Source organism: Paraburkholderia xenovorans, assembly GCF_046030735.1.
GTDB classification, from domain to species: domain Bacteria; phylum Pseudomonadota; class Gammaproteobacteria; order Burkholderiales; family Burkholderiaceae; genus Paraburkholderia; species Paraburkholderia xenovorans_A.
Genome location: NZ_JAQQBV010000039.1, coordinates 1 through 56,255, shown reverse-complemented (window position 1 = coordinate 56,255; position 56,255 = coordinate 1). Strand labels below are relative to the sequence as shown.

The window sequence follows — 56,255 nt, the reverse complement described above, 5'->3', positions numbered from 1 at the left end:
GATGAAACCGGCGCCCAGCGCCGGCATTGAATCGGAGCGGCGAAGCGACGCTCCGCGGAGGAGGGATCAGACCAACTGGTTCAGCACGATCGCGGCGATCAGGCCGGCAGCGCCGATGAGGCCTAGCAGTTGCAGCAGCGTGAGGGACTTGCGGGAGGCGGCGGGGATCTGTTGCGTAGTCACGGATGTTCTTGAAAGTCGGAAAAAGCGAAATGGTACACGGATCGAAAGTCGGCGAATGTCGATTTTCGCAAACTCCGTGCGCGTCGGCCGACATTATCGCTGCTTCAACCGCGTCCATTCCCGACTCTGGGAAGATGCACTCATTCCCTACGAGGTGGAAACCATCGCGGCCACGCCAAACTCGTGAATACCCTCGGCGACAGCCGCGACGATCGCATCGATCGCGGTTGGCTCGAGCGTGAGTCCGATATGCCCGACGCCCGGCACGATCGTGACCGGCACGACACGCCCCGCGTGCGAAAAGACCGGCGCGAACGTCTCAGGGTAGAACAGTTCGTCTTCGCCTCCCACCAGCACTTCGACCGGTTGCCGCATCGCGCGGACATCCGCGCGGTAGTCGTCGTGCGGCCGGAAATTCTGCATCAGACTGTACGAATACTGCGGCGTGAGTTTTGCCGCGGCTTCCGGCGACAACGCATAGGCAATCGTCGGCAGATGATTGAACGCCGTGATGCGCAGCTTGTTCAACATCACCAGCACGATCGTTCGCGGCAAGCCGACATGCGCCCATCCGCCGAGCCCTTTGCGCGTTGCCGGGGCGTCCTGGTGCAGGAACGGCGCAAGCAAGACATAGCGATCGAACGCGAGTTGCCGCGAATCGCCGGCAAAGCGAAGCGCAAATCCGCCACCCGCGGAAAAACCAGCCAGTGTGCGCGGCCCAGCCGGTTGAACGGCATCGAGAAAGTCGCTCAGGTCGTCTTCGAGTTGCCCGATATACGCGATCACGCCTTTCGAACCCGACTCGCCATGGCCGCGCATGTCGGGCACGTAGACGTCGTAACCCGCTGCTGCAAGCGCCCTTGCCAGTGAGTGCATGCTCACACCGGTAGCCGACGAACCGTGGATCAGCACCACGCTGCCCCGTGCGCGCCCACGACGGCCAGGATAGCGGCGATACGCGAGCGGCGTGTCGTCGCGTGCGGTATAGCGTTCGAGCGGAGGCAAATCAGAAGTATCGACAGACCTGAAGGGCTCATTGACCGACGCCAACGGCGGCGGCTGTGTCGGGCCGCCCTTCACGAGCGCCAGCGCCATCCCGGCCAGACCCACGCACAACAGCACGACCAGCATGACGATATGCAGTTCGGTACTCATCGAATGAGCCTCTCAGGCAATTATGATTTTGAATTGGCCGATCGATGAGCCCGCGCTTCGCGCGTGTCGTTATATGCCGGCGCCGCCGGTCCGCTACCCATCGTCGCCGATGATTGTACGGTCCCGCGCGGCGCGGAGAAAATCGAATACCCGCTATATCAGCTTTTCGCCAGCGGATTGCCCTGGCGCGAATCCCAGAAACGGATCACCGCTGAGTCGCCCGTGCCGGCACCCACCACCTGATCCGGCGCGCCGCCTTCGCGCAGCAACGCGCGCAGTTCGTTGATCACCGGAAACACCTCGTGATTCCAGTCCGCGCCTTGCGAATCGTGCGCGCGCTGTTCAGCCTCGACGATCTCGCGGTCTTCCTTGAAGATGCGTTCGGTGAACCACACCAGCAGCGGCCACGCCAGATTCAGCACACCCGGAATGCCCGGCTTGCGAATCGACAGCAGCCCGAACGTGCGATTGGTGCGCTGCTCGCGATCGAGCGGCACATAGACGATCCACAGGTCCATCACCAGCGTCTGCTCGGACGTGCGAATCTGCAGCGTCTGATACGGATACTCGGTGCGGATCGTCATCACGTCCTTGTCGTTGTCGCCGCCGGTTTTGCGGCTCTGGCCGAACACGATCGCTTCGCCGATCGGCTGCTGGCCGGCCATGCGCGCAAACGTGTAGTCGACTTCGACCCAGTTTTCACCGCGCCGCCGACCCACCGAGCGCGCCCGCATCTGCCCCATCTGCCGGCGATGCAGAAACTGATGGTTCATGTCCATCAGGTTCTCGTGCATGAACGAGTAATGGCAATTGACCGGACGGCCGAAGCGGCGCGTCTTGTACTTCTTGTCCGAGACCGAACCGAGCGCGGGCAGCGGCCGTTCGTCGGCGAGCGCGGGGTCGCCCGGAAACACGAAAATCAGTCCTTCGACTTCGCGGCACGGGTAAGAACGCACGCCATTGGGCAGACGATCGCGGCCGAGATACGGCACGTCGATACACTTGCCCGAACAGTCGTAGGTCCAGCCGTGATAGCCGCAGCGAATCGACTCGCCTTCCACCACGCCCTGATGCAACGGCACCTGACGATGCGCGCAACGGTCTTCCAGCGCGAACGCCTTGCCGGAATCCGTGCGCGCCAGCACGATCGGCTCACCCGCGAACGTCACGCCATGCGTCTTGCCGCGCTTCACTTCATGCGACCACGCAAGCGGATACCAGTAGTCAGGGTGAATACCGACACGGCGCAGGTCGCGCACCGGCGCGCCGCTGGCGTGAGACGGAGCATGAGCATTGAAGGACGCCGAAGCGGTTGTCTGTGCCGCCGCGGCAGCCGGCGAGCCAGCAGCGGGCGCATCGACAGTATCTTGTTCGAGCGGGGGAACAGCATGCATAGGGGGAGCCTCCGTGCACGAGCGGATAGAAGGTCGCCGCCCTGCAAATCGAGGCCGGCATGGTCGAACAGTCTACTAGAACCCGAAGCACCCGGGTTCCGCAGTCTGCACGGCCCTGCCTGTTGCGACGCGTTGCGCCGCCTTTCACTGCATGTTTCGGAGGAGCTGCCGGTCGCTAGGCCTCGTCGGTCGTGACCAGTGCGGAGCGGCGTTGCACGCCCCAGGTCCGTCCGCCGCTCAGGAATTGCAACCAGCCGAGCAGCGCGCCAACGTGACGCACGAGCTGGAACGTGAAAGGCTCGGCGACCGCCGCCAGCATCGCCATCCACAAGCTCGAGCCGGCGTGTTTGCCGGTCCAGCGCCGGTACAGATGAATGCTCCACAGATAGAACGCGAGATCGATCGCCGTCTTCGCGCCGATCACGCTGAAGATCGAGATCACGATCCCGCCATGTCCGCCGAACAGAAAGCCGAGCAGCAGCGCGAACGCGGTGAGGCCGTAGATCGGCTGCATCGTGTCGATCGCCTTGACCGGCAGCATCAGCATGCCGAGCGTGCCGTAGCGCGGGTTGCCGGTCATGTCGCGGTTCCAGTACTGCGTTTGCAGGAAGCCCGCGAACCAGCGGCGCCGTTGCCGCAGGAAGCTGCTGAGGTTGGCGGGCGCGTCGGTGTACGCGTGCGCATCGCCGACCACCCGCACGTCCCAGCCGAGGCCGTGGTCCACCGAATAACGGCGCAGGCGGTGAATCAGTTCGTAGTCTTCGACCAGACATTGCGGGTCGAAGCCGCCCACGTCGACCAGCGCGTCGCGCCGGAACGATGCGAAAGCGCCCGAGATCAGCAGCAGGCTGTCGGCGCGCATCCACGCAAAGCGGGCGATGAAGTTGCGCATGTACTCGTAGGTCTGGAACCACTGGAACACGCGGCCCGATACCGTTTTACCGCACAGCGGCACAAGGATGCCGGCGGCGGCCACCAGCTTCGGCTCGTTCGCGAAGGCCGCGCGCATCGCGTAGGTGGCGTCGTCGTCGAGCAGCGTGTCGGCGTCGACGGTCATCACCGTCTCGGTCGTCATCACCGTGATTGCGGCGTTCAGCGCGCGCGCCTTGCCGCCGTGCGGCACGCGCAGCCAGTAGAGATTCGGATAGAGCGAACTCGGCGCGCTCAGCACGCCTTCAGCGGCAGCCGTGAGGCCGAAGCGTTCGGTCAGCAGTTCGCGGGTGTTGTCGCTCGAACCGTCGTCGGCGATCACGATCTGCGCCGGGCCATGAACCTGGCGCAGCAGCGCGGCGAGCGTGACCGGCAACACCGACGCCTCGTTATGCGACGCGACGATCACGCCCATGCTCGGCAAAGCGCGCCGGTCGTGATCGGGATCGAGCGGCGGCGTGCGGCGCATCAGCGGCAGCGCTTTCCATGTGACGAACGCGAGCAGCACGGTGTCGTACAGCACATAGACGATGCCCGTCGACCACGCCAGCGCGCCCTTCAGAAAGAAGGCGCGCGCAAACAGCAGCAGCCACAACACGACCACGCTCAGATGGATCAGCGTGCTGAGCGACGTCGTGGGACGCGGCAGGATGCGCGGCGAGGCGAGTGCGAGCGCCTGTTCGAGAGTTTTCTTCAAGATGACTGCGGGTCCGTCGGTGCTACGGTTGATGAGTGAAAAGCAAAGTGGCAGGCGTCGTGCCGATGCTCAGGGCATCATGCGTTTCAGAACCGATTGACGATCGATCCATTGATGTTTCAGCGCGCCGCCGATATGCATCGCCAGCAGCGCGTACAGTGCGTAGCCGAGCCACGTATGCAAGGTGCCGAAGCGGCTGTGCAGCGTTTCCTTGAGCGCGGGATCGAGCGACGTCACGAAGCCGATGCGCGGCCACGGCACCAGGTTGAACAGATGCATCGGATGCGTGGCAGCGCCTTTCCATGCCGAGTCGTGCAGCCAACCGGAGAGCGGCAGCGCAATCATCAGCAGATACAGCAGGAAGTGCGCGAAGTGGGCCGCGATTTTTTCCCACGACGGAAACTCGCGCGGCAACGGCGGCGGCTTGTGCGACACGCGCCACAAGATGCGCAGCAGCGCGAGGCCGAGCACCGTGATGCCGATCGACTTATGGGTATCGACAACCGGCCGGACCCAGTCGTCAGGCCAGGACTCGGCGGTGAGTCCGAGCACCACGTTGCCGATGATCAGCAGCGCGATCAGCCAGTGCAGCACGACTGCCGTGCGGGTGTAGCGCGCCGACGGCGCGGCGGTCGAATCGGTCAGAGAATTGGCGTGGGTATTCATGGGTCGGTCCGTCCGCGAATCCAGTGGGAGCGAAAGCTTGATGAAATTTTCGCCATGACGAATCCGGCATGGCGGCGTGTGGGGGTTGCCTGGATTGAATAACGCCTTAGTGTGACGCTTTATTCCGTCGGGCGCTTAATAGAGTGTTTCGTTTTATTTCACTTCGGCGCGGCGCACTCGGGCTGCGGCTGGGCGCCGGGTGTCATGGTAGCGGACTGCGTGCTGCGCGCGCCGTTTATCCCGTGTACCGAAACGGGCCAACCTGCCTGCGTCAACGCTTCACAAACCGGTAATGCCCCACGCCCCACTCGTTTCCACCCGCATAACCGAACAGCTCGGCGACCGCCATGTAAAACATCCGCCAGCGCTGGAACCACACCGCCGCATCGCGCACGCCATAGGTATCGACCAGCATCGGCATCACCCGGTCACGCGCGGCATCGAGCGCGGCAAGCCACTGGTTCGCCGTGCGCTCGTAATGCGTGCCGCTCACCCACCACTGCCGTTCCATCCGCATGTCGTCCTGGAAGTTCAGCAAGAGCGCTTCCGAGGGCATCGTGCCGCCGGTGAAGAAGTACTTCGACATCCAGTCGCTGCCGTCCTGCACCTGGAAGTGATACGCGAGCGTGCGATGCACGAAGATATGCACGAACAGTTTCGCGTCGTCGCGCATCCACCGCGCGATCTTCGCGAGCAGCAGCCCGTAGTTCTTCATATGCTCGAACATCTCGATCGACACCACGCGATCGAATCCGCCGTCGAGTTGTGCATCGTCGAATTCGAAATCGACGACATTGCCCGTCACTACCGTGAGGTTGTGCAAACCGCGCTCTTTAGCCTGACCTTCGATGAACGCACGCTGCCCGCGCGAATTCGACAGCGCGACAATCCGCGCCCGCGGATAGCGCGCCGCCAGCCATAGTGACAGCGAGCCCCATCCGCAACCGAGATCGAGAATCCGCTGACCGTCGGCGAGTTCCGCGCGCTCGGCATAGCGTTCGAGCATCGCCGCTTCCGCCTGAGCGAGCGTCTCCTTGCCGGTGGGATACAAACAGCACGAATACTTCAGATGCGGCCCGAGATGCGCGTGAAAGAACGAGGCCGGCACTTCGTAATGCTGCGTGTTGGCGGCTTGCGTTTCGATCGCGATCGGACTCGCGCGCAGATCGTCCAGCAGACGGTTGAGCCGCTGCGCGCGCACTTCGCCGTTGTCGAGCGCTTCGTCGCGCAGACGCTGGCGCATCAATTGACGCATGCCGAAGCGGATCACGCCGTCGGGCAGCCAGCCGCGTTCGCAGCGTTGAATCAGCCAGCCGTCGCCGGGTTCGGTAGATGCCGCGGGCGAAGGCGGCATCGTGTGGTCGGTGGTGGAAAGGCTCATGCTTATCGCTCCCGTTGATTCATTTTTTTAAGGCTTTTATCGACACCCGCTTGCGGCTTTCAACTCACTGCCGCGGCGGCCACGGAATCAGTGCGCTCGTGGTGCGCATGTAGTCGGCGTAACCAGGGCGCCGTTTCGCCATGCTTTCCTCGAGCAGCGGAATACCCGACAACTTCAGCAGCAGGATCGCCATGATGATCGGCGGCAACAACGTGAACCAGCCCCACGGCGTGCCGATCGACAACGCGATATACGCGACCCAGTGCACGCATTCGAAGAAATAATTCGGATGCCGCGAATAGCGCCACAAGCCGACGCGGCATACAGCGTCGTGATGGGCCGGATCGGCGCTGAAGCGTTTCAGTTGACGATCGGCCAGCGCCTCACCCGCCACCGAAACGATCCATAGCGCCATCGCCAGCGCGATCCAGCCGGCGGCGGGCGGCGCGGCCCGGTATGACGGCACCAGAAACGCAATCGACAGCAGCATCGACACCACAACCTGCATCTGGAAAAACCAGAACATCTTGCGGCCCGCCTGGTCGCCCCATTCGTTGCGAAAGCGGCGATAGCGCGCGTCCTCCGGCTTCCCATAATTGCGTTTCCACAGATGCGTGCCGAGACGCATGCCCCACGCGACACCGCCTAACGCAGTGAGCGCACGGCTGAGCGGATCCCCGCTGCCGAGTACGCCGTACAGCACCGCGACGAGGCCGAGCGAATACGCCCACACCGGGTCGACCATGCCGGCGTTTTCGGTCTTCAGTTGCCATGCCCAGACGGCGCTGAAGATCACGACCAGCCCGATCAAGGCAATCACGGCGGCGGCAAGTGGCGGCATGGTGTTCCCGTTCTATGACAATGCGATTGATACGCGGCGAAAGCGGCGGCGAAAGCGGCGGCGAAAGCGGATGCTGCCAGCACGGCTTAGTCCTTCTCACCCGGCGATGCGAAACCCGCCTTGCCCAATTGATCCGGCCGCTGCGGCACGCGCCTGAAGCGCGACGTGTCGTAGCCCATCGCATCGAGACGCGCGAGCAACGAGCGGTACACGTCGTCGCTCATCTCCGGCTCGCGCGAAAAGATCCACCCGAGGTTTTTGCCCGGATAGCCGAGGATCGTGTAGCGATAGTCCGGGTCGACGTAAAGCGTCAGTTGCGTCACGTGAACCGGCCAGAACAGTTGCACGCTCCACTCGCCGCCTTCTTTGCCGGGCACGGGCGTATCGAGAAACTGATAGTGCTTTTCGGGCGCGTCGAAGCTTTTCTTGCGGGCGTAATAGGAGTCGTCGATCTTGCCGTCCTCGCGCAATTTCCATTCCGCGCGGCTCGCCACCATGTCGCGCTCGGCAAAGTACGGAATGTTCGCGATCACGTACCAGCGACCCATGTAGCGCGGCAGATCGACGGGCACGGTCGTCAGCGGCGCGCTCGCGCGCGGGTTGGGGTTCGGCGGATCGTTCGAACATGCTGCGAGGGCAAGCACGAGCACAGCGGCAAAAGCACAGCAGAAACGGCGCATGGCGGCCTCGAACGTAGCGGCGATAAAGGTATTACGTTCGGGCGGCCGGGATGGATGCGTCGCGGTGTCGCCGTTATTGCGGACGTCAACACTTGGAATGATGCTAGATTGCACCCACTGCGGACTCAAAATCTTAAATCCTCATGGAAAACCTGAGCGGAATCGTGGCCTTCGTGCAGACCGCCGAGGCGTCCAGCTTCGTCGGCGCGTCGCAGCGGATGGGCATATCGGCGTCGGCGGTGGGCAAAAGCGTCGCGCGGCTCGAACAGCATCTCGGCGTCAGACTGTTGCAGCGAAGCACGCGCCGCATCAGTCTGACGGACGACGGCGAGCGCTTCTACGACCGCTGCCGGCAGATTCTCGACGCGCTAAACGAAGCCGAATCGATGATGCTGCAAAGCAATGCCGCGCCGCGCGGGCGGCTGCGCGTGAGCTTGCCGACCATCGGCTACCGTTTCCTGCTGCCGATCGTCCCCGAGTTCACCGAGCGCTATCCGGAGATCGATCTCGAACTGGATTTCAACGACCGCATCGTCGACGTGATCGAAGGCGGATTCGACGCCGCGATTCGCAGCGGCGCGCTACCCGACTCGCAGTTGATGGCGAAACGACTCGGCCCGTTCCGCTTCGTGCTGTGCGCGTCGCCGGCTTATCTGAAACAGCGCGGCATGCCGCTCACGCCCGCCGATCTCGCGCGGCATGCGTGTTTGCGCTTTCGTTTTCCCACGTCGGGCAAGTTCCAGCATTGGGCGTTTCGCGGGTTGCCGGAAGACGCGACCGCGCATTTCCCGACCGCGCTGACCTGCAACAACATGGAAGCGCTGCGGGCCGCGGCAGAGTTGGGCCTCGGTATCGCCTACATGCCGGACTTTCTGGCGCGGGACGCGATCCTCGGCGGCACGCTGCAAAGCGTATTGACCGACCACCTCGCGGATGCGGGACAATTCTCGGTGTTGTGGCCGCCGAGCCGACAACTGTCGCCGAAACTGCGCGCGTTCGTGGATTTTCTGTCCGAAAAACTGTTCCGCGAAGCTGACGCAAAACCCGCAACCGCCCCACGCAAACGGCGATAACGCTATCGTGCCGGCAACGCGCAGCCCACCGCCTTTATCGCCCATCGGCATAGCCATTGATTTTGTGCAATACGGCGCGGCACGCAGGTTTGCCGCTCTGCAAGACAAAAATCTCTGTGGAACGGTTCCTGCGATAGGGCGATTCAATTGGCATCCGCGCGCATCGCATCCTCTAATGAAACTCCTGTTTGACCGCCGTCGCTCCCCACACCCCGCCTGTCCATCCCGGAGAGAGATTCATGTCCCAGCCTGAGCCAAACGTCGACGAAGTCGTGAAGACCATCGCAGAGGAAACCGACACGCCGACCGAAACGGTCTCAAAGATGTATGCCGATATGCTCGCGAACTATCGCGAAGAAGCAAGGGTGTTCGATTACGTGCCGCTCTTTGCGGCAAAGAAAGTGCGCGACAAATTGCGCCATTCATCGAAACAAAAGCATTGATCCGTTGGGCGCGGAGACCTTATTCGCTTTACCTCCGCGTCACTTCCGCCTCACTTCCGCGTCCCATCCCCATCCAGCAGCGCGCGGATCACTGCGGCGAGCCGCGCCACCCATTCATCCGCCTGCTCCGGCGCAATGCCCGCGTAGCCGAGCATGAAGCCGTTATAGCGCGCGGCGTCTGTCGCCGGGTGCTGACAGAACCTGCTCAGCGCCGCGATATGCAAACCGTGCTTGCGTGTAGCCGCGCTCACGTCGCGATCGCGCAGCGGCGCGTCGAGCCGCATCGTCAGATGCATGCCGCCGCCGTCGGACGAAATCGTCACGAGCTCGCCCATATATCGTTCGATCGCGGCCACCAGTGCCGCGCGCCGCTGTTGATAGAGCCGCCGCATGCGCCGCAGATGCCGCGCGTATTTGCCGCTGTCGATGAAATCCGCCAACGCGATCTGTTCCGCCACCCGCCCCTGCCGCACGATCTCACTGAGCGCTTCGTCCACCTCGCCGACCAGATGCGCGGGCACGACCATGAAGCCCATCCGTAGCGCCGGAAACATCGTCTTGCTGAAGGTGCCGAGGTAGATCACCGGCGCGTCGGCCGCAAGCCCCTGGATCGACGGCAACGGCGGACCGCTGTGGCGCAGTTCACTGTCGTAGTCGTCCTCGATGATCCAGGCGCCGCGCGCCACCGCGTTCTCGATGATCGACCAGCGGCGCTCGAGGCTCAACACGCTGCCGAGCGGATATTGATGCGACGGCGTGATGTACAGAAGCCGCGGCGGCGTACGGTCCCAATGATCCTGCGTCGGCGCAATGCCGGCCGCGTCGACGGGAATCGGCACCCGTTGCAGCCCGGCCGCCTGAAACGCCGCCTTGGCGCCGTGATAGCCGGGGTCTTCCACCCACACGCTGTCGCCCGGATCGGCGAGCATGCACGCGCATAAATCGAGACTCGCCTGAGTACCCGCCGTGATGAAAACCTGCTCCGGCGTACAGCGCACGCCACGCGACACGCGCACATAGTCGGCGATCGAGCGACGCAATGCCGGATGCCCCGCGTTATTGCCGTAGCCGAGGTCGCCCGGCTCGACCGCGCGCCACGCGCGCTCCATCGAAGCACGCCATTGCGCGAGCGGAAATTCATCGAGCGCCGGTACGCCTGGGCGAAACGGCGTGGGATCGTCCGGGTCAGTTCGCTCGCGCGGCAAATTCCTGACGCGCCGCGATAGCCGGTTCTGCGCAGCTTGCCCGGCAGGGTTCGTCGCGGAGGTCGCCGCGCCCGAACCGCTCACCCGATTGACGATCGAACCATGCCGGCTCGCGGTGATGAAGCCTTCGTCGGTGAGCCGCTCGTATGCATACAGAACCGAGTTGCGTGCAATGCGCAGTTGCTCGGCCAACGCGCGCGTGGCGAGCAGGCGGCTGCCGTGGCGGATGTCGCCATCGAGAATCGCACGACGCAAGCTCTCGTACAACACGTCCTGTTGCGTGAGCTTGCGCCCGCCGAGCGTGCGCTCGACTTTCGATATCAGCAGACCGTAGTCCAATTCCGTGGCTCCAGATTTTGCGTTCTCTGTGGAGCTAACAATGGTGCCACAAATTTTCTATGCTGACGGTTCCGAAGCCACCATCACTGACCAAGACGAGCGAGGCCGAGCCATGAACATCACACGTGCAAGCAGCATCGCGATCGCGCGTTCGCGACACCGCCGCGTGGTTGTGTGGTGCATCGCTCTCGCTTGCGCGGTCTACGCTTATGGGCTGCTCGAACCGGCGGCCACCGCGCGTGCGAACCTGGCTGCGTGCGTAAGCGCGAGGCTTGCGCCGCGCGACCACGCATTCGCGCTTACCGAAGCAACGCCCACGGCCCGAAGCGATCGCGATCAGGCCTTCAGCGCCGCGCTGTACGCGTGTTCGACACAGCCCTAGACTCAAGGACGGGGTGCTTCCCCCTCAACCCATTACCGCCGACACCCCGCAAGGAGCCACCCGCATGCCCGCACCCGTTCAGATCCGCCCCGTCACGCCCGCCGACTTCGACGCATGGCTGCCGCTCTGGGACGCCTATAACGCGTTCTACGGCCGTTCGGGCGAAACCGCATTGCCGCGCGAGATCACGAAGCTCACCTGGGCGCGCTTCTTCGACGCCTACGAACCGATGCACGCGCTGGTCGCCGAACGCGACGGCCAGTTGCTCGGCCTCGTGCACTTCCTGTATCACCGTCACACCACGATGGCCGCGCCGACCTGCTATCTGCAAGACCTCTACACGCTCGACACCGAACGCGGCCAAGGCGTGGGCCGTGCATTGATCGAAGCGGTCTATGCACGCGCGAAGGCGGACGGCCTGCAACGCGTGTACTGGCAGACGCACGAAACCAATCAGACCGCGATGAAGCTCTACGACAAGGTGGCGACGCTCTCGGGCTTCGTCGTGTATCGCAAAGAACTTTAAAGCGCCGTTGCGCGCAGCCCGCGCGCAACGTCACCTCCTCTCCCTGCATGCCGCCACGTGCGGCATTCACCCCGTGCGCTCCGCGCACACCGGCGCCCATGCGCGCCGCATCTCCGATCGATTCCCTCCGGCCCGGCGAATTTTCGCCGCTCAAGTTTGCGTGCGTGCTGCCGTTATCGCCATTGGAAGGGGCGACACCCGTCTCCCACATGGTGCATCAGCGAAACCTTGGGCGATCTCCTCACGGAGGGGCACAAAACGAATCGGAATCTGTACATGCCTTCGATCATCGGCATCGATCTTGGAACGACGCATAGTCTTGCTGCCGTCTGGCGCAACAGCCAGGCCGAACTCATCCCGAACGCACTGGGCGAGACGCTGACGCCGTCGTGTGTGTCCGTCGACGACGACGGCTCGATCCTCGTCGGCCGTGCCGCTCACGATCGCCTGCATACGCATCCTGAGCGCACCGTGGCGAACTTCAAACGCTACATGGGCACGAATCGCACGGTGTCGCTCGGCGAAGAGAGCCTGCGTCCGGAAGAGTTGTCGTCGCTGGTGCTCAACGCGTTGAAGGCGGATGCGCAAGCGTTCCTCGGCGACACAGTGCGCGATGCGGTGATCGCCGTACCGGCTTATTTCAGCGACGCGCAGCGCAAAGCCACGCGCATCGCCGGCGAACTCGCGGGCCTGAACGTGCTGCGGCTCGTCAACGAACCGACCGCGGCATCGCTTGCGTACGGCGTGCATCAGCGCGACGCCGAGCGCAAGTTTCTGATCTTCGATCTGGGCGGCGGCACATTCGACGTCTCCGTGCTCGACTTCTTCGAAGGCGTGATGGAAGTACGTGCCAGCACCGGCGACAACTTCCTCGGCGGCGAGGACTTTACGGAGGCGTTGGCCGAACTGTTCTGCGAACGCAACGGGCTGAAGCTCAAATCGCTCGCGCCGATCGCCGCGCAGCGTCTGCATCAGCAAGCTGAGCGTGCAAAACGTCTGCTCACGCAAAATCCCACGCAGAGCGTCACGCTGAAACTCTCGAAGGACGACAGCGAACACTCGCTCGAACTCGACGCCGCGCTCGCGGAGCGAACCTGCGAGCCGCTGCTGCAAAGACTGCGCAAACCGGTGGAACGCGCATTGCGCGATTCGAAAATCGCGGTCGACAAACTCGACGACATCATCCTGGTCGGCGGCGCATCGCGCATGCCGATGGTCCGCAAACTGGTGTCGAAGATGTTCGGCCGCCTGCCCGCCGCGCATCTGAACCCGGACGAAGTGGTCGCGCTCGGCGCCGCCGTGCAGGCCGGTCTCGTCACGCGCGACGCCGGCCTCGACGAAATGGTGCTGACCGATGTCGCGCCGTATAGCCTCGGCATCGACACCGCGATGCAGGTCGGCGTCAATCAGTTCGTGCCGGGACATTTCCTGCCGATCATCGAGCGCAATACGATCGTGCCGGTGAGCCGCATGCAGCGCATTTTTACGCTGCGCGATCATCAGGCGAAGCTGAGCATCAAGGTGTTTCAGGGCGAAGCACGTCTGAACGAGGACAACGTGCCGCTCGGCGAATTCACGCTCGACGTGCCGCTGAAACCGGCCGGCGACGCCGGCGCGGATGTGCGCTTCACGTACGACGTCAACGGCGTGCTGGAAGTGGAAGCCACCGCGTTTCCCGGCGGCACGAAGCGCGCGATGGTGATCGAAGACAATCCCGGCGTGATGACGCCCGAGGAAATCCAGGCGCGACTCGCCGCGCTGAGCGCATTGAAGATTCATCCGCGCGATCAACTCGAAAATCGCACGCTGCTCACGCGAGCGGACCGTGTGTATGAGGAAACGCTCGGCGACCATCGGCAATATCTGGCCGCGCATATCGCGCGGTTCCAGGCGCTGATCGAACGGCAGAACGCGGACGAAATCGCCCACGCGCGCAGCGAACTGAGCGCGCTGCTGGATCGTTTCGACGTGCACGTCACTTACTGATCGCCATGGAGACGACACCCGCCTATCACTGGCCGTGGGACGTGCTCGGCCTCCCGGCAGACGCCGACGAACGCGCGGTGCGCCGCGCGTATGCACGCTTGCTGAAGCAGCAGCGGCCGGATGAAGATGCCGACGCGTTCCAGCGCCTCCGCTATGCGTACGAATCCGCGCTACAGCTCGTGAGCAACGGCGCGGCGAAGGGACTGTCCGCGGCGCACATGGCAGCGACGACAACGTCCAGGCCCGAAGCCGTGTCTCCCGAACGCAGTGCATTCGAAACAGCCATTCAACTCTGGCAAGACTTTGTCGCGCAGCCGGCCCAACTCGAATCGCGCCGCTCGCTACAGGACCTGTTCGCGTCCGTCGTCAACCTCTCGACGCGCGATGAGCTCGAATGGCAGGCGCTGTGTCACTGCATGAACAAGGACGCGCCGGCCGTGCTGCGCATCAACCTGAGCGCCGTGCTCGGCTGGCGGGAAAACGCGGCCCATCTGCGGCGGCGCAATGCGGCAGTGGCGAATCTCGCATTGGACCGCGTATTCGCCGACGAAGACTACGACGCGCTGCGCCTACGTTTCCCGAGCGCGATGACACTGCTCGAAGGGCCGCAGCCACGTCGCGCGGCCGGCGCAAGAACATTGCTGCGGGTCGGCATGCGTACCGAGATGGAGCACCTGTTGACCTCGCTCGGCCGCTATCACCCGAATGTCGTGCGCCTGCGGCTCGATATCGGCAAGCTCGAGTTCTGGACGCAGTGCCTCACGTTCCAGGTCGGGCTGCGCAGGCTCTTCGGCCCGGCGCTCGCACTGAGCGCCTGGTGCGGCGTGCTGTTCGCCAGCGCGACGATCGTTCCCAATAACGATCGATGGTTCGATCAATGGACCGCGGCGCAACTGGCAATCGTTCTGTCCACGTTGATGGTGACGCTGGTTGCGGGCGCGGTGTTCGTCGTGGCACTGTCCGATGCGCAGCAGCAGCGCTTGCAGGCGCTGCGCTCGAATCGATGGCTGCGTGTCGGATGGATTCCGGTGTGGCTCGGCGTAACCGCTGCCGCAATGTGCGACGACGGCAGCGGCCGCCTCGCCGCGATTGCGACGGGCGCGCTCGGCGTCTGCACGATCTGGGCGGCGCTGATTCACGGCTGGCCGCGCGTCAGACAACTCGTGTTCATGGCCGCGATCGCGGCGATCGGCTTCGGCTTTGCGGGTCATCGGATCGTAAGCGGCTCAGGCGAATGGCTTTTGCCTTATGCGCATGGTGTCGTGTTCGCGTTTTTCCTGTCGTTTGCGCAGGAAACGGGCCGTGTGTGGCTCACGCAACAGCCGCGAATCAGGTTGGGCGGCGTAGCCGTCTGGTTCATCGGCTTCGCCGCGTTGCTGGTTCTGCTGCTACAGCAGGAAGAACGCGCGACGCAATTCGCGTGGGCCATCTTCACGGTGATGGCCGCGGCGGGCGGTGTGCTGGGCACCACTCGCTGGAACGATCTGCGGCGCGCGGTGCCGGCGTTTTTTCGAGGCTACGTGCATCTTGCGTGGCTGGCCTTTGCGTTCGTCAAACCCAATATCGTCGCTTGCGTGTGCGTGGGCTTGATGAGCGTGTGGATCATCGAAGACTTCAAGAGCAAGCGCGCAGCGCGCTAACAGTCAGTTGGCGAGACCAGGAATCGCAACGCCAAAAGTTTGCAGCAGCAAAACGAGATTGAGCGCGAGGATGAAGACCGTTGCGGCGATGGCGATCACATCGGTCGCGCGGCCGTTGACGAACTCGCCCATCAGGTCGCGGCGTCGCGTGAAGAGCACGAGCGCGATCATCGGAATGGGCAGCGCGAACGACAGCACCACCTGGCTGAGCACCAGTGCCTGCGTAGCATTCACGCCGAGCGCAACGACAACGAACGCGGGCAACATCGTGATAAGCCGGCGCAACCAGACCGGGATGCGAAATCCGGTGAAGCCCTGCATGATCATCTGTCCCGCCATCGTCCCGACCACCGAGCTCGATATCCCTGAACAGATCAGCGATATCAGGAAGATGACCGCGGCGCCCACGCCCAGCAGCGGCGTCAGCGTGTGATAGGCGGTTCCGATTTCCGCGACGTCGCTATGACCCGCATGGAACGCCGAACTCGCCATGATGACCATGGCCATGTTGACGAGCCCTGCAATCGACAGCGCGACCACCACTTCCCAGTTGGAAAAGCGCAGCAACATACGTCTCTCGCGCGCGTCACTTCCCACTACCCGGCCCTGGGTCAGGCCCGAATGAAGATAGATCGCGTGCGGCATCACCGTCGCGCCGACAATGCCGACCGAAATCGTCAGCGCTTCCGCACCCGGCATCGACGGAACGATGGAATGCCAGCCTGCTTGTCCCCATGAAACGGGAGCAATGAACATCTCGGCGAGATAACAAAGACCGATCACGCCGACGAGCGCGCCGATCACGATTTCCATCGGCCGGAAGCCGTTCTTTTCGCAGAGCAGGATGCCGTAGGTCACGATCGCGGTGATGCCCATGCCGGTCATCAGCGGCAACTTGAAGAGCAGCGCGAGCGCAATCGCGCCGCCGAGGAATTCGGCGAGATCGGTGGCCATCGCCGCGACTTCGCTGACGACCCACATGGCGACTACCGCCGGGCGCGGGAACTGCTCGCGGCACAACTCGGCGAGATTGCGGCCCGTCACGATGCCCAGTTTCGCGGACAGCGCCTGAAACAGCATCGCGACGAGATTGGCCATGAGAACGACCCACAGCAGCGAATAGCCGAATTTCGCGCCCGCCTGGATGTTGGTCGCGAAGTTGCCCGGGTCCATATACGCGATCGACGCAATCACCGCCGGCCCCGCGAACAGCAGGAGCGAGCGCGGGCCGCGCCGTTTGCCGGCGAGCACGTCGTGGATCGCGGTCGTCGCGCGATCGGTCAGCGTACGTCGTCTGCCCGTCAGGGTGTTCATCGAAGCGTCCTGAGTCCAGTGGATGATTGCCGCGCCCTATGCAACGGGGCGTCCGTCGCCTAGGGCGAGTCGGGAAATTTAATCCTCGCTATCGTTCGCGTGCGGCGACGTAGCGGCGGCATAACGGCGGCCGACCTCCTGCCAGTCGATTACGTTATAGAACGCCGCAATATATTCCGGGCGACGATTCTGGTACTTCAGATAGTACGCGTGCTCCCAGACGTCCAGACCCAGAATCGGCGTGTTACCCGACAGTACACCCACCATCAGCGGACTGTCCTGATTGCCGCTGTTTTCCACGACCAGCTTGCCCTGCCTGTCGACGCTCAACCATGCCCAGCCGCTGCCGAAGCGGGTCAACGCGGCCTTGGTGAAGGCGTCTTTGAACGCGTCGAAGCCGCCCAGGTCGGCGTCGATCGCGCGCCCGATCGCGCCGTCCGGCTTGCCGCCGCCGCGCGGCGACATGACGGTCCAGAACAGGCTATGGTTCGCATGCCCGCCGCCGTTATTGCGCACAGGCAGGCGGATCGACTCGGGCAGCGATTCGATCTGCGCAACCAGCGCCTCGACTGGCAAGTCCTGATACGAGGTGCCTTCCAGCGCCGCGTTGAGATTGTTGACGTAAGTCTGGTGATGTTTGGTGTGGTGGATCTCCATCGTGCGGGCATCGATGTGCGGTTCTAGCGCATCGAACGCATACGGCAACTCGGGCAATACATAAGGCATCGGAGGTTTCCTTTCGAACGGGGAGCGGTATTCAGTGCTGGCGCGGGCTGTCGATGTTGAGCGCCAGACAGCCTTTGCGCAGCGCCCGCGTGACGAGCGGATGCGAGCCGTGCCGGGCGACGTGCGAGATCAGCGCCATATGCGTTTCGCGACTGTGGCGAAGCGCGGCTTGCCGCACGACGGAGTCGCGGTCGGTGTCGAGGAACAGCGCGATCAGCGCTTCATGGGCGTCGCATAGATGGCACACGGCGGTCTCGGGGTCGCTGCGTTCGATGTGCCAGTCGGCGAGGTTGTGATGCGAGACGACCAGCGCGGCAATGCAGTCTTCGGCACGCCCGGCTGGCGGGGCTTCGATCAGTTGATGCGCGATCGACAACGCGCGCTCGTAGGCCGCCAACGCGGCGGCGGCGCTCGCCTCGCGCGCGCCGGCCAGGGCTTGCCGCGTCGTTGTTTCCCACAGGGACAGAGTCGGGCTTTTCGACGGTGAACGGTCCGAAGCCAAATTCGCGAGATGCTGGTGCATGCGGAAACCTCCTGTTTGCACCCTTTGCGTCGAAGGAACACCTGCGTACTCGGGCTTAGTGAATGATAACCATTCTCATTTGAAAACACTAGTCCTTTGAAAACAGGCATTGACACGGCAGGAATCGGATAGGCAGCCGCCCCGCAAAAACAAAGGGCGCACCACCCGGTGCGCCCTTCATCTCCCTGCCATTGCGGTACGACGCCATCAACCGCCCACCAAACTCATCACATCCTCAAGCCTCGAGTTGTTCGAGCACTTTCCCTTTCGTTTCGATCCCGAGAAGATGCACCGCGATCGCCGCAAGAAACGGCACCGCCGCGAGGATATAAAACGCCACTTGCAGATTGCCGCCGATCATCGTCTTCGACACGATGGCCGGCGCGAAAATCGCCGCTACCTTCAGCCACGCACCGCCGACACCGCAACCCATCGCGCGGATGCTGGTCGGATACAGTTCCGGCGTGTACACATAAGCCGTGATGAAGCCGCAAGCGAGAAAGCCGAGCGCGAACGCGCAGCACGTCGCGACCACGTATACCGACGAGTCGTGGAACACGCCCGCCAGCAACAACGACAGCGCACAGGCGATAAACGACAGATTGATGATCGGCTTGCGTCCCACCTTGTCGACCAGCAGCGCGCAAGTCAGCGAACCCACCACGCCGAGCACCGAGGCGGCCACCGCCAGATTCAGCGCGAGTTGCAGCGGCGCGTGATAAACGGTGCGATAGATCGTCGGCAGCCACGTCGACAGACCGTACTGGATGAAGCCGCAGGTAATCCACAGCATCGCCACGGCCAGCGTGCGCTTCAGGTACGCCGGACCGAACAGATCGCTCATGCGGCGCTTCGGATGCCGGTTGGCCATCGCGTCGAATTCAGCCGAATGCTCGACCGGCGGCAGCGGCCCTTTCGCGGCACGTTCGAACGCATGCACCGCCGCGTCGGCATCGGCCATCCGTTCGCGTTCGGCGAGCCAACGCGGCGACTCCGGCACCAGCTTGCGCAGCACGAAGAACAGGATCAACGGCATACCGCCGATGAAATACATCGCCTGCCAGCCGACGCGCGGCACGATCCACGCACCCAACGCATTCGACGCCAGCAGTCCCACCGGAAAAACGATTTCATACAACAGCACGAAACGGCCACGGCCATGCGCGCGGCTGATCTCGTTGATATACGTCGCCGCCACCGGCAACTCGCCGCCGAGTCCCAGCCCCTGAACCACACGCAACACGACGAACACCGCGAATGTCGGCGCAAAGCCGCACGCAATACTCGTGATGCCGATAATCCCCGAACTCAGCGCAATCGCCTGCACGCGGCCCTTGCGCTCCGCGTACCACGGAAACACGAACGCACCGATCAACTGGCCGACCGAACCGGAGCCGATCAGAAAGCCGATTTCCCACGGCGTCAGATGCCACTTCGCGATCAGGATCGGCAGCGTGGCCGCGATCGCGATCACGTCGAAGCCGTCGAAGAACGTCGCGAGACCGATCAGAATGCGCGCGCGCACCTGCATCGCATTTTTCGGCAAACGCTCGAGCCGCGCGATGATCGAGCCCCGGGTCACGGGGCCTGAGACACCGGCGCTGCTGCGGTCCCCCATGGTGTTGTCGATGGTTCTCATGCCGTGGTGCCGTCCGTAGATGTAATTAGGCAAGCGCCGTCGAGGCGTCGGTCAAGGTGGCAAGGTCGATGGTTCGACCCTGGTTCATCCACTTGCGCGACATCTTCAGCTCGCGCGGAGTGTTGATCGCGATCACGCCGCGAATCGCGCTGTCTTCCAGATAGAAAAGCGTCGCGCGTTTGCCCGGCAAGTCACCGCGTACTGCGAGTTGCGCATCGCCCGGAATGTCGCCGAGGATTTGCAGGTTCACGTCGTATTGATCGGACCAGAACCACGGAATGTCCGCATAGGCTTCGAATTTGCCGAGCAGCGCCTTGGCCGCCGAGATCGCCTGGTTCTGCGCATTGGCCCACGATTCGAGCCGCACGCGACGTTTCAACCACGCGCTCGGATGATTCGCGACGTCGCCGCAAGCGAAAATGCGCGGGTCGTCGGTCGCGCCGAAATGGTCGACGACGATGCCGTCTTCCACCTCGATGCCGGCCGCTTCGGCCAGCGCCGTATGCGGCGTGAGGCCGATGCCGGCGACCGCGAAGTCGGCATCCAATGTGGAACCGTCGGCGAAGGTCGCGCGGATGCGGTTCGCGTCGTTCGGGTGATCCGCGATCGACGCGAGCGATGCGCTCAAACGCACGTCAACGCCGTTCGCGCGATGCAGTTGCAGCAGGAAGTCCGACACCATCGGCGGCAACGAGCGCGCGCACAAACGCGGCGCGCCTTCCACCACGGTCGCGTCCACGCCGAGCTTGCGCGCGGTCGCCGCGACTTCGAGACCGATCCAGCCGCCGCCGATCACCAGCACGCGCTTGCTCGCCCGCAGACGTTCGCCCAACGCGACGGCTTCGTCGAGCGTGCGCAGATAGGCGATGTGCGAGGTCTTCACCAGCGCGTCCGGCAACCGGCGCGCCGCGCCGCCCGTCGCGATCACGAGGCGGTCATAGTGCACTTCACGGCCCGACTGCGTGTGCACGATTCGCCGTTCGCGATCGATCGACGTCGCGCAATCCGGTTGCCATGCTTCGACATTCAGCGCATCGAAATCGTCCGGCTTCACGAGGCGTACCGTTTCGATATCGGCTTCACCGGCCAGCACGGCCTTCGAAAGCGGCGGCCGTTCGTACGGCAGATGAATCTCGTCGGCGATCATCACGAGGCGGCCATCGAAGCCTTCCTTGCGCAACGTCTTCACGACCCAGCCCGCGGCCTGGCCGCCGCCGATCACGACGATCGTGCGCGGCGCTTCCAGCCCGGCATGCGCGGCTTCGGCTTTTGCAGCAGCAACGTCAGTCATTTTTCCGCTCCGTCATGAACTTGCCTTCCGGCGCCTTCGCGTTTTTCTGGCGACGCGTAGTGCCGTCGATACCGCCGTCGATTGCCCATTCGGCGAACACGGTCGGACCCGGTTCGAAATCGCGCGGCTGCCAGTCGGGCGTAAGCTGGTCTTCATCGGCGTAGTACTCGATCAGGCCACCTGCCGGATTCTGGAAATACCAGAAGTACGCCGACGACACCGGATGACGTCCCGGCCCGAGTTGCGTATCCCAGCCGCAACGGCTGATATGCATGCCGCCGCCGAACACTTCGTGGATATCGCGCACGGTGAATGCGACGTGATTCAGGCCGCGCTTACCGCCGGGCAGTGCGAGCAGGAAGATGTCGTGATGGCCGCCGTGCGGCGCGCAGCGCATGAACGCACCGCGGCCCGGATAACGGTCCGACATTTCGAAGCCGAGCAGTTCCTGATAGAACTTTTCCTGCTCCGCGAGCCGGTTCGTGAAGAACACCACATGCCCCACTTCGACCGGCTCCGCGCGTTCGTAAATCGGCGAAGGTTGATCGACGCGCAACGTCTGCCCCCACACGTTCGACGGCGAACCGTGAATCTCCAATGCGCGTTTGCGCGTGACTTCCACGCGAATCGCCATCCCGTTCGGATCGATACACCCCACCGCGTCTTCCGTTTCGAAGTGACCCGGTTGGCCCGCGAAACGGCCACGCAGTTCGTCGAGCTCGGCTTTCGTCGCGACGCCCCATGTCACTTCACGCAGCGTCGGACCATCTTCGAATGCGGGCGGCAACGACGGATCGTGCGCGTCGACCACCAGAACCGTGCAGCCGTTCAGCGTTTCAAAACGTGCGTGCGTTTCGTCGTGCGCGACTTCCTTCATGCCCCAGTCTGCGAAAAACTGCCGACAGGTGGCCAGATCCGTCACGCCGTAAATAATCTGTTCAATGCCGAGAATCGTCATAACGTGCCTCTTGCGTATTAGTTCGCCCACGCCAGCGGCGCGTCGTTCAAGCCCCAGTACAGGCTTTTCTGCTGCATGTATTCGCGGATGCCGAGACGGCCTTTCTCGCGTCCCATGCCGCTCTCTTTCCAGCCGCTGAACGGCGTCGAGATCGAGAACAGCTTGTAAGTGTTGATCCAGATCGTGCCCGCTTCGAGCGCGCGGGCGATCCGGTAGGCGCGCTTGTAGTCGCGAGTCCAGATGCCGGCGGCGAGACCGAACACGCTGTCGTTCGCGTCTTCGAGCAGTGACGCTTCGTCGTCGAACGGCATCGCGACCAGCACCGGGCCGAAGATTTCTTCCTGGCAGATGCGCGCGTCGTTGGTCAGGCCTTCGAGAATCGTCGGTTGAAAATAGGTGCCTTGTTCGCGGCCGTCGCCGACTGGACGCTCGCCGCCGCAAACCAGTTTGCCGCCCTCTTCCAGTCCCAAAGCCACATAACGTTCGACAGTCTCGCGATGCGCGGCCGTAATCAACGGCCCCATCTGCGTTTCCGCATGCGACGGATCGCCGACGCGCAGCTTGCGCGCGCCCTCCGCGAGACGCTCGATAAACGTGTCGTAGATCGAGCGCTGCACGAACAGCCGCGAGCCCGCGATACACGCTTCACCCGACGAACTGAAGATGCCGTACAGCACGCCGTTTACCGCATGATCGAGATCGGCGTCGTCGAACACGATGGTCGGCGACTTGCCGCCGAGTTCGAGCGACACCGGCATCAGCTTGTCCGCAGCGATACGCGCGATCCCTCGGCCCACTTCGGTGCCGCCGGTAAACGACACCTTCTTCACGAGCGGATGACGCACCAGCACGTCGCCGATCACGGAGCCTTTGCCAGGCAAGACACTTAGCACGCCCTTCGGCACCCCCGCCTCTTCGCAGATGCGCGCCAAGGCCAGCGAGACCAACGGCGTCACTTCAGCAGGCTTCAGCACAACCGCATTGCCGCCCGCGAGCGCCGGTGCGAGTTTCTGCGCGTCGGATGCGATCGGAGAATTCCACGGCGTGATCGCCGCGATCACGCCGATCGGTTCATGGATGCTCATCGTCAGGTAGTCGCCGCGCGAGGGCGTGACTTCTTCGTCGAGCGTTTCGAGGCACGCGGCGAAGTAGCGAAACGTATTCGCCGCGCTCGCGACCAGCACGCGCGTTTCGCCGATCGGCTTGCCGTTGTCGCGGCGCTGCAATTGCGCAAGCGCTTCGTGACGCGTGCTGATCAGATCGGCGATGCGATACAGGATCAACGCGCGCTGATGCGGCTTCAAACCCGACCAATCCGCTTTGCGCCATGCAATGTCCGCGGCTTCTACTGCGTCGCGTGCGTCGTCGGCATTGGCGGTGGAGATTTCCATATTGACCGACTGATCCGCCGGATACAGGCTTGTGTACGGGTTGCCGCGCCCTTGCCGCCATTCGCCGCCGATAAAAATATCGCCGGTGGGCACGAGGCTGGTATCGAAGTGAGTCATGTCGGTCGTTCCGGTTGCTTCAACTAATGGCTTGACGGGCGCGCTAGATCACGCAGCGTGCCGCGCGATTGCGCAGCGCACGCATTGCGCTGTACGCGGTCAGTGCGGAGGTCTTCGGGTTGTCCGGCAACGGCTTGCCGCACATTTCCAGCGACATCTCGCCGAACGCGCCGCGCGCGACGATGCGATGCACGTTGCGCGTCACATTCGGATCGGCGATCAGACGCACAGTGGTGTGGTCCAGACCGAGGCCGGCCAGCGCGATCGTCGCGGCAACATTGGCGTTCTTCGGATACAGACGCGCCGCCTCGCGCGCGCTGCCTTCGAAAATCACTTTCTCTTCGGAGAGCGTGTGCAGATCGCAGACCTGTTCGGCCGGCGTGCCGAGCCAGCCGGTCGGCGGCTTGCGGCCCGTGTACAGCACCTCGTCGAGACCGCCGAGCTTCGCTGCGGACAATGCATCCACGCCGCCGATCGCGCCGGACAGCAGCGTCAACGTCGCGTCGCCTTCATCGGCGGCGGCAGACAACGCGTCGAGCAGCATCATGTCGGACAGCGCACCGATCGACGCCACTGCGCAATCGGTGCCCGCCTTCAGCAACGGCACCACGTGATCGACCAGTGCGCTATGTCCCGCGCACTCCAGCGCGAAATGCGGCCGGCTGCTCAACGCGGACACCGACGCCACCACATCGACCGACGCGCCCACCACTTCACGCACCGAGGCCATATGGCGCTCCGGCACGATGACGTGCGACACGCGCACGGTCGGATCGGCGGCGACCGAGCGATACACCGCCTGGCCGATCGCGCCGAAGCCGATCATCGCGACATCGATGGGCGCGTGATGCCCCGCGTAGCCGGCCTCACGCATGTTCCGGCTCCTGTTCCTTGACCGGCGGCCCCGCGAACGCGGTGGCGAACGAGCCGACTGACAGCATGTCCACTTCCACCAGCACCGGACCGGTCTTCGCCATCCCTTCGCGGATGATGTCTTCGGCCTGGTCGAGCGACTTGATCCGATAGTGCGTGAGCTTCAGGCTCTCGCAGAACTGCGCGAAATCCGGCTGGTGCAGATCCACGTAGCAGCGTCGGCCGCCGTATTGCGCGTCCTGAATATTGCGGATCACGCCGTAGCATTGGTCGTTCATCAGCACGATCATCACGTTCGCGTTTTCCTGCACGGCCGTCGCGAGTTCGCCGACGTTGACCATCAGGCCGCCGTCGCCAACCAGACACACGGTTTTCGCGGCGCAGCCTGCGAGCGCCGCGCCGATCCCCATCTGCATGCCCTGGCCGATCCCGCCGCCGAGCGCATGCACGCCCGCGCGCGGCGCGAAGATCTTCAGCATGCGATTGCCCCACGTGCTGTTCGAGATCGTGACGTCGCGTACCCAGTTGTAGTCGCGGCCCACGGCTTGTTGCAGCGCGTCGACGAGCCGCTTGTACGGGCCGAGCCCCTTGCCGACGTCGGCGAGCGCGCTCTCGCGCGCGGCGGCGAGATCTTGCGCGAACGTCGGATCGACCTTCAGACGGCCTTCGAGCAGCGTCGCGAGTTCTTCGAGCACCGCGGACGCGTCGCCGTGAACGAAGATCTCGTTGCGATAGCCGCGGTTGTCGGCGAGCGCGTCGGCGTCGATGCGATATAGCGGCTGCGGCAGCGCGAGCTTGTACTTGAGCGTCTCATTGCCACGCAGACGCGAACCGACCACCAGCAACGCGTCGCACGTCTTGTAGAAACCTTCGACCGCCGCATGCACGTTGAACGCGCCGAGCGTCGCCGGATGATCTTCGGGCAGCACGCCCCGACCCTGCACGCTGGTCACGACGCCGAAGCCCAGCGCGACCAGACGCTCCACCGCCTTCGTTGCGTGACGCGTGCCGCCGCCGAGCCACAACAGCGGGCGCTTCGCGTTCGCGAGTTGCTCGGCCAGTTGCGCGACGCGCTGGCTGCTATGCGTGAGCGTGGTGACATGCGGCGCGGCGAGATCGGTCGGCCATTCCACTTCGGCAGCCTGAATGTCGATCGGAATTTCGACGCTGACCGGACCGCTCGGCGCGGTTTGCGCGACGCGCACCGCTTCGCGGATCGTCGGCAATGCGGTTTCGACCGAACGCACGCGGAACGCGGCCTTCGAGATCGAATGCAGCATCGACAGTTGATCCGGCGCTTCGTGGATATACGCGAGGTCCTGGTCCAGGTATTCGGTTTCGATCTGACCGGTGATGTGCAGCAGCGCAGTGCCTGCCGTCAGCGCTTCGACCATCGCGCCCGCTGCATTGCCCGCAGCCGTGCCAGTGCTGGTGAACGCGACGCCGAGGCCGCCCGACACGCGCGCAAGACCATCGGCCATGTTCACCGCGCCGGCTTCGCCGCGCGCGCCGACGTAGCGGATCTTGCCGCGGTTATGGATCGCGTCGAGGATCGGCATGTTGTGGATCGAAATCACGCCGAACGCGGTTTGAACGCCGCATTGCTCGAGAAAAGCGGCGATCAGTTCGCCAACGGTGGTTTTATTAGACATGTCGTGCAACGCCTCCAGAAACATCGATGTGACTGCCCGTCGTATAGGACGACAGCGTGGTAGCCAGATAAAAGAGCGCTTGAGCGGCTTCTTCGGGTTTGCCGAAGCGGCCCAGCGGAATGTTTTTCTTGCTCGCCAGTTCGGCGGTCCAGTCTTCCCAGCTTTGGCCGGGCCGCGCTTCTTTCACGTAACGGCGGCGCCACTGCCCCGACTCGACGATGCCGAGCAGAATCGAATTCACCCGAATGCGCTGCGGCGCCAATTCCACTGCGAGCGACTTGAGCAGGTTCTGCACACCGGCGCGTGCCGACGACGTGGCCAGCATGTGCGGTTCGGGTTGCAGCGCGAGCAGCGAATTCACGCATACCACCGAGGTGGTTTTGTCCGCGCCCGCGGCTTCTCGCAGCATCGGCAGAAATGCGCGGGTCGGGCGGATCACGCTGAAGTACTTCAGTTCGAGCTCTTCGCGCCACGCTTCGTCGGTGGTGTCGGCGAAGGTCGACACGCGGCCCTGGCCGGCGTTGTTCACCAGCATGTCGGTGCGGCCGAAGCGCGCTTGCACCGCTTGCGCGAATGCTGTTACGTCTTCTGCGTCGAGCACGTCGCAGCGGCGCGCGAGCAGTTGCGCATTTGGAACCTGCGCGGTCAGCGCGGCTTCCGCTTGCGCGAGACGTTCGGTGTCGCGGCCACAGATAGCGACTGATGCGCCGGCCCGCAGAAACAGTTCGGCGCTCGCGAGGCCGATGCCGGACGAACCGCCCGTCACCACCGCGACCTGTCCTGTCAAATCGATCTGGATCATTTGAGTCCCAATGCCTTCATGTATTTGTTGCCCGCATTCGGGCCGCTGTTCGGCCGATAGTTGAGCCGCTGCGAGAGTTCGTCGGCGGCACGGCGAACTTTTTCGACGAGTCCGCTATCGAGCAGCGACGCGTCGATCTCGTGGCGCGGAATCGTCGTCGTGATCACGGCGACGATGCGCCCCGTGTCGTTGCGCACCGGCGCGCTGACCACCGAAATACCGCGTTCGAACGACGATTCGCTGATCGCGAAACCGCGCTTCGCGTCGTCGCGAATGCGTTCGTACAGATCGTCGAGCGTGGCGGGCGTCTGTTTCGTGAAGCGTTCGAGTTCCGGTTCGGGATAGAGCTTCTTCAGGTCGTCGAGCGTCATGTCGCCCATCAGCACCTGGCCGTGCGTGGTGGCATAAGCAGGCAGACGCGTGCCGACATTGACCTTCACCGAACTGAAAATCGGCGCGTGGCTTTGCGCCTTCGCGACGAACACGACATCGCGTCCGTCGCGAATCACGATGTGGCTCGTGAGGCCGGTGTCGTCGCGCAACGCCTCGATGATCGGCAAGCCGAGGTCGGTCAGTTCCAGCGAGCTCAGATATTCGAAACCGAGACGCAGCACCGCGACGCCGAGGCGATAGTTGCGGTCTTTGTCGGCGCGCTCGAGAAAGCCGAGCGATTCGAGCGTTTGCAGCAGACGGAAAACCGTCGTGCGAGGAATCTTCAGGCGCTTCGATAATTCCGGTGCGCCGAGAACCGGCTCGCGCGGCGAGAACTCCGTGAGGATCTTCAGACCGCGTTCGAGACCCGGCACGCGGTACGCGGTGTCGGTGTCCGCGTTGAGGTCTTGACGGTCTTCGTCCGCGTCGCGCTCGGCGTTGATCGTGTCGGGCGTCATTTCATTGGCTCCGTTGTCCGTCGCTCGTGCGACAGAACGTGTCGATGATCGCGGTGTACGCGGCGGGGGCTTCGATATAGCCCGCATGTCCCGCGCGCGGCACGACCTGCAGAGGGGTGCGCGCGGCCTGTGCGAGCCGCTCGCAGGCTTCGGGTGTCGTGATGGTGTCGTCGGCGCCGACTGCAACGGCAACGCGACCGCTGTAGCGTGCGAGGTCGCTCGCGAGATCGGCGTTGGCGAGCAGATGCGTCGCCTGCGCGTAGCCGTGCGGAATCACGCGCGACATGTTCCAGCGCACCCACGCGCGGGCTTCGTCGCTCGCATGCGCGGACAGCATATTGGTGCTGCGTTTTTCAGCGAGACCTTGCGGGCCGAGTTCGTTGAGCATCGCGAGGCGCTGATCGCGCTTCGTGCTGCGCACTTGCGCGGATGCCGCGCCGTAGCCACCCGCCGGTGACAACAGCAGCAATCCGGCCACGCGCTGCGGATGCGCAACGGCAAACGCGCCCGCGACGATCGCGCCGAGCGAATGCCCGACCAGCACGCAGCGTTCGACGCCGAGTCCGTCGAGCCATTCTTTCAGGACCGTGGCGTAATCGCTCGCGGTGGGCGATGCGGCGTCGACCGGCGTGGATGCGCCATAACCCGGCGCATCCCAGGCCAACACGCGGCGCGTGTCGCCGAGCCCTGCGAACTGCTGCACCCACGAAGCCGCGCCCGAGCCGATACCGTGCAGCAACACCAGCGGCAGCGCGTTGCTGTCGGCGCCGTCGGCTTCGCGATAAGTCACCGCGCGTTGCGAGGAAGCCAGCCAGATCTGATGCACGGGAAAGCGCGCGGCGCGCGTTTCGAGCGTGGCGTTCGGATCGACGGTGACGGGCGGGACTGCGGACATGGCTTCCTTCGTGGGCTGTTCGTCAAGCTGCGCGGCTAATTCAGTGCGCTAAAGATTCAGCGCTTGAGATTCGCCAGCGGCGAATCCGGCGGATACGTCGGCGTAATCGGCTTCGGCGAACCGAGCATCACGCACATCAGCGCGTCTTCTTCGCCGACGTTCACTTCCGTGCGATACACGCCTGGCGGCACCGAAATCAGATCGCGTTCGCCGAGCACCGCTTCCCACGTCTCGCCGTCTTTCTCGCAGATCACTTTCATCTTGCCGCGCAGCACGAAGAAAATTTCTTCGACATCCCTATGAATATGGCTCGGGCCGATGTTGCCGGCCGGAATCACCATCGTTGAAAACGTGAAGCCGCCGGCGGGCACCGTGTTCACATCCTTCGCGACACCCGTGCCGCCCGTGCCGACATAGCGCATTTGCGCGCGGCGATATTTCGGGTCGTAGTCGGCCTGGAACTTCAGCGCGTCCCAGTCGTAACGACGCGTTTCCAGACGCGCAACGCGGCTGTCCAACCATTGTCCAAAGCTCGCGTCCGCGGGCTGGTCCCACGATTTGCGTTCGATATCGGCGTCCGCCATCTCTTTCTCCTTACGATTCGACAAGATCAATTCATCACGAAGCCGCCGTTGACCGGCAGCAACTGCCCGGTCACGAAACGCGCGGCATCGGACAACAGGAACAGCACCGGCCCGGTGACGTCGTCGGGCACTTGTGCGCGCGTCAGCGCGCGGCCTTGCAGGTAATACTGGTGACGCTCGGCAGGCACGTAAGCGGTGGCCTCGACTTCAGTGAGACCGGGCGCGATCGCGTTGACCGTCACCTGATGTGCACCGAATTCGCGCGCCAGCGAGCGGGTCATCGAGATCACGGCGCCCTTGCTCGCGACATACGCGAGCAGCTTCGGCGCGCCCCACATCGCCGTATCCGAAGCGATATTGACGATGCTGCCGCGGCCCGACTCGCGCAGATACGGCAGCGCGGCGATGCTCATCAACCATGTGCCGCGCACGTTGACGTTCATCACGGCGTCCCACGTGTCGACCGACAACTCGTCGGCAAACTTGCCGCCGGAATGGGTGATCGCCGCGTTGTTGATCAGCGCGTCGAGGCCGCCGAGTCGCGTTGCGGCTTGTTCGGTGAATTGCCCGATGCTCGCGGGATCGGCGAGATCGAGCGGCAAATACGTGACCGCGTGACCTTGCCCGGCTAACGACGCGGCGACAGCCTGACCTTCGTCGTGCAACACGTCGCCGAACACCACCTGCGCGCCGGCTTCCACCAGCGAGCGAACAAACGCCGCGCCGAGACCGCGCGCGCCGCCGGTCACGAGAACGCGCCGGCCTGCGAGGGCTTCGTTACGCATGACGATGGCCTGCTTCTGCCGCGTGCGCGTGTTCGGACCCGGCTTGAGCTGTCTCCGCGCGATGAGCGTCCAGCGCGGCGAAATCCTGTTGCGCACGCTGACGCAACATGCGCCGCACACGCGTCATGCCGACGTCGTGCTGATAGAGGAATTCGTGATCGCGCGCATTCGGCGCCATGCTTTCGAGCACGTAGCGGTCTTGTTCGAGCACCGCCCAGTGCAGACCTTCGAGGCGGTTGCGATACAGGAAGCGCCACGCGTCGCGCTGCCAGCCTTGCACCTTGCGCGTGCGCCAGAAGTACACCTGACAGTGGTCTTCATCGACGGGCACGGCGAAACCGATGATCCCGAAGTTGCCGCCGGGGCCGAACTTTTTCTTGTACGGAATCGCGAGACGCATCCACAGGCAGCCGGTTTCGCCGAGCTCCACCCAGTCGAAGTTGACGTCGCGCTGGCCGACTTTTTCGAACATCAAACCGGTTTCGGTTTTGCGCACGCGCATGTCGGCCTGTTTGTCGCCTTCGGCCATCGAATGCGATGTCGCGTGCAGATACGCGCCGTGCATCGGGTCCATCACGTTGTCGATCGCGTACTGGTAATTGCACTTCCAGTTCGACATGCACAGGAAGCTCGCGTATTCCTCGCCGACCAGTTCTTCCGGCAGCACGAGCGGCGCGGGTTCCTTGTGCGCGTCGTCGCCGAACCACAGGAAGATCGCGCCGGCGTGTTCTTCGACCGGATACGACTTCACGCACTTCTGCCCTTCCAGCGGACAGTTCGACACGGCCGGCACCTTGGTGACCATGCCGCCGCCGTCGATTTCAATGCCGTGATACCAGCACGCGACACTGCCGCCGAGATTCCAGCCGAGCGACAGACGCGCGCCACGGTGCGGACAGCGATCTTCGAGCGCGCGGACTTTGCCTTCCTTGTCGCGCCACAGCACGATCTGGTCGCCGAGACGCGTGAGGCCGACCGGCGCGTCGCCGACCTGCCAGCTCGGCGCGACGGGATACCAGTAATTGCGCAAGCCCTTGTCCAGATAAGACTGGATCGGATCGGCCGCGCCTTGATGTGTATTGGGGGACGTCATGAAGAGACTCCAGAGACGAAAGCGATGAGGCGTGTTCGAGAAAGCGCGCTTATTCGGCGAGCAGGCGGAATTCGGCGGCAAGACGCCCGGCGTCCCACGGATTGCCTTCCGGGGTGCGGAAACCGACGCGGTTCAAGCCCTCGGCGACTTCCGGCAGTTCCGTCGCGCCGGCTTCGAACACTTTTTCGAGCGCATCGCCGAAGTCGTTTTCGTATTGGGTCGGCTCGGCCTTGCGCGTTTGCCAGATGAAATTGCCGGTCTCGCCCGGCTTTTCGATCACGCCCTTGCCCGCGACATTGTTCGGCTGCGGCGCAAGCCACGGCTTCAGGAAGGGATTGAAATTCACGGTCTGTTCTCGCATGTCATTCCACCTTGATCTGGATTTCTTCGCCGGCGAGACGCACCGAGTACATCTTCAGGTCGCGGCCACCGGGCTCTTTCAGGCATTTGCCGGTCGGGATATGGAACACGGCTTCGTGCAGCGGACATTCGACGGTGTCGCCGTCGATAAAACCCTGCGTCAGCAGCGCGTATGCATGAGGGCAGACGTTTTCGAGCGCGTATAGCTCGTCGCCCACCTTGTAGATGCCGATTTCGGTGCCGTCGAGCTTGAACTCGATCGGCGCATCGTCGGACAGGTCGCCGGCATGGCCGGCGCAGCGCCATTGTTCAGTCATTTCTCGCCTTCTCCTGAAGCTCTATGTTCCATATAAGGAACATCAGTTCGTGTATGGATAATTATAGGAGCGGCTTTGTTGAGAAAAAATAAAAATCAGGTGCGCTAGGGGAAAACACCGAGTGTGGTGGGTGAAACACAGTTTTGCGTGAAGCGTCAGGAATCGCTGCAACCCCCGTTGAGCCTTACTGCGCATGGGTTTGTCTATTATTTTCAGACAAAATTTCAGGCCATCATCCGGGTTTGTACGGGGACCGAAAATTTATTTTGACCACTTCTGAACTCACTATACTTTTCCATAGGCGATACACACGCCCATAGGTGGAACATAAAGCGTAGCAGTTTTGGCGCATAAACCCAAAGCTGCATTCAACCCCAAAAGTACGGATCAGGGATGACGGAAACGCGAAGACGGTCCGTCATGCGATTAGGAGAACCAACGGTGAAGCACATCATTGCAGCCGGTTTGACGGCAATCTGCGCAACGACTGGCGCGTGGGCGCAGAGCAGTGTGACGCTATACGGCAGCCTGGATGCCGGTGTCGCGTATATCAGCAATGCGGGTGGCCATTCGAAGTGGATCGAAGAGCAGGGCAACATGCAGCCGGACCGCTGGGGCCTGAAAGGCGTCGAGGATCTCGGCGGCGGACTGAAGACTGTATTTCAGCTAGAAAACGGCTTCGCCACCAACACGGGTGCGTTCTCCAAAGCCGGCACGCTGTTCAATCGCCAGGCGTTCGTCGGTTTGAGTTCGGACCAGATCGGCACGGTAACGCTGGGTCATCAGACGCCGTTCAGCTTCGACGTGCTGGGTCCGTTGAGCACCGCCTATCTCGCCGCGAGCTGGTATGCGTTCCACCCGGGCAACATCGACGAACTCGCCGATACGGGCGTCGTACCGTTCGACAACTCGGTGAAGTTCCGTTCGGCGAGTTTCAACGGCTTCTCGGTCGGCGCGATGATGGGTCTTGGCAACACCACGAACTTCTCGACCGGCAAGACCCTGAGCTTTGCGCTTAGCTATGCGAACGGTCCGTTCAAAGCGGGCGCGACGTATGCGAACGAGCACGACCGCTCGCCGTCGATCGTGACGACGGGCATCGCCAACTTCCAGGGCGTGGCAGCAGCGAACTACGCGGCAAGCAAGGTGGAGAACATGGGCGCTGGCGCGTCGTACCAGTTCGGCAAGCTGCTGGTGCATGGCCTGTACACCCGCGTGAAACTCGAAACAACCGGCCATTCGGATACATATCAAAGCTATGACGCCGGCGCGAACTATCAGTTGACGCCGTTCACCACCATCGCGGGCGGCGCCGCTACCACGACGCTGGCCGGTCATCGCTGGACGCAGTTCGAAATCGGCGATATCTACGCGCTATCCAAATCGACGCAGTTGTACGTGAATGCGCTGTATGAGCGCGCGGGATCGAATACGGATGCTGCGTTCTTTACGGCCGGCGTGTCGAGCGGCCGCAATCAGACGATTTTCCTGACCGGGATTCACCACTCGTTCTGAAATCGACGTAACCAGGCAAAACGGCCCGGCTGCTTACGCACCGGGCCGTTTTTTATCTGGACTTGAGCGGAACTGGATCAGTTCGCCGCTACCGGCCTGCGACGCGCTTGCGCCACTGTCGGATCATCCGGCCGCGGACGATAGCTGAGCCGTTCGGACAATTCGAGCGCCGCCTGGCACACCGCAATGATCAGCGGATCGCGCTCGTCCGCTTCGCCGATATCGGAGCGCGGAATCGTGACCGTCAGTGCCGCCGCGATCTTGCCGCTCTGATCGCGCACCGGCGCGCTGACCACCGAAATGCCCCGCTCGAACGAGGCCTCGCTCAGCGCATAACCGAGCGCCGCGCTTTCGCGTACGCGTCCGTATAGTTCTTCGACGGTAGCCGGCGTGCGCTCGGTGAACTGTTCAAGCTTCGCTTCCGGATACAGCCGGCGCAGGTCGTCGAAACTCAGATCGCCCATCAGCACCTGGCCGTGCACCGTCGCATGGGCGGGCAGGCGTGTGCCGACATGCACCTTCACCGAACTGAACATCGGCGCGTGCGTTTGCGCTTTGGCGACGAACACCACGTCGCGCTGATCGCGAATCAATAGATGTGTGCTGAGACCGGTGGCGTCACGCAGGCGTTCGAGAATCGGCGTGCCGACATCCGTCAGTTCCAGCGAACTCAGGTACTCGAAACCGAGCCGCAGCACCGCGACGCTCAAGCGGAAATAACGGTCGCCGTTCACGCGCTCCAGAAAGCCCAGAGCCTCGAGCGTTTGCAATAGACGGAAAGTGGTAGTGCGCGGAATGCCAATCCGCTTCGACAACTCCGGCGCGCCGAGAATCGGTTCGCGCGCGCTGAATTCGGAGAGGATGCGCAGTCCGCGCTCCAATCCCGGCACGAGATAGGTCGATCCGCCGCCGCTTTCTTCGTCGGTGGAATCGGACGGGTCGGCGCTTTCCGCGTGGGACAACGCCGCATCGTGTCGAGGAATCGGGGTTGCCGCGCCGCGTGGCCTCGCTGGCTTGCGTCCCGCCCCTGTGTGCTCTTCTTTTGCCATCTTGGCTGCCGTTCCTGCTGTTCATCGGGTACAGGCCAGCATGATAGCGCGAAGCACACAGCGGTCATTTATCCGACGCCTGCTCGCAGGCCTGCTGATTCACACGGCGACGTGCATGAATTTTCACGCCGGTCACGACACCGTCACGTCAACTCACGTTAAATTTCGCTATTCACATCCAGCGCGAGAACGCCAATGAACGACAACGACGCCGTCCTGCCGCCGAACCCCAACGACGCTCCCGAAGATCCCGACCGCCGTCGCGTCCTGACCGGCCTTGCGGCGGTCGGTCTCGGACTCGCGCTGACGGGCTGCAAAACCGAACCCGGCATGTCGAGCGACGGCACGCCGCGCAGCGCGGCCGACTTGCGGCTCGACGCGGCGCTGCGCGACCAGGTCAAGCATGTGGTGGTGATCTACGCCGAGAACCGCAGCTTCGCCAACCTGTACGGCAATTTCCCCGGCGTCCAGCACCCACTCGATGCGGTCAGCGCCGAGCGCTACCTGCAACTCGACCGCGACGGCAGAACGCCGCTGCCGAATCTGCCGGCGATCTGGGGAGGCCTCGTCCCGCAAGCGCAGGAAGTGGACGGCAAGCGCTACATGATCGGCGAAAAGGATTTGCGCAATCTGCACAACCGGCCGTTCCGTATCACCGACGCGCAAGGCGCGCCGCTGCCGAACGGCGTAATCACGCGCGACCTCGTGCATCGCTTCTATCAGAATCAGATGCAGATCAACGCCGGGCGCAATAACCAGTTCGCCGCGTGGGGCGACTCGGGCGGCCTGGTGATGGGGCACTACCGCAGTTCCGCGGACACGCTGCGTCTGTGGGGACTCGCGCAGCAATACACGCTATGCGACAACTTCTTCATGGCTGCTTTCGGCGGCTCGTGGCTGAATCACATCTTTCTGATTTCCGCGCAGGCGCCGTTTTATCCGGACATCCACAACAGTCCGGCGAAGAAGATGGTGTCGGTCGTCGAGGGGGACGATCCGACCGGCACGCGCCTGAAGGCAGCGCCGGACTCGCCGGCATCGGCACTCGAAGGTCCGCCGAAATTCGTCAACGACGGCGCATTCACCGCCGACGGCTACGCAGTCAACACGATGGCGCCGCCGTACCAGCCGAGCAACGTGCGTCCCGCGGAAGGCGGCAATCCGGCGTTCGCCGATGCGTCGAATCCGCGCGTGCTGCCGCCGCAAAACTACGCGACGATCGGCGACCGTCTGACGGACAGGGGCGTCGACTGGGCGTGGTACAGCGGCGCGTGGCAATACGCGCTGGAGCATCAGGACACGGGCGCCGTGCCGGCCTTCCAGTACCACCACCAGCCGTTCAATTACTTCGTCAACTACGCGCCCGGCACTGCGGCGCGGCGTCAACATTTGCGCGATGCCGGCCTCGGCGACGACGCGTCGACCAACCGTCTGATTGCCGATATCGATGCGGGGCGCCTGCCCGCCGTCACGTTCTACAAACCACAAGGCGATCTGAACATGCACGCCGGTTACGCAGACGTGGAATCCGGCGACCGTCACATTGCCAATCTGATCGAGCACATTCAGCGCGGGCCGCAGTGGGCGAACACGGTCGTGATCGTAACCGTCGACGAAAACGGCGGCTGGTGGGACCCGGTGTCGCCGCCGAAGGGCGACCGTTGGGGCCCTGGTTCGCGGATTCCCGCGCTGGTGATTTCACCGCTGGCGAAAAAGGGTTATGTCGATCACACGGTGTACGACACCAATTCCATCTTGCGATTTGTCAGCCGGGTGCACGGACTCGCGCCGCTTGACGGCGTGGTGGCGCGAGATCGCGCTTTTGCTGCAAACGGATTGGCGCCGCTAGGCGATCTGACCGGCACGCTGGATCTGGCCTGACGCTTTCGAAATTCGAACCGCAGCCTCGCTCATCGCGCGACAAGTTTTCGGTGCCGGATCGTCGGATGTTTTGCCTTGCATAACAGGCTTCACGACATAGACTGGTTAAGCACGACTTCGCAATTTGTACGGGGCTGCCATGCGTCTGACCATCCTCATCAACGGTTCCGATCCGACCGTCAATCACGATTACGCGGTGCTATGGCTCGACACCGAGCAGCGCCGCTGGTCGAGAGAAGCGCATCAGGGAATCGATCTGCCCCCGTGGGGCGAACTTCATGACGAAGACGGCGTGACCACGCTCTGCGCGCCGAGTACGGACGCACCGCTGTGCACGCTGCGCGGCTTGCACGTAGACCGCAAACAACGCGTCACTTCAGCGCAGGGCGCCGCTGCGTGGACAGCCGTGCCGACGCGTAAGCCGACGAGCGGATTCTGGCGTTTGCAGGCCGTCGACCGGCAAGCAGTAAAAGCCGAAAACAGTTTGTTTGGAAACTAGGGCTCTGCGCTGCTGCGCGCGCTTAAGCGAGTCTTAAGTTTGCGTACGTAGAGTCGGAACTCCACGCATTTAGGGGTCGCCGCAAGGCGGCCCATTTTTTTCTTCCTGGCACTAAGCGGCCCGATTTACACGCAGCACGTGCGCGTCGATTTTCGCTGCCAGGTTCTCTCCGTTTCGCGTCATCCGATTGAACCGCAACGCTATACTCTTGCGCCCTGCCCTCGATCGATTGACCGACTCATGAAGAAGTGGTTTGCCTGTCTGTTGTTCGCCGTTGCCGCACACGCGAGCGCGGCGCCTTCCTGTACCCAGTTCACACCCAACGCGCAATGGCCGGTTCTGAGCAATCAGAAAATGGCGCCGAAAACGCGCATGCTTTGTTATCGCGATTTCGCCGTGCTGCATTCGGGCATCACGCACGGGCCATTGTGGTCGGCAGAACATCTGACGCGCGATCACATCGAAGCCGCTAAAGACATGGTGCGCACCAACAAATTCTTCGAAGACGCACGTTTGCCCGACGGCGAAGGTGCAACGCTCGCGGACTATAAACGCAGCGGCTTCGATCGTGGTCATATGAGCCCGGCGGGCAATCGCTGGAATCAGGAAGCGATGGCACAATCGTTTTCGCTGGCCAATATCGTCCCGCAGAATCGCGAGAACAATCAACGCTTGTGGGCGCGCATCGAAACGTCGGTCCGCAAGATCTCGATGTCGTACGACGATACTTATGTGGTCACCGGTCCGATCTTCAGCGGCCAGCAGTTGCAGACCATCGGACCGACGCGCGTGTTCGTGCCGACGCAATTGTTCAAGGCGGTGTACGTACCGTCGAAACAACTGGCGTTCGCGGTGGTCGTGGATAACGTATCCACCAATCGCTACGACATCAGGACGATTCATGAACTCGAATCGGCGTCGGGCATCCGCTTTCCGGGTATTCCGGAAAGCCTCAAAGATCAGCGACCGGGAGGACTAAAAGGTGTTTAAACCCTATTCGAACGACGACGACGTGCTCAACATTCAGGGCGACGCACTCACGGTCAGCAACGGCACGACGCGCGTCGTGGTGGCCGGCTCACTCGAGTTGAGCCGCGACCAGCGCGGATTGAAGGCAGCACTCGCGCTGAAGGAAGCAGTGGATGCGATCGTCGCGACGTTGCAGACGCAACGGGATCTGCCCGCGAAGGTGAAGGACGAACCGGATGCGAAGCCCGGCGTCGTCGACAATCCGTTCAATTAGCTATACGGAAAGGCCGGCTTATGCGGACGGTGGGCGCTGTTCGCGTTGTTCGCGTTGTTCTGTTACACACGAATTAGCCGGCGGTGTCGGCTAGTCTCCCGATGCACAGCCATTAGGAACCCTGTTCAATCTGGCGACGGACATCGCGTGCGTCCTCACCACAGGCCGACATGTTTCAGCCGTTACGTTTTGTCACCAGAGCATCGTCAACTGCTGTCTTCCGGCCAACGTTAAACCGGCAGCGCTGAGCAATCTCAGCCGCGACACAAGATTCAACCGGTTTAACCAGGAGTCACACCATGAAGACGCTTTTCGCCGCTCTCGCTTCCGCCCTGCTCGTGTCGACCGCATTTGCACAAACGGCCGCCCCCGCGAATACCCAACCCGCAGGTCAGGCGAATCTGAAGGCCAGCACCGCTGCGCAATCCGGCAGCGCCGACGAAGCCGCCACCACCGCGAAGGCGCCGGCCAAAGCCGCGACGAAGGCCCACGTGAAGAAGACTTCCATCGCTCACACGGTGAAGACCCATAAAACCACGAAGAAGAACGCTGTCGAAGCAAGCGCAGGGAAGACCAGCAAGGAAAGCGCGAAAGAGGCCAGCAATGCCCCGGCAAAAGCCGACGGCGCCAAGACCGACACGACCAAAACGCAATAACACGTGTCAGGTTGCCGGCACGCGGCGGCCAGGCTTGTGAAATGAGCCGACGCTTTTAATCGAAGCCGAACCGTGCCGTTCAGGGAGGGCGAGTCTTACGACTCGCCTTTTTTTATGCTGCGAGCCATGTCCAGCCCGGCCGAACTGACCCACGTCCGCATTATTTTTTCGGCGAACACCCGAATTTTTGCACCGCGTTTACCCGCGCAGGTCTACTCTCGAAACTGTTCCTACCAACCATGGCGTCAATGAACGCCGCGTTACATGGCACTCAAGCAAGCAATCGATCGTTTGACCACCCAGCCGCTCAGCGCGCCGCCGCTGCAACGCAATAACATCATCCCCTTCCCCGCGGCCCGCGCGCGCTTGCAGGTCACGCTACCTCACTCGGAGCACGAGGTTCCCGGCGCGCAACTTCGCACGCTGCTGCACTCGCCGCTCGGCGTTTACGTGATCAGCACCGAAGCAGGCCGAGAATCCGTGCGCGTCCAACTGGACATCGCGCTCGACGATTTCGACTTCACGCTGCACACGCTGATCTCGACACTTCCCGCCGCACTGATTGGCCCTCTGAAGCGCCGCAACGTCGTCGCAAAGGCGCGCTGATCATGTTCTCTGGCATCTGGTTGCCGATCATTACGCCGCTGCGGCACGGCGAAGTCGACGTGGACGCGTTGCAACGCCTCGCCGACCATTACCTGCATACGGAAATCAGCGGTTTTGTCGCGTTGAGCACGACGGGCGAAGCCGCGTTGCTACACGAAGCCGAGCGTCTCATCGTGCTGCAGGCGCTGACCGAAGTCGTCGGCTCCCGCTTGCCGATGCTGATCGGCGTCGGCGGATCGAATACGCGCGACGTCCTGCAGGAGATTCGACGCTATGAGCGCTGGGACAGCGCGGGCTATCTGGTCTCGCCGCCTTCGTATGTGTGTCCGAATCAGGACGGCGTGCAATGGCATTTCGAGCAGGCCGCGCTCACTACCGAGCGGCCGATCGTGCTGTATAACGTGCCGCATCGGACCGGCGTGGCGATCGAGCCGGACACGGTCGCCCGCTTGCTGGAACACGGCAACATCGTCGCGATCAAGGAGTGTGTGAAAGAGCACTTCGAGAAGCTGAGCGAATTGCCGATCAACGTGCTGTGCGGCACCGACGAAGCCCTCGACGAATGCATGAACCACGGCGGCACGGGCGGCATTCTGGCGAGCGCGCATGTGTGCGCGGATCTTCTCGTCGCCGTGCAGGAACTGATTCACACGCATCGCGATTCCGACGCACGCAATCTGTTCGCCAGCCTGCTGCCGGTGTTGCGCCTGCTGTTCGCCGCGCCGAATCCGTCCGCGATCAAGGCGATGCTCGCCTTCGATCACGCGCTCACCGACGAAACGCGCATGCCGATCACACGTGCGTCAGCGCACCTCGTCGAACGTCTGAGCACCGCGCGCGACAGGTTGCAGGACTTGCGCGCGGAATTCGCCGGCGCGATCAGCTAAAGATTTCGAACCACTAACCGCTCGTTAAAAGCACCGCGAATGATTCAAGATCATTCGCGGTGCAAACTTGCGTCGAAGCGTTGCATCCGCAACACCACGCGCTTCGCATAGCCACGTCCGCCGCCGCTATACCGCAACAATGCGGCATCGAGATTGCCGCCGCTCGCGTCGAGGTAATCACGCAGAATGGTCGAACCGATTCGCACGTTGATCGCCGGATCGGACAGGTCGGTTGTGCCCGCAATCAGTTGCGGATGAGCGGCGGGCAGCACCTGCATCAGTCCACGGGCACCGGCGATGCTGACCGCGTGGCGATTGAAGCTCGATTCGACTGCCATCACTGCAAGCAGCAGAATCGGCGAGATGGCCTGGCGATCGGCTTCGACCAGCACCGCGTGGGCGATGGCAGTGGACTCCGATGGCGCGAGACGAAACTGTGCGCGCAGGATCGCGGTGATGTCGGCGAGCGTCGGCAAGACTGTGTCGAATGCCGGAGCGCTCGTTACAGCGCTCATGCCGGTTGCGGCAATGGGTGGGGTCGCAAGGACTTGCGCATGAGCCGCCTGCCACGAGCAGCCAAGCGAAAAAGCGATCACCGCCAGCGCCGTTTTCAGGCCTGACGCACGTCGCCGAAGTCTTAAATCATGTCGTACTCGCGCACCATTCAGAATGCAATTTCCAGGCATATTGTTCACTTCCTGACCGGGTGGAACGAACCTTACCGGGCTTGGTGTAGCAAACCGCCTAAGAAATAGGGCTGCGCCGTAAAATGCGTATAAAGATGCGATGTTGAATTTCTGCCGTCGGGCAGCGGGCAATCAGTCCGATGCCGGCTTCAACTCCGCTAGCACGCTGAGTTTTTGCACATCGGCAATTTCGATTTCCGCGTAGCGCAGCTTCACTGCGCCATGCGTCTCGAACTGCTTGAGAACCTGATTGATCGTCTGCCGGGACAACGCCAGCATCATCGCGAGATCTTCCTGCGGCACCTTGAGCACGCGGCGCAATGCGCCCGGTTCGCCAAAGCCGCCCGCCATCAGCAAAAGACGCCGCGCGACGCGCGGTGCGGCGGGAAGCAACGCGGCTTCTTCAATCACTTCGAAAGCAAGCCGCAGCTTTTGGGTCAGCAGCAAACCGAATACGTGCCAATACGCGGGCGTGCGTTCGAGCAACGCGGCAAGCGCCGCGCGCGGCACATGAAACAGCGCGGAATCGCGTTCGGCATACGCGTCGTGCGTTCGCGGCCGATTGTCGAACAGCGCGATCTCGCCGAACCAGTTGACCGGATCGATGACGGCCAGCAGCGCTTCCTTGCCGTCCGAACTGGCGGCGCTGATTCGCACGAGACCGTCGAGCACGCAATAGAGGCCGTCGTCGGAATCGCCTCGCGTGAACAGCCGTTGACCGGCAGCCAAACGTTCCACACGCCCCGCTTCGATTAGCTGAGCCTGCATCGCAGCGGGCGCCGAGCGGAACCAGGCGCTGCGTTCAAGCAGCGCGGCAAGCTCATCCGATGAAAAACTCGCAGTCATAAAACGGCTTCCGTGCCCGATTGTCGGCTACCCGATGGTTTGAAATTCCGCTGCCCGCGATTATGCTGACTTCGAGGGAGGAACGGCATCCATGAGAACGCTGACAGAACAGCTTACGCAATACGCGGCTTACCATCGTGACCGGCGCAATATCGCCACGCACTTCGTCGGCATTCCGATGATCGTGCTGGCGTTGGCGGTGTTGTTGAGCCGGCCTGCTTTCGCATGGGGTGCTGCGCCGTTTGTAGCGTCGCCCGCCTGGGTGTTGTTCGGCGCGGCAACGCTCTACTACCTCGTGCTGGATATACCGCTCGGCGTGATGATGGCGTTGGTGTCGGTGGCGTGCGTCGCGTTGGGCCAGTGGCTCGCCGCGCAATCGACGCTGACATGGCTCGCGAGCGGCATCGGTCTTTTTGTGGTGGGCTGGGTGTTTCAGTTCGTCGGCCACGTGGCGTACGAACATCGCAAGCCGGCCTTTGTGGACGATGTGATCGGCTTGCTGATCGGCCCATTGTTCGTGCTCGCCGAAGCGCTGTTCGGCTTCGGTTGGCGACCCACGTTGCGCGAAGCGATCGAGTCGCGAGTCGGCGCCACTCGCATCAACGCGGATCGCGCGGCGGTGCATCGCTGAGTCAAGTTGGCGGCTGTCCATTCGACGCCGCCGCGGCATTCAACTCAACGCGGTGCGAACCGAACGAGCCGCACGCCATGCAAGGCCGTCAATGCCACCGCGATCCAGATCGGAACATAGGTGCCCAGTTGCGCGGCGCCCAGCCTCTCGCCGAGCAGCGTAATCGACACCAGCACCAGCAATACCGGCTCGACATAGCCGAGAATGCCGAACAACGCGAGCGGCAAGAGCCGGCTCGCCTTCAGATACGAAGCCAGCGCGGCCGTGCTGAGCGCGCCGAGGCCCGGCAACAGCAAACACCACATATCGACGCGGCCGGCGATCATCTTCAGCGAGCCACCCATAAAGACGAATGCCAACGCGACCGGCAACAACAGCGTCATTTCGACCGTGAACATGGCCAGCGAATCCTGATTGATCTTGCGGCGCAACACGAAATACGGCGGATAGCCGAGTGCGACGAGCAGGGTCGGCCACGAAAACGCGCCAGTCACCCACAATTCATGTGCGACACCGAGCGCCGCGCAAAACACAGCCAGCCACTGCAATCCGTCGAGGCGCTCGCGATAATAAAAGCGTCCCACGAGCACCATCACCAGCGGCAGCAGAAAATAGCCGAGCGACACTTCCAGCATCCGGCCATGCAGCGGCGCCCATAGAAACACCCACAGCTGTGCGCCGAGCAATGCCGCGCTGACGACCATCGCCCCGGCGAGTTTCGGCTCAGTCACCATCCGGTCAACAAGTTGCCGCAGAATCGGCAAACGCTTACGCAATACGATCAACAGCAGCGCGCCGGGCACGGTCCACACGACGCGCCACGCGAAGATGTCGAGTCCGCTCAGCGGCGCGAGCAGTCTTGCGTACGCGGACAACAACGCGAACAAGGCCGACGCGGCCACCGACAGCGCGATCCCGCGCCTGGGGTCATAGTGGTTCATCGCGTGGCCCGCTGCATGAATCCGGCCGCGCGCGTTGGAGATCCGGAGGCGCTCAGGTGCGGCGCAGCATGACACCGCGCGGCGTGAAGGATGGTCATTAGAAGTGATGTCTTTAGAACAGGCGGAGCCAACCCGCGCCGCGTTTGGTCTTCGATTACCGGCGCAAGCCGGCATTCTAGACGCGTTATGCGTTTGCTGGGTTCGCGTGGTTTCCGCGGTGCGCTGCAATTTATCCCGTGCGCATCACGCGCCGATGCACTAGAACATAACTTCACGCGCGACAGCCGCGTCCGCAGCACGCCGCCTCGCGCACCAGGCGTCAAGTATCAAGCGCGAAACTTGCTAAGAAGTCTTGCTACATCGCCCCTCTTCACCGCCGCATGCATACCGCTCTTCGCGATGCATTTCTCCATCCGGCCAGCAACCCCGCTCAACGCAAGTGACTACTGGAGTGAGCATGACCCAGCCAGCCCTCTCGCACGACACATCGCCCGATCTAACGCGCGCCACCTTTGCAGCCGACGTCCGCGCCGGTCTGACCCACGCGCCGCAAAAAGAATTGCCGTCGAAGTATCTGTACGACGAAGTCGGCTCCGCGCTATTCGAAGTGATCACGGTGCTGCCCGAATACGGCGTGACGCGCGCCGAAGAACGCCTGCTGGCGCAGCATGCCGCGGATATCGTCGAGCATCTGCCGCACGATGTGACCGTCGCCGAACTCGGCAGCGGCAGCGGCCGCAAAACGCGGCGCATTCTTGAAGCGCTGTGTAAAAAGCGCCCTACTTCTTACTGCCCGATTGAAATTTCGCGCAGCGCGTTGCAGTTGTGCCGTCGCGAACTTGGCGACATCGAACGGATCTCGATCGTCGGCTACGAACGCGATTACCTCGCCGGACTTGCGGAAGTCAGCAAGAACCGCGCGGCAGACGAGCGGTTACTCGTACTGTTTCTCGGCAGCACCATCGGTAATTTCGGCAGACTCGCGGCGACGCGTTTTCTGCGCGACATCCGCAACATGATCGCGCCCGGCGATGCGTTGTTGCTCGGCACCGATCTGATCAAGCCGACGCCGGTGCTGATCGCGGCCTACGACGATGCGGTCGGCGTGACGGCGTCGTTCAATCTGAATTTGCTGGCGCGGATCAATCGCGAGCTCGACGGCGACTTTCCGCTCGATGCGTTCGAGCACGTCGCGCGCTTCAATCCGGACGCGCGCAGTATCGAGATGCATCTGCGTGCGAAACGCGGAGTTACCGCGCACGTGGGCGCCGCACAACTGACGGTCACGCTGAAGGAAGGCGAAACGATCTGGACTGAAAGCAGCCACAAATACCGAGCGGAAGAAATGCCCGCGATCGCAGACGCGGCCGGTTTCATATGCAGCCATCAATGGATCGAAGAAGAATGGGGCTTTGCGGAGAGTTTGCTGGTCGCGCGATGAGTCCGCGATGAGACGCACGCGCCATCACAGTGACGGCGCGTTTTTCACGGATGCCGCGAGTTCAGTGCTGCTCGAAACGCTCGTAACGCTTTTCGGTCGCGCGCTCTTCGCCGGTCACTTCGGTCACGCGCGCCGCCGGCGGCCCGTGACGCAGCCACGACAACATCCGGTCGACCTGATTGGCCGAGCCCTGCAACATCGCTTCCACCGAGCCGTCGTCGAGATTCGCCACCCATCCCTTGATACCGAGCGCGTGCGCCTGCCGCACGGTCGCGTGGCGAAAGCCGACGCCCTGCACGGTGCCGCGCACTCGTACGTAATACGTTTCGATCCGTTGATCCAGATCCGGGGCCATGCTGTCCTCTCATCGTGTCGATCCGAGTGAGCGCTTTCGTGCCGACTCAGATTCCGTGCAACGCAAAAACTTTCAAGCCGGCATTCTAGACGCGTCGCGGCGAGATTGCTCGCCTCCGCGCTAACGACACACGGCGCGCGCGCCACGTACAATCCGTCGACTGTCACGCAGGGAATCAATACAGAATGACCGAACAGAATCGCGATCTCGTGCTCGTGACCGGCGCATCCGGCTTCGTCGGCTCGTCGGTGGCGCGCATCGCGCAGCAAAAGGGTTTCAAGGTACGCGTGCTGGTGCGCGCCACCAGTCCGCGTCAGAACGTGGAGACGCTGGACGCGGAAATCGTCGTGGGCGATATGCGCGACGAAGCGTCGATGCGCAATGCACTGCGCGGCGTGCGCTATCTGCTGCACGTAGCCGCCGACTACCGCCTGTGGGCGCCGGACCCGGCCGAAATCGAGCGCTCGAATCTCGAAGGCACCGAGGCCACCATGCGCGCGGCGCTGAAGGAAGGCGTCGAGCGGATCGTCTATACGAGCAGCGTGGCGACGCTGAAAGTCACCAGTTCGGGCCAATCCGCCGACGAAACCTCGCCGCTCAAGGCCGACCAGGCGATCGGCGTATACAAACGCAGCAAGGTGCTGGCCGAGCGCGCCGTGGAGCGGATGATCGCCGAAGACGGCCTGCCCGCCGTGATCGTCAATCCGTCCACGCCGATCGGTCCGCGAGACGTCAAGCCGACGCCGACCGGGCGCATCATCGTCGAAGCGGCGCTCGGCAAGATTCCGGCGTTCGTCGATACCGGCCTGAATCTCGTGCATGTGGACGACGTGGCCGCCGGCCATTTTCTCGCGCTCGAACGCGGCAAGATCGGCGAGCGCTACATCCTCGGCGGCGAGAACCTGCCATTGCAACAGATGCTCGCCGATATCGCGGCGCTCACCGGCCGCAAGGCGCCCACGATCAGCCTGCCGCGCGCGCCGCTTTATCCGCTCGCCATCGGCGCGGAAGCGGTCGCGAAGATCACGAAGCGCGAACCGTTCCTGACAGTCGACGCGTTGAAGATGTCGAAGAACAAGATGTATTTCACGTCGGCGAAGGCGGAGCGCGAACTCGGCTATCGCGCTCGACCGTATCGCGAAGGTCTGAAGGATGCGCTCGACTGGTTCCGCGAGGCCGGCTATCTGACGAAGCCTTGAACGCGGGGACAGGACTTGAAGCGGGCCGTGGGCGTGCCTGAACGGGTTCATTGCCGTCGGGCACGTTAGCCTGCTGTTGCCACCCACGCACTTTGTTACAACGTCGCCCTGGTTGCGACAGGTGAAAGCCCACCCGCAGCAGGTAAAATCGTGGGTCTTACCAGAGAAACCTCGCATGAATCTTCACGAACAGCTCGGCGCGCTGGAATTGGGCGTCGATCAGCTCATCCAGGCTGTCGTGGCCCCGCAGGCCGAAAACATCCCCGAGACAACTGCACCCGCTGCCGCGCCGCAAGAGGCGCCGGTGGAGCACGCCGCGTCCGAATCGGAAGCGGCGGACAGCGCCGTTAAAGCAGAAGCTGCCGAACCGGTTGTGACCGAACAGCCGGCCGAACCCGCCACGCTGCCCACGCTGGAAATCAACCGTCCCGCGCAGAACGAGATCACGATGACGATCGGCGGCCAGACCGTCGCGCTACGCGCCGAACAGATCGGGCAATTGATCGAGGAATTGTCGAACGCGCGTGCGTCGATGACGCCGGAACCCCCGCCGGGCATTCCGCCGGGCTGGCGCTTCGTGTCGACAAAAAATCCGGTCATGGCCGTACAGAAACAGTCGAATGGCGACCGTCTGCTGGTCATGCGCCATACCGGACACGGCTGGGTGCCGTTCACGTTCTCGCCCGACATGGTGATTCAGTTGTACATGATGCTCACCAAGGGCTGATGTAAAAAACGGCGCTAAACAGCGCCGTTTCACGTTCCATCCCACCCGTTTTCGCCCAACTCGGGCGCGCGTCAATGCTTCAGTGTGTCAGCGATCCTGCACCGGCGCCTGCACGCGCGCCTTCCACTGACCGCCCTTGCCCCGCCAGTAACGCACGGCAGACGCAAACGTCGCGCCGACATAAAACAGCGCGACCAGCGGCAAAAACGGCGCCCACAGCGGCGAACGGCGGTAATAGCTGAGCATCGGCGCATACGCGCAGCACATGGCGGCCCACGCGAGCCACGCGGGCCAGCCCGTTGCGCCGAGCACGAGTGCCGCCACCGGCGGAATCAGATAAATGATCGCCATGCCCAGCAGCGTGCCGGCCAGCAGTAAGGGCGAGTAATGCAATTGGGTGAAGGCCGTGCGCGCGATCATGTTCCAGATGTCGCGCCAGCTGTCGTACGGACGCAGCGACACGCTGCGCGCCGCCACGTCCAGCCGGATCGGATGACGCCCCGTGCCGCGATGCTTGATCCGCGCGGCAAGGCTGCAATCGTCGATCAGTTCGGCGCGAATCGATTCGATGCCGCCCGCTTCCTCCAGCGCGCTGCGCCGCACCAGCATGCAGCCGCCCGCCGCCGCGGCCGTGCGATTGCGCGGATTGTTGACCCACGCGAACGGATACAGCTTGGCGAAGAAAAACACGAAGGCCGGAATCAACGCCTTTTCCCAGAACGAATCGCAGCGCAGACGCACCATCAGCGAGACGAGGTCGCGCTTTTCCGCATCCGCGCGGCCGACCAGTTGAACGACCGCATCCGCCGGATGGCCGATGTCCGCGTCGGTCAGCAGCAAAAACTCCGCCGGCAGGCCGAGCGTGCGCACCGCCTCGATCCCTTGCGACTGCGCCCACACCTTGCCGGACCAGCCTGGCGGCAACGGCTTCGCGCTCAACACCGTCAGACGGTCGGGGCATTGCAGCTGAAGCGCTGCGGCGCGCGCGGCGTCGGCGGTGCCGTCGGTACTGTGGTCGTCGACGACGATCACGTGGAAATCGCCCGCATAGTTCTGCTGAAGCAGCGTGGTGACGGCCTCGGCAATCACATCCACTTCATTGCGCGCCGGCACGACGGCGGCCACCGCGGGCCACGCCACGCGCGGTGCGAGCGTGAGCGGCGCGGCGGGACGCGCGCGCCAGAAACCGCCGCGCGCGAACAGCAGCACGCACCAGATCAACAGGGAAAGACACGCCAGAAGAAACAGAACCACCGCCATTAAACCCATCAAACATTACCCTCGAGAGAACGCGTAGGCGCGCCGATCCGACGCGACAGGCGCATAGCCAGCGTGCGCATCGCGACGACGCACCAGTCAAAAGTGTTGAGCACGGGCCGCTCGCGTAGCACGTCGTAGCCGGCCTGTTCGATCCGCTCGAGGATCCGCAGGCCGCCATGGACGGCGCCGCACAACTCGATCCCCAGCCGCCCGCGAATCCGCAGCGCGAGCGGCGCGCCGCCCACCAGCAACTCGCGCACGAACGCGACTTCGTGGGCCATGAGTTGCGTCCAGGCTTCGTCGATAACGCCTTCGGCAATCTGCGCCTCGGTCACGTCGAAGCGCCGCAGATCGGCAAGCGGCAGATAAACGCGGTCTTTTTTCCAGTCGGCGGCGACGTCCAGCCAGAAACTGATCAATTGCGAAGCGGTGCAGATCGCGTCCGCGTCGGCGAGATTGCGCGGCGTCGCGGCGCCGATCAGATGCAGCATCAGATGCCCGACCGGATTGGCCGAACGGCGGCAATAATCGAGCAGCGCGGCGCGGTCGGCGAATCGGCGGGTGTCGATGTCCTGATCGCAGGCGAGCAGCAGCTCGTAAAACGGTGCGAGCGGCAGTTTATACTGCGCGACCACGCCGGCGAGCTTGCCGAACAGCAGCGGATGGACAGGCGCGGCGCGCCGTTCGGCGATCGCGTCGAGGCCGGCGCGGAAGTCGGCGAGGCGCTCGCGGCGCTCGGCCGGGCTCCAGTCGCCTTCGTCGGCGATATCGCCGGCCGTGCGCACCACCTGATAGATAATGCCGACAGGCGCGCGCAGCGCCTTCGGCAGCAACACGCTGGCGACCGGAAAGTTTTCGTAGTGATCGACGTCCATCCAGCGAGCCTCGAAAGCATCTGTAATGCAGCCTGAATACCGGGCCGCAGGACCACGTAGTTTAAGGGTTCCGTTAAACCGTTGCATCGTGTAATCATTACCACGCGCGCGTGCCGAACTTACGCGACAGGCGCGCCGCGGTTGCGGCGTAGGCCCAACGCCTGGATTGCCGTCCAGAGCAAAGCCGGCCTGATAGCGTTAGAATGCGCGTTTGGTTTTGCTGTACCGGCCTCTACGCCGGGGCTCAAGACGTCAACTAAATAGATGGTCGCGGCGATAAAGTCATATTTACCGGCTTCTTCGAGACCCGCGTCAGTCGGAGTTCGCCAACCTATGCGAGTCATCCTTGCTCAACCCCGCGGCTTTTGTGCGGGTGTTGTTCGCGCAATCGAGATTGTCGATCGCGCGTTACAGCAACACGGAGCCCCCGTGTATGTCCGCCACGAGATTGTTCACAATCGGCACGTGGTCGACAATTTGCGCCAGAAAGGCGCGCGCTTCGTCGAAGAACTCGACGAAGTGCCGCAAGGCGCCGTGGCAATTTTCAGCGCACATGGTGTCGCGCAAACAGTCGAGCGCGACGCCGAGGCGCGCAATCTCGACGTGCTCGACGCAACCTGCCCGCTCGTCACCAAAGTGCACGTTCAGGGCCGCCAGTATGTGGCCGCGGGCCGTACGCTGATCCTGATCGGCCACGCCGGGCATCCGGAAGTGGAAGGCACGATCGGCCAGATCCCCGGCAAGGTGCTGCTGGTGCAAAGCGAAGCCGAAGTCGCGCATCTGGACCTGCCGCTCGACACGCCGCTCGCGTACGTCACGCAGACCACGCTGTCGGTCGACGACACACGTGGCATCATCGACGCGCTGTTGCGCCGCTTTACCGACATCGTCGGTCCCGACACGCGCGACATCTGCTACGCCACGCAAAACCGCCAGGCGGCGGTGCGCGAGCTGAGCAAAGAAGTCGAAGTGCTGCTGGTGGTGGGCGCAACGAATAGCTCGAACTCGAACCGGCTGCGCGAAATCGGCAGCGAAACAGGCGTGGCCAGCTACCTGGTCGCCGACGGTTCGGAAGTGAAACCGGAGTGGTTTGCCGATGTGCAAACCGTCGGCATCACGGCCGGCGCTTCGGCGCCGGAAGAGATGGTGAAGAACGTAATCGATGCGCTGCGCGCATTGGGGCCCGTCGATGTCACGACGATGGCGGGCCGTGAAGAAAAGGTCGAATTCAAGTTGCCATCGAAACTGATGCAACCACTCGCTGCACGCGAAGTTTAAGGAGGACGTCTTGTCTATTCCGCTGCTACAGAAAGTCCGGGTCGGCGCATACATCATGCGTCAGCATCTGTCTGGCAACAAACGCTATCCGCTCGCGCTGATGCTCGAGCCGCTGTTCCGCTGCAACCTTGCCTGCAATGGCTGCGGCAAGATCGACTATCCGGATCCCATCCTGAATCAGCGTCTGTCGCTCGAGGAATGCCTCGGCGCGGTCGACGAATGCGGCGCACCGGTGGTGTCGATCGCAGGCGGCGAGCCGCTGCTGCACAAGGAAATGCCTGAGATCGTGAAGGGCATCATCGCGCGCAAGAAGTTCGTGTACCTGTGCACGAACGCGCTGCTGATGGAAAAGAAAATGGACGACTACGAGCCGAATCCGTACTTCGTCTGGTCGGTTCACCTCGACGGCGACCAGCAGATGCACGATCACTCGGTGTCGCAAGACGGCGTGTACGACAAGGCTGTCGCCGCGATCAAGGAAGCGAAGCGCCGCGGTTTCCGCGTCAACATCAACTGCACGCTGTTCAACGACGCAGTGCCGGAACGCGTGGCCGCGTTCTTCGACACGGTCGGGCCGATGGGCGTGGACGGCATCACCGTGTCGCCGGGTTACGCCTATGAGCGTGCGCCGGATCAGCAGCACTTCCTGAACCGCGACAAGACCAAGCAACTGTTCCGCGAAATTTTCAAGCGCGGCAACAACGGCAAGAACTGGTCGTTCAGCCAGTCGGGCATGTTCCTCGACTTCCTGGCCGGCAATCAGACCTACGAATGCACGCCTTGGGGCAACCCGGCGCGCACCGTGTTCGGCTGGCAGAAGCCGTGCTATCTGGTCGGCGAAGGCTACGTGAAGACCTTCAAGGAACTGATGGAAACCACGGAGTGGGAAAAGTACGGCACGGGCAACTACGAGAAGTGCGCCGACTGCATGGTGCACTGCGGCTTCGAAGCGACGGCCGTGATGGACACGGTCTCGCATCCGCTGAAGGCGCTGAAGGTCAGCCTGCGCGGTCCGAAGACGTCCGGCGCGTTCACGAAGGACATTCCGCTGGACAAGCAACGTCCCGCCGACTACGTCTTCTCGCGCCACGTCGAAATCAAGCTGGAAGAGATTGGTCGCGCCGGAACCGGCAAGAAGGTGCAAAAGTCGACTGCTGCGGCATCGCCGGCACACTGAGCGTTCGATCGAACACGGGTGGGCGCTGGGTTTCACGCTGCCGCTACCCGTAACGAAGCTTCAAAAAAAAGCGCGATGGCTTTACAGCCATCGCGCTTTTTTCTTACCGGCTTTTACCGGTTATCCGGCGTTGCGCGCGTTATGCGCGGTCAGGAACTTGATCAGGCCGTCCACGCCGCCCTTCGACAACTGATCGGAAAACTGTGTCTGATAAACCTGAATCAGCCACGCGCCCATCATGTTGATGTCGTACACCTTCCAGCCCGACGGGCCTTTGGTCAGCCGGTAGTCGATCGCGTCGTCGCCACCGTTGCTCAGCACATGCGACTGCACGACGATGTCCTTGGCGCCGGCCGGCACGTTGACCGGCAGAAACTTGAACTTCACATCCTGATCGCGCAGTTGCGACAGCGAAGCCGCGTAGGTGCGCACCAGCAGAAGCGTGAACTGCTCATACAACTGTTTCTGCTGCTCCGGCGTGGCGGTACTCCACGCCTTGCCCACCGCGATCCGCGTGGTGCGTTCGAAATCCGTTGCCGGTACGAAGCGCGTTTCCACCAGTTGCGTAATCTTTCCCATGTCGCCGCCGCGAGCCTGCGGATCGGCCTTCATGGCCGACACCGTGCCTTCGACCGCACTCTTGACCACCGCGTCAGGGGCGCTTTGCGCATATGCAGCAGTGGACACCACGGCCGCAGCCAGAAATGCAGACAGATAACGTTTCATACGTTCGCCAAACCCCGGAATGAGTAAGCGCCAACAGGCTATAAAGCCGTGGCAGAAGCAGGATAGACCCAGTATACCGACAATGCGTTCCCGCCCCGAAGCCGGCGCCCAGGCGTCGGACTTGCTACCGAACCCGAGCCAGATCGCTCGGGCTCTGTATACTTGAGCACTTTCCTCAAAAAACATCATCCGTGATAAGGCCCTTTTCGCCTACATGCTGAAGTCATCTATTGTCCGCCTCGTCGCCTATTCGGTTCGCTATCCGCTGCGGGTCATCCTTCTTTCGCTCGTGCTCGCCGTGGTGAGTGGGTTCTACGTCGCCCATCACTTCAAGATCAACACCGATATCAGCAAGCTGATCGAGACCGACAAACAATGGACGTCGCTCGAAAACGCGATGGATCAGGCGTTTCCGGATCGCGGCGACACCGTGCTCGTTGTCGTGGAGGCGCGCGCGCCGGAGTTTGCCGATGCAGCCGCCGCCGCGCTCACGGCCGCGCTCAAAGCCGAGCCGAAGGAATTCGTCGCGGTCTCGCAGCCCGCCGGCGGCCCGTTCTTCGAACACAACGGTCTGCTGTTCCCGTCGACGGATGAGGTGATGTCCACCACGTCGCAACTGATTCAGTCGCGTCCGCTCGTCAACGCCCTCGCGCACGATCCGAGCCTGAGCGGCCTCGCCAGCACGCTGACCACCAGCCTGTTGCTGCCGTTGCAGCTCGGCCAGGTGAAGCTCGCCGACATGAGCCATCTGCTATCGCAAAGCGCGACCACGCTCGATCGCGTGCTGGCCGGACAGCCCGCCGCGTTCTCGTGGCGCGCGCTGGTCGACAAGGGCGTCGCCACCAATCCGGCGCGCGCGTTCGTCACCGTGCAACCGGTCGTCAACTACGATGCGCTGGAGCCGGGCGCGACCGCATCGCAGGCGATTCGCGACACCGCCGCCTCGATCCACCTCGATACGCGCTATGGCGCCACGGTGCGCCTGACCGGCGAACAACCGCTCGCGGACGAGGAATTCGCGTCGGTGAAAGACGGCGCAGTGCTCAACGGCATCGGCACGTTCATCGTCGTGCTGGTGATCCTGTGGCTCGCGCTACGCTCGGGCCGCATGATTCTCGCCGTGTTCATCACGCTGTTCGTCGGCCTCTCGATCACCGCCGCGCTCGGCCTGCTGATGGTCGGCGCGCTCAACATGATTTCGGTCGCGTTCATGGTGCTGTTCGTCGGGCTCGGGGTCGATTTCGGCGTGCAGTTCGGCGTCAAGTATCGCGAGGAGCGCAATCGCGAAGACCGTCTGTCGGCTGCGCTCGTGCATACCGCGCACAGCATCGGCGTGCCGCTGACGCTTGCGGCGGTCGCCGTCGCGTTGAGCTTCTTCTCGTTCCTGCCGACCGCGTATCGCGGCGTGTCCGAGCTGGGCGAAATCGCCGGGGTCGGCATGTTCGTCGCGTATCTGACCAACATGACGCTGCTGCCGGCGTTGCTGAAGGTCTTCAACCCGCCGGGCGAACCCGCTTCGCCGGGCTTCCGGCAACTCGCGCCGGTCGACGATTTCCTCGATCACCACCGCAAGCCGGTGCTGATCGGCACGCTCGTGCTGGTGATCGGCGCGACGCCGTTGCTCACGCATCTGCGTTTCGACTTCAATCCGTTGCATCTGAAGGACCCGCATACGGAATCCATGGCGACGCTGCTGTCGCTGAAAGACTCGCCTGAGGCCGCGGTCAACAACGTGCATACGCTGGCGCCGTCGCTGGCCGACGCGGACCGCATTGCCGCGCATTTGCGCACGCTGCCCGAAGTGGGCCGCGTGACCACGCTCGACAGCTTCGTTCCGACCGAGCAGCAGCAAAAGCAGATGCTGATCGCGAGCGCCGCGCAGCAACTTTTGCCCGCGCTGACACAGCAGCCCGCTCAGCCAGCGACGGACGCGGTGCGCGTCTCCGCATTGAAGCGCGCGTCGAACCAGCTCTCGCTCGCCGCCGACGACCACCCCGGTCCGGGCGCCGACGAAGCCAGGCATTTGTCCGCGACGCTCGCGAAGCTCGCCGCCGCCGACGCCGCTACGCGCGACCGCGCCGAAACAGCGCTGTCCGAGCCGCTGCGCATCGCGCTGAAGCAACTGGCGGATCTGTTGCAGCCGACCGAAATCACTCGCGAGAACCTGCCGAAGGAAATCGCGTCGAGCTGGGTATCGAAAGACGGCCGCGCGCTCGTCGACATTGCGCCGAAGGTGAAGGCCGGCACGGACCCGAACGACGACGCGATGCTCGCCCGCTTCGCGCATGCGGTGAAGAAGGCCGAGCCGGACGCGATTGGCGGTCCGATTTCGATCCTGCATTCCGCCGACCTGATCATCAAATCGTTCCTGCAGGCGGCCGGTTACGCGCTGGTGTCGATTGCGATCCTGCTGTGGATTGCGTTGCGGCGGGTCGGCGACATGTTGCGCACGCTGGTGCCGCTGCTGGTGTCGGCGCTGGTGACGCTCGAATTGTGCGTGGTTTTCGGCATGCCGCTAAACTTCGCGAATATCATCGCGCTGCCGCTGATGCTGGGCGTCGGCGTGGCCTTCAAGATTTACTTCGTGATGGCGTGGCGCAATGGCCAGACCGGCCTGTTGCAGTCGAGCCTCACGCACGCTGTGCTGTTCAGCGCGGCGACCACGGCGACGGCATTCGGCAGCCTCTGGCTGTCGCATCATCCGGGAACGTCCAGCATGGGGCGTTTGCTGGCGCTGTCGTTGTTCTGCACGCTGATCGGCGCGGTGGTGTTCCAACCGGTATTGATGGGCAAGCCGCGCCCGCGTCGCTCGAAGCAAAAAGGAATATAAGCATGAAGCTGCGAACCACCGTGCTGGCGTTTGCCGCCACCGGTCTGATCACGGGTTGCGCGACGGGTCCCGACAGCAAACCGGGCGACCCGTTCGAACCGGTGAACCGGGTCGTATTCAATTTCAACGACGGCCTCGACCGCTACGTGGCCGTGCCCGTTGCGAAGGGATATCAGAAGGTGACGCCGCAGCCGTTGCGCACGGCGGTCGGCAACTTCTTCTCGAACCTGGGCGATTTGACGAACGCGGCGAACGCGCTGTTGCAATTGAAGATCACCGACGCCACTGAGGACCTCGTACGCTTCGCGTTCAACTCGACGTTCGGCCTAGGCGGCTTGCTCGACTGGGCGACGCCGGCTGGCTTGCCGAAGCACCATCAGGATTTCGGTCTGACGCTGGGCCACTGGGGCGTTCCTTCTGGACCTTACCTGGTGCTACCGCTGTTCGGTCCGAGCACGGTGCGCGACAGCATGGGTTTGATCGTGGACGTGAAATTCAATCCGCTGAACTACATCGAACCGGCCGAGCGCAATCCGCTGTACGTGTTGCAGTTCGTGAGCGTGCGTTCCGATTTGCTGGGCGCGACCGACCTGCTGCAACAGGCCGCGCTAGACAAATACTCGTTCGTGCGTGACGCGTACACGCAGCAGCGCCGCGCGCGTCTGCGGGGCACGGGCGACAATGCCGCGCCGCTGCCGAACTACGACGACGAAGACTCGGGCGCAGCGACCCCGGCCAAGGGCGCCGCCGCAGGCGCACCGGCCAGCCTCCCGAACTACGCAGACCCCGGCGACACGGCAGAAGCGCCGACCGCCGCCTCGGGAAGCGCAACAGGGGCACCGGCAGGCGTACCGAATTACACCGACCCGGGCGACACCGCGGGCGCACCGAACGCGGCGTCGGGAAGCACGACGAGCGCGCCGGTCGGCGCATCGGATACGAAGACGCCAGCGGCAAATGGGCAACCGAAGGCACCGGCAACACAGTAGATTTTCAGAGAGGAAATCCGACGGCAGAAAACGCCGCCGGAGCCGGGAAGGGTTTTGAAATACCGCTCGGCGCGCGAAGCGCCGCCGGAGCTGATGACGGCCTTGTCACTTACGCGGAGTGTGCGACGCGCCGGATGCTCCGGGGCCACTGCGGGTAACCAGCCGCTGATAACTCATAGAGCTGGCGGTGTGAGCGGCTTTCTTTGCTTACCTTTCTTTGCCGCGGC

General features: G+C 63.1%; 55 protein-coding genes. 22 read left to right on the top strand and 33 right to left on the bottom strand.

What is annotated here, in order from left to right; genetic code table 11:
• Positions 1–330: 330 nt before the first annotated feature.
• From PQQ51_RS28925 to PQQ51_RS28895, 7 genes are all read right to left on the bottom strand, one after another.
• On the bottom strand, positions 331–1,338 hold the full coding sequence (locus PQQ51_RS28925; RefSeq protein WP_408500619.1) for an alpha/beta fold hydrolase: 1,008 nt from the start codon (positions 1,336–1,338) through the stop codon (positions 331–333).
• A 158-nt stretch (positions 1,339–1,496) separates the two neighbouring features.
• Positions 1,497–2,732, bottom strand: a complete 1,236-nt coding sequence (locus PQQ51_RS28920; protein WP_408500618.1) for a Rieske 2Fe-2S domain-containing protein — start codon at positions 2,730–2,732, stop codon at positions 1,497–1,499.
• A gap of 175 nt (positions 2,733–2,907) precedes the next feature.
• Positions 2,908–4,359 carry a glycosyltransferase family 2 protein gene (locus tag PQQ51_RS28915; protein ID WP_408500617.1) on the bottom strand — a complete coding sequence of 484 codons (1,452 nt, stop codon included), beginning with the start codon at positions 4,357–4,359 and terminating at the stop codon, positions 2,908–2,910.
• 69 nt (positions 4,360–4,428) lie between these two features.
• On the bottom strand, positions 4,429–5,025 hold the full coding sequence (locus PQQ51_RS28910) for a cytochrome b (RefSeq protein WP_408500616.1): 597 nt from the start codon (positions 5,023–5,025) through the stop codon (positions 4,429–4,431).
• A gap of 271 nt (positions 5,026–5,296) precedes the next feature.
• A complete protein-coding gene (locus tag PQQ51_RS28905) occupies positions 5,297–6,406 on the bottom strand; it encodes an SAM-dependent methyltransferase (protein ID WP_408500615.1) in 1,110 nt (369 codons plus the stop codon).
• Positions 6,407–6,470: 64 nt separating this feature from the next.
• Positions 6,471–7,247 carry a DUF1295 domain-containing protein gene (locus tag PQQ51_RS28900; protein ID WP_408500614.1) on the bottom strand — a complete coding sequence of 259 codons (777 nt, stop codon included), beginning with the start codon at positions 7,245–7,247 and terminating at the stop codon, positions 6,471–6,473.
• An 86-nt stretch (positions 7,248–7,333) separates the two neighbouring features.
• Positions 7,334–7,927, bottom strand: coding sequence for a lipocalin family protein (locus PQQ51_RS28895; RefSeq protein WP_408500613.1), 594 nt, complete (start codon positions 7,925–7,927; stop codon positions 7,334–7,336).
• A 143-nt stretch (positions 7,928–8,070) separates the two neighbouring features.
• On the opposite strand from PQQ51_RS28895, the gene PQQ51_RS28890 reads away from it, so the two are divergent.
• Both PQQ51_RS28890 and PQQ51_RS28885 read left to right on the top strand, forming a co-directional pair.
• Positions 8,071–9,000, top strand: coding sequence for a LysR family transcriptional regulator (locus PQQ51_RS28890; RefSeq protein ID WP_408500612.1), 930 nt, complete (start codon positions 8,071–8,073; stop codon positions 8,998–9,000).
• A gap of 239 nt (positions 9,001–9,239) precedes the next feature.
• Positions 9,240–9,443, top strand: coding sequence for a DUF3562 domain-containing protein (locus PQQ51_RS28885; RefSeq protein ID WP_408500611.1), 204 nt, complete (start codon positions 9,240–9,242; stop codon positions 9,441–9,443).
• A gap of 50 nt (positions 9,444–9,493) precedes the next feature.
• Here the strand turns inward: PQQ51_RS28885 and pdxR are convergent, their stop codons facing one another.
• Positions 9,494–10,987 (bottom strand): MocR-like pyridoxine biosynthesis transcription factor PdxR, encoded by a 1,494-nt coding sequence (gene pdxR / locus PQQ51_RS28880; protein WP_408500610.1) that lies wholly within the window; start codon positions 10,985–10,987, stop codon positions 9,494–9,496.
• A gap of 112 nt (positions 10,988–11,099) precedes the next feature.
• Here pdxR and PQQ51_RS28875 point away from each other — a divergent pair, with 112 nt between their 5' ends.
• The 4 genes from PQQ51_RS28875 (at position 11,100) to PQQ51_RS28860 (ending at position 15,521) form a co-directional block, all read left to right on the top strand.
• Complete coding sequence (locus PQQ51_RS28875) at positions 11,100–11,369, top strand: hypothetical protein (protein ID WP_408500609.1); 270 nt, start codon at positions 11,100–11,102, stop codon at positions 11,367–11,369.
• Positions 11,370–11,433: 64 nt separating this feature from the next.
• The gene (locus tag PQQ51_RS28870) at positions 11,434–11,895 is read left to right on the top strand and encodes a GNAT family N-acetyltransferase (RefSeq protein ID WP_408500608.1); all 462 of its coding nucleotides are present in this window, start codon (positions 11,434–11,436) and stop codon (positions 11,893–11,895) included.
• A 276-nt stretch (positions 11,896–12,171) separates the two neighbouring features.
• On the top strand, positions 12,172–13,881 hold the full coding sequence (locus PQQ51_RS28865; RefSeq protein WP_408500607.1) for an Hsp70 family protein: 1,710 nt from the start codon (positions 12,172–12,174) through the stop codon (positions 13,879–13,881).
• 5 nt (positions 13,882–13,886) lie between these two features.
• Positions 13,887–15,521, top strand: a complete 1,635-nt coding sequence (locus tag PQQ51_RS28860) for a J domain-containing protein (protein WP_408500606.1) — start codon at positions 13,887–13,889, stop codon at positions 15,519–15,521.
• A 3-nt stretch (positions 15,522–15,524) separates the two neighbouring features.
• Here PQQ51_RS28860 and PQQ51_RS28855 read toward each other — a convergent pair whose 3' ends face one another.
• The 17 genes from PQQ51_RS28855 to PQQ51_RS28775 all read right to left on the bottom strand — a co-directional run bounded on the left by PQQ51_RS28855 (position 15,525) and on the right by PQQ51_RS28775 (position 31,731).
• Positions 15,525–16,835 (bottom strand): Nramp family divalent metal transporter, encoded by a 1,311-nt coding sequence (locus PQQ51_RS28855; protein ID WP_408500605.1) that lies wholly within the window; start codon positions 16,833–16,835, stop codon positions 15,525–15,527.
• Between the two features lie 78 nt (positions 16,836–16,913).
• Positions 16,914–17,561: a superoxide dismutase gene (locus tag PQQ51_RS28850; protein ID WP_408500604.1), complete on the bottom strand. Its 648-nt coding sequence runs from the start codon at positions 17,559–17,561 to the stop codon at positions 16,914–16,916.
• Between the two features lie 31 nt (positions 17,562–17,592).
• Positions 17,593–18,084: a DUF2753 family protein gene (locus PQQ51_RS28845; RefSeq protein ID WP_408500603.1), complete on the bottom strand. Its 492-nt coding sequence runs from the start codon at positions 18,082–18,084 to the stop codon at positions 17,593–17,595.
• A gap of 235 nt (positions 18,085–18,319) precedes the next feature.
• Positions 18,320–19,723 (bottom strand): MFS transporter, encoded by a 1,404-nt coding sequence (locus tag PQQ51_RS28840; RefSeq protein WP_408500602.1) that lies wholly within the window; start codon positions 19,721–19,723, stop codon positions 18,320–18,322.
• A 25-nt stretch (positions 19,724–19,748) separates the two neighbouring features.
• The gene (locus PQQ51_RS28835; protein ID WP_408500601.1) at positions 19,749–21,014 is read right to left on the bottom strand and encodes an NAD(P)/FAD-dependent oxidoreductase; all 1,266 of its coding nucleotides are present in this window, start codon (positions 21,012–21,014) and stop codon (positions 19,749–19,751) included.
• Positions 21,007–21,972 carry a VOC family protein gene (locus PQQ51_RS28830; protein WP_408500600.1) on the bottom strand — a complete coding sequence of 322 codons (966 nt, stop codon included), beginning with the start codon at positions 21,970–21,972 and terminating at the stop codon, positions 21,007–21,009. Before PQQ51_RS28830 ends, PQQ51_RS28835 begins: the two co-directional genes overlap by 8 nt.
• 17 nt (positions 21,973–21,989) lie before the next feature.
• On the bottom strand, positions 21,990–23,480 hold the full coding sequence (locus PQQ51_RS28825) for an aldehyde dehydrogenase (protein WP_408500599.1): 1,491 nt from the start codon (positions 23,478–23,480) through the stop codon (positions 21,990–21,992).
• Positions 23,481–23,523: 43 nt separating this feature from the next.
• A complete protein-coding gene (locus tag PQQ51_RS28820; protein ID WP_408500598.1) occupies positions 23,524–24,354 on the bottom strand; it encodes an aspartate dehydrogenase in 831 nt (276 codons plus the stop codon).
• Complete coding sequence (locus tag PQQ51_RS28815; RefSeq protein ID WP_408500597.1) at positions 24,347–26,005, bottom strand: thiamine pyrophosphate-binding protein; 1,659 nt, start codon at positions 26,003–26,005, stop codon at positions 24,347–24,349. Before PQQ51_RS28815 ends, PQQ51_RS28820 begins: the two co-directional genes overlap by 8 nt.
• The gene (locus PQQ51_RS28810) at positions 25,998–26,807 is read right to left on the bottom strand and encodes an SDR family oxidoreductase (protein ID WP_408500596.1); all 810 of its coding nucleotides are present in this window, start codon (positions 26,805–26,807) and stop codon (positions 25,998–26,000) included. Before PQQ51_RS28810 ends, PQQ51_RS28815 begins: the two co-directional genes overlap by 8 nt.
• A complete protein-coding gene (locus PQQ51_RS28805; RefSeq protein WP_408500595.1) occupies positions 26,804–27,697 on the bottom strand; it encodes an IclR family transcriptional regulator in 894 nt (297 codons plus the stop codon). Before PQQ51_RS28805 ends, PQQ51_RS28810 begins: the two co-directional genes overlap by 4 nt.
• 1 nt (position 27,698) lies before the next feature.
• A complete protein-coding gene (locus PQQ51_RS28800) occupies positions 27,699–28,592 on the bottom strand; it encodes an alpha/beta fold hydrolase (RefSeq protein WP_408500594.1) in 894 nt (297 codons plus the stop codon).
• Between the two features lie 56 nt (positions 28,593–28,648).
• Positions 28,649–29,176 (bottom strand): cupin domain-containing protein, encoded by a 528-nt coding sequence (locus PQQ51_RS28795; protein ID WP_408500593.1) that lies wholly within the window; start codon positions 29,174–29,176, stop codon positions 28,649–28,651.
• A 26-nt stretch (positions 29,177–29,202) separates the two neighbouring features.
• On the bottom strand, positions 29,203–29,961 hold the full coding sequence (locus PQQ51_RS28790; RefSeq protein ID WP_408500592.1) for an SDR family oxidoreductase: 759 nt from the start codon (positions 29,959–29,961) through the stop codon (positions 29,203–29,205).
• Positions 29,954–31,054 (bottom strand): aromatic ring-hydroxylating dioxygenase subunit alpha, encoded by a 1,101-nt coding sequence (locus tag PQQ51_RS28785; RefSeq protein ID WP_408500591.1) that lies wholly within the window; start codon positions 31,052–31,054, stop codon positions 29,954–29,956. The genes PQQ51_RS28790 and PQQ51_RS28785 overlap by 8 nt, the downstream gene beginning before the upstream one ends.
• Positions 31,055–31,103: 49 nt before the next feature.
• Positions 31,104–31,415, bottom strand: a complete 312-nt coding sequence (locus PQQ51_RS28780) for a recombinase-like helix-turn-helix domain-containing protein (RefSeq protein WP_408500590.1) — start codon at positions 31,413–31,415, stop codon at positions 31,104–31,106.
• Between the two features lies 1 nt (position 31,416).
• Positions 31,417–31,731, bottom strand: a complete 315-nt coding sequence (locus tag PQQ51_RS28775; protein ID WP_408500589.1) for a non-heme iron oxygenase ferredoxin subunit — start codon at positions 31,729–31,731, stop codon at positions 31,417–31,419.
• A 420-nt stretch (positions 31,732–32,151) separates the two neighbouring features.
• Here PQQ51_RS28775 and PQQ51_RS28770 point away from each other — a divergent pair, with 420 nt between their 5' ends.
• The gene (locus PQQ51_RS28770; protein WP_408500588.1) at positions 32,152–33,246 is read left to right on the top strand and encodes a porin; all 1,095 of its coding nucleotides are present in this window, start codon (positions 32,152–32,154) and stop codon (positions 33,244–33,246) included.
• 77 nt (positions 33,247–33,323) lie between these two features.
• On the opposite strand, the gene PQQ51_RS28765 is transcribed toward PQQ51_RS28770, so the two are convergent.
• Positions 33,324–34,295, bottom strand: a complete 972-nt coding sequence (locus tag PQQ51_RS28765) for an IclR family transcriptional regulator (RefSeq protein WP_408500587.1) — start codon at positions 34,293–34,295, stop codon at positions 33,324–33,326.
• Between the two features lie 195 nt (positions 34,296–34,490).
• On the opposite strand from PQQ51_RS28765, the gene PQQ51_RS28760 reads away from it, so the two are divergent.
• The 7 genes from PQQ51_RS28760 (at position 34,491) to PQQ51_RS28730 (ending at position 40,067) form a co-directional block, all read left to right on the top strand.
• Positions 34,491–36,176 carry an acid phosphatase gene (locus PQQ51_RS28760; RefSeq protein WP_408500586.1) on the top strand — a complete coding sequence of 562 codons (1,686 nt, stop codon included), beginning with the start codon at positions 34,491–34,493 and terminating at the stop codon, positions 36,174–36,176.
• Positions 36,177–36,315: 139 nt separating this feature from the next.
• Positions 36,316–36,675, top strand: a complete 360-nt coding sequence (locus tag PQQ51_RS28755; RefSeq protein ID WP_408500585.1) for a DUF3564 domain-containing protein — start codon at positions 36,316–36,318, stop codon at positions 36,673–36,675.
• 240 nt (positions 36,676–36,915) lie between these two features.
• Positions 36,916–37,665 carry a DNA/RNA non-specific endonuclease gene (locus PQQ51_RS28750; protein ID WP_408500584.1) on the top strand — a complete coding sequence of 250 codons (750 nt, stop codon included), beginning with the start codon at positions 36,916–36,918 and terminating at the stop codon, positions 37,663–37,665.
• A complete protein-coding gene (locus PQQ51_RS28745; protein ID WP_408500583.1) occupies positions 37,658–37,918 on the top strand; it encodes a hypothetical protein in 261 nt (86 codons plus the stop codon). The genes PQQ51_RS28750 and PQQ51_RS28745 overlap by 8 nt, the downstream gene beginning before the upstream one ends.
• Before the next feature lie 299 nt (positions 37,919–38,217).
• Entirely contained in the window at positions 38,218–38,574 is a 357-nt protein-coding gene (locus PQQ51_RS28740; protein ID WP_408500582.1) for a hypothetical protein, read from the top strand.
• 291 nt (positions 38,575–38,865) lie between these two features.
• The gene (locus PQQ51_RS28735) at positions 38,866–39,180 is read left to right on the top strand and encodes a hypothetical protein (protein ID WP_408500581.1); all 315 of its coding nucleotides are present in this window, start codon (positions 38,866–38,868) and stop codon (positions 39,178–39,180) included.
• Positions 39,181–39,182: 2 nt separating this feature from the next.
• The gene (locus tag PQQ51_RS28730) at positions 39,183–40,067 is read left to right on the top strand and encodes a 4-hydroxy-tetrahydrodipicolinate synthase family protein (RefSeq protein WP_408500580.1); all 885 of its coding nucleotides are present in this window, start codon (positions 39,183–39,185) and stop codon (positions 40,065–40,067) included.
• Between the two features lie 50 nt (positions 40,068–40,117).
• On the opposite strand, the gene PQQ51_RS28725 is transcribed toward PQQ51_RS28730, so the two are convergent.
• Positions 40,118–40,582, bottom strand: coding sequence for a lytic transglycosylase domain-containing protein (locus PQQ51_RS28725; protein WP_408500579.1), 465 nt, complete (start codon positions 40,580–40,582; stop codon positions 40,118–40,120).
• A gap of 303 nt (positions 40,583–40,885) precedes the next feature.
• Positions 40,886–41,599, bottom strand: coding sequence for a Crp/Fnr family transcriptional regulator (locus tag PQQ51_RS28720; RefSeq protein ID WP_408500578.1), 714 nt, complete (start codon positions 41,597–41,599; stop codon positions 40,886–40,888).
• Positions 41,600–41,690: 91 nt separating this feature from the next.
• Between PQQ51_RS28720 and PQQ51_RS28715 the strand changes: the two genes are divergently transcribed.
• A complete protein-coding gene (locus tag PQQ51_RS28715) occupies positions 41,691–42,230 on the top strand; it encodes an Mpo1 family 2-hydroxy fatty acid dioxygenase (protein ID WP_408500577.1) in 540 nt (179 codons plus the stop codon).
• 44 nt (positions 42,231–42,274) lie between these two features.
• Here PQQ51_RS28715 and rarD read toward each other — a convergent pair whose 3' ends face one another.
• Entirely contained in the window at positions 42,275–43,171 is an 897-nt protein-coding gene (gene rarD / locus PQQ51_RS28710; RefSeq protein WP_408500576.1) for an EamA family transporter RarD, read from the bottom strand.
• A 457-nt stretch (positions 43,172–43,628) separates the two neighbouring features.
• Here rarD and egtD point away from each other — a divergent pair, with 457 nt between their 5' ends.
• The gene (gene egtD / locus PQQ51_RS28705) at positions 43,629–44,612 is read left to right on the top strand and encodes an L-histidine N(alpha)-methyltransferase (protein WP_408500575.1); all 984 of its coding nucleotides are present in this window, start codon (positions 43,629–43,631) and stop codon (positions 44,610–44,612) included.
• 61 nt (positions 44,613–44,673) lie between these two features.
• Here the strand turns inward: egtD and PQQ51_RS28700 are convergent, their stop codons facing one another.
• Complete coding sequence (locus PQQ51_RS28700) at positions 44,674–44,967, bottom strand: acylphosphatase (RefSeq protein ID WP_063500556.1); 294 nt, start codon at positions 44,965–44,967, stop codon at positions 44,674–44,676.
• 185 nt (positions 44,968–45,152) lie between these two features.
• Here PQQ51_RS28700 and hpnA point away from each other — a divergent pair, with 185 nt between their 5' ends.
• Entirely contained in the window at positions 45,153–46,166 is a 1,014-nt protein-coding gene (gene hpnA, locus PQQ51_RS28695) for a hopanoid-associated sugar epimerase (RefSeq protein WP_408500574.1), read from the top strand.
• Positions 46,167–46,341: 175 nt separating this feature from the next.
• Complete coding sequence (locus tag PQQ51_RS28690) at positions 46,342–46,893, top strand: hypothetical protein (protein WP_408500573.1); 552 nt, start codon at positions 46,342–46,344, stop codon at positions 46,891–46,893.
• Positions 46,894–46,980: 87 nt separating this feature from the next.
• Here PQQ51_RS28690 and PQQ51_RS28685 read toward each other — a convergent pair whose 3' ends face one another.
• Complete coding sequence (locus PQQ51_RS28685; protein WP_408500572.1) at positions 46,981–48,153, bottom strand: glycosyltransferase; 1,173 nt, start codon at positions 48,151–48,153, stop codon at positions 46,981–46,983.
• An 8-nt stretch (positions 48,154–48,161) separates the two neighbouring features.
• Positions 48,162–49,028 (bottom strand): squalene synthase HpnC, encoded by an 867-nt coding sequence (gene hpnC, locus PQQ51_RS28680; protein ID WP_408500571.1) that lies wholly within the window; start codon positions 49,026–49,028, stop codon positions 48,162–48,164.
• A 333-nt stretch (positions 49,029–49,361) separates the two neighbouring features.
• Here hpnC and ispH point away from each other — a divergent pair, with 333 nt between their 5' ends.
• Positions 49,362–50,306: a 4-hydroxy-3-methylbut-2-enyl diphosphate reductase gene (ispH, locus tag PQQ51_RS28675; RefSeq protein WP_408500570.1), complete on the top strand. Its 945-nt coding sequence runs from the start codon at positions 49,362–49,364 to the stop codon at positions 50,304–50,306.
• 10 nt (positions 50,307–50,316) lie between these two features.
• Entirely contained in the window at positions 50,317–51,483 is a 1,167-nt protein-coding gene (gene hpnH / locus PQQ51_RS28670; RefSeq protein ID WP_408500569.1) for an adenosyl-hopene transferase HpnH, read from the top strand.
• Positions 51,484–51,603: 120 nt separating this feature from the next.
• Here the strand turns inward: hpnH and PQQ51_RS28665 are convergent, their stop codons facing one another.
• Complete coding sequence (locus PQQ51_RS28665) at positions 51,604–52,209, bottom strand: MlaC/ttg2D family ABC transporter substrate-binding protein (RefSeq protein WP_408500568.1); 606 nt, start codon at positions 52,207–52,209, stop codon at positions 51,604–51,606.
• A 214-nt stretch (positions 52,210–52,423) separates the two neighbouring features.
• Here PQQ51_RS28665 and hpnN point away from each other — a divergent pair, with 214 nt between their 5' ends.
• Both hpnN and PQQ51_RS28655 read left to right on the top strand, forming a co-directional pair.
• Complete coding sequence (gene hpnN, locus PQQ51_RS28660) at positions 52,424–55,039, top strand: hopanoid transporter HpnN (RefSeq protein ID WP_408500567.1); 2,616 nt, start codon at positions 52,424–52,426, stop codon at positions 55,037–55,039.
• Between the two features lie 2 nt (positions 55,040–55,041).
• Positions 55,042–56,028 carry an MlaA family lipoprotein gene (locus tag PQQ51_RS28655; protein WP_408500566.1) on the top strand — a complete coding sequence of 329 codons (987 nt, stop codon included), beginning with the start codon at positions 55,042–55,044 and terminating at the stop codon, positions 56,026–56,028.
• The last annotated feature ends 227 nt before the right edge of the window (positions 56,029–56,255 follow it).

What these genes read in the sequence shown, in the direction of transcription:
- PQQ51_RS28925 (WP_408500619.1), bottom strand. Translation starts at nt 1,338, where the DNA reads ATGAGTACCGAACTGCATATCGTCATGCTGGTCGTGCTGTTGTGCGTG.
- PQQ51_RS28920 (WP_408500618.1), bottom strand. Translation starts at nt 2,732, where the DNA reads ATGCATGCTGTTCCCCCGCTCGAACAAGATACTGTCGATGCGCCCGCT.
- PQQ51_RS28910 (WP_408500616.1), bottom strand. Translation starts at nt 5,025, where the DNA reads ATGAATACCCACGCCAATTCTCTGACCGATTCGACCGCCGCGCCGTCG.
- PQQ51_RS28905 (WP_408500615.1), bottom strand. Translation starts at nt 6,406, where the DNA reads ATGAGCCTTTCCACCACCGACCACACGATGCCGCCTTCGCCCGCGGCA.
- PQQ51_RS28900 (WP_408500614.1), bottom strand. Translation starts at nt 7,247, where the DNA reads ATGCCGCCACTTGCCGCCGCCGTGATTGCCTTGATCGGGCTGGTCGTG.
- PQQ51_RS28895 (WP_408500613.1), bottom strand. Translation starts at nt 7,927, where the DNA reads ATGCGCCGTTTCTGCTGTGCTTTTGCCGCTGTGCTCGTGCTTGCCCTC.
- PQQ51_RS28890 (WP_408500612.1), top strand. Translation starts at nt 8,071, where the DNA reads ATGGAAAACCTGAGCGGAATCGTGGCCTTCGTGCAGACCGCCGAGGCG.
- PQQ51_RS28885 (WP_408500611.1), top strand. Translation starts at nt 9,240, where the DNA reads ATGTCCCAGCCTGAGCCAAACGTCGACGAAGTCGTGAAGACCATCGCA.
- PQQ51_RS28875 (WP_408500609.1), top strand. Translation starts at nt 11,100, where the DNA reads ATGAACATCACACGTGCAAGCAGCATCGCGATCGCGCGTTCGCGACAC.
- PQQ51_RS28870 (WP_408500608.1), top strand. Translation starts at nt 11,434, where the DNA reads ATGCCCGCACCCGTTCAGATCCGCCCCGTCACGCCCGCCGACTTCGAC.
- PQQ51_RS28865 (WP_408500607.1), top strand. Translation starts at nt 12,172, where the DNA reads ATGCCTTCGATCATCGGCATCGATCTTGGAACGACGCATAGTCTTGCT.
- PQQ51_RS28860 (WP_408500606.1), top strand. Translation starts at nt 13,887, where the DNA reads ATGGAGACGACACCCGCCTATCACTGGCCGTGGGACGTGCTCGGCCTC.
- PQQ51_RS28855 (WP_408500605.1), bottom strand. Translation starts at nt 16,835, where the DNA reads ATGAACACCCTGACGGGCAGACGACGTACGCTGACCGATCGCGCGACG.
- PQQ51_RS28850 (WP_408500604.1), bottom strand. Translation starts at nt 17,561, where the DNA reads ATGCCTTATGTATTGCCCGAGTTGCCGTATGCGTTCGATGCGCTAGAA.
- PQQ51_RS28845 (WP_408500603.1), bottom strand. Translation starts at nt 18,084, where the DNA reads ATGCACCAGCATCTCGCGAATTTGGCTTCGGACCGTTCACCGTCGAAA.
- PQQ51_RS28840 (WP_408500602.1), bottom strand. Translation starts at nt 19,723, where the DNA reads ATGAGAACCATCGACAACACCATGGGGGACCGCAGCAGCGCCGGTGTC.
- PQQ51_RS28835 (WP_408500601.1), bottom strand. Translation starts at nt 21,014, where the DNA reads ATGACTGACGTTGCTGCTGCAAAAGCCGAAGCCGCGCATGCCGGGCTG.
- PQQ51_RS28830 (WP_408500600.1), bottom strand. Translation starts at nt 21,972, where the DNA reads ATGACGATTCTCGGCATTGAACAGATTATTTACGGCGTGACGGATCTG.
- PQQ51_RS28825 (WP_408500599.1), bottom strand. Translation starts at nt 23,480, where the DNA reads ATGACTCACTTCGATACCAGCCTCGTGCCCACCGGCGATATTTTTATC.
- PQQ51_RS28820 (WP_408500598.1), bottom strand. Translation starts at nt 24,354, where the DNA reads ATGCGTGAGGCCGGCTACGCGGGGCATCACGCGCCCATCGATGTCGCG.
- PQQ51_RS28815 (WP_408500597.1), bottom strand. Translation starts at nt 26,005, where the DNA reads ATGTCTAATAAAACCACCGTTGGCGAACTGATCGCCGCTTTTCTCGAG.
- PQQ51_RS28810 (WP_408500596.1), bottom strand. Translation starts at nt 26,807, where the DNA reads ATGATCCAGATCGATTTGACAGGACAGGTCGCGGTGGTGACGGGCGGT.
- PQQ51_RS28805 (WP_408500595.1), bottom strand. Translation starts at nt 27,697, where the DNA reads ATGACGCCCGACACGATCAACGCCGAGCGCGACGCGGACGAAGACCGT.
- PQQ51_RS28800 (WP_408500594.1), bottom strand. Translation starts at nt 28,592, where the DNA reads ATGTCCGCAGTCCCGCCCGTCACCGTCGATCCGAACGCCACGCTCGAA.
- PQQ51_RS28795 (WP_408500593.1), bottom strand. Translation starts at nt 29,176, where the DNA reads ATGGCGGACGCCGATATCGAACGCAAATCGTGGGACCAGCCCGCGGAC.
- PQQ51_RS28790 (WP_408500592.1), bottom strand. Translation starts at nt 29,961, where the DNA reads ATGCGTAACGAAGCCCTCGCAGGCCGGCGCGTTCTCGTGACCGGCGGC.
- PQQ51_RS28785 (WP_408500591.1), bottom strand. Translation starts at nt 31,054, where the DNA reads ATGACGTCCCCCAATACACATCAAGGCGCGGCCGATCCGATCCAGTCT.
- PQQ51_RS28780 (WP_408500590.1), bottom strand. Translation starts at nt 31,415, where the DNA reads ATGCGAGAACAGACCGTGAATTTCAATCCCTTCCTGAAGCCGTGGCTT.
- PQQ51_RS28775 (WP_408500589.1), bottom strand. Translation starts at nt 31,731, where the DNA reads ATGACTGAACAATGGCGCTGCGCCGGCCATGCCGGCGACCTGTCCGAC.
- PQQ51_RS28770 (WP_408500588.1), top strand. Translation starts at nt 32,152, where the DNA reads ATGCGATTAGGAGAACCAACGGTGAAGCACATCATTGCAGCCGGTTTG.
- PQQ51_RS28765 (WP_408500587.1), bottom strand. Translation starts at nt 34,295, where the DNA reads ATGGCAAAAGAAGAGCACACAGGGGCGGGACGCAAGCCAGCGAGGCCA.
- PQQ51_RS28760 (WP_408500586.1), top strand. Translation starts at nt 34,491, where the DNA reads ATGAACGACAACGACGCCGTCCTGCCGCCGAACCCCAACGACGCTCCC.
- PQQ51_RS28755 (WP_408500585.1), top strand. Translation starts at nt 36,316, where the DNA reads ATGCGTCTGACCATCCTCATCAACGGTTCCGATCCGACCGTCAATCAC.
- PQQ51_RS28750 (WP_408500584.1), top strand. Translation starts at nt 36,916, where the DNA reads ATGAAGAAGTGGTTTGCCTGTCTGTTGTTCGCCGTTGCCGCACACGCG.
- PQQ51_RS28740 (WP_408500582.1), top strand. Translation starts at nt 38,218, where the DNA reads ATGAAGACGCTTTTCGCCGCTCTCGCTTCCGCCCTGCTCGTGTCGACC.
- PQQ51_RS28730 (WP_408500580.1), top strand. Translation starts at nt 39,183, where the DNA reads ATGTTCTCTGGCATCTGGTTGCCGATCATTACGCCGCTGCGGCACGGC.
- PQQ51_RS28725 (WP_408500579.1), bottom strand. Translation starts at nt 40,582, where the DNA reads ATGAGCGCTGTAACGAGCGCTCCGGCATTCGACACAGTCTTGCCGACG.
- PQQ51_RS28720 (WP_408500578.1), bottom strand. Translation starts at nt 41,599, where the DNA reads ATGACTGCGAGTTTTTCATCGGATGAGCTTGCCGCGCTGCTTGAACGC.
- PQQ51_RS28715 (WP_408500577.1), top strand. Translation starts at nt 41,691, where the DNA reads ATGAGAACGCTGACAGAACAGCTTACGCAATACGCGGCTTACCATCGT.
- rarD (WP_408500576.1), bottom strand. Translation starts at nt 43,171, where the DNA reads ATGAACCACTATGACCCCAGGCGCGGGATCGCGCTGTCGGTGGCCGCG.
- egtD (WP_408500575.1), top strand. Translation starts at nt 43,629, where the DNA reads ATGACCCAGCCAGCCCTCTCGCACGACACATCGCCCGATCTAACGCGC.
- PQQ51_RS28700 (WP_063500556.1), bottom strand. Translation starts at nt 44,967, where the DNA reads ATGGCCCCGGATCTGGATCAACGGATCGAAACGTATTACGTACGAGTG.
- hpnA (WP_408500574.1), top strand. Translation starts at nt 45,153, where the DNA reads ATGACCGAACAGAATCGCGATCTCGTGCTCGTGACCGGCGCATCCGGC.
- PQQ51_RS28690 (WP_408500573.1), top strand. Translation starts at nt 46,342, where the DNA reads ATGAATCTTCACGAACAGCTCGGCGCGCTGGAATTGGGCGTCGATCAG.
- PQQ51_RS28685 (WP_408500572.1), bottom strand. Translation starts at nt 48,153, where the DNA reads ATGGCGGTGGTTCTGTTTCTTCTGGCGTGTCTTTCCCTGTTGATCTGG.
- hpnC (WP_408500571.1), bottom strand. Translation starts at nt 49,028, where the DNA reads ATGGACGTCGATCACTACGAAAACTTTCCGGTCGCCAGCGTGTTGCTG.
- ispH (WP_408500570.1), top strand. Translation starts at nt 49,362, where the DNA reads ATGCGAGTCATCCTTGCTCAACCCCGCGGCTTTTGTGCGGGTGTTGTT.
- PQQ51_RS28665 (WP_408500568.1), bottom strand. Translation starts at nt 52,209, where the DNA reads ATGAAACGTTATCTGTCTGCATTTCTGGCTGCGGCCGTGGTGTCCACT.
- hpnN (WP_408500567.1), top strand. Translation starts at nt 52,424, where the DNA reads ATGCTGAAGTCATCTATTGTCCGCCTCGTCGCCTATTCGGTTCGCTAT.
- PQQ51_RS28655 (WP_408500566.1), top strand. Translation starts at nt 55,042, where the DNA reads ATGAAGCTGCGAACCACCGTGCTGGCGTTTGCCGCCACCGGTCTGATC.